At 71.2% G+C, this 55,487-nt stretch carries 52 protein-coding genes and 1 tRNA gene (2 of these 53 running past the window's edge); 21 read left to right on the top strand and 32 right to left on the bottom strand.

Annotation, left to right across the window (positions count from 1 at the left end):
* Positions 1 to 734 carry the 3' portion of an ABC transporter permease gene (locus AA0Y20_RS04795; RefSeq protein ID WP_412937773.1) on the top strand. It extends 355 nt beyond the left edge of the window, so 734 of the gene's 1,089 nt are visible here — the last part of the coding sequence; its start codon lies off the left edge, out of view; its stop codon occupies positions 732 to 734.
* 40 nt (positions 735 to 774) lie between these two features.
* Here AA0Y20_RS04795 and AA0Y20_RS04790 read toward each other — a convergent pair whose 3' ends face one another.
* Positions 775 to 1,164 carry a VOC family protein gene (locus AA0Y20_RS04790; protein ID WP_412937772.1) on the bottom strand — a complete coding sequence of 130 codons (390 nt, stop codon included), beginning with the start codon at positions 1,162 to 1,164 and terminating at the stop codon, positions 775 to 777.
* Positions 1,165 to 1,299: 135 nt separating this feature from the next.
* Between AA0Y20_RS04790 and AA0Y20_RS04785 the strand changes: the two genes are divergently transcribed.
* From AA0Y20_RS04785 to AA0Y20_RS04770, 4 genes are all read left to right on the top strand, one after another.
* A complete protein-coding gene (locus AA0Y20_RS04785; protein ID WP_412937771.1) occupies positions 1,300 to 1,881 on the top strand; it encodes a nitroreductase family protein in 582 nt (193 codons plus the stop codon).
* A gap of 169 nt (positions 1,882 to 2,050) precedes the next feature.
* On the top strand, positions 2,051 to 3,256 hold the full coding sequence (locus tag AA0Y20_RS04780) for a type III polyketide synthase (protein ID WP_412937770.1): 1,206 nt from the start codon (positions 2,051 to 2,053) through the stop codon (positions 3,254 to 3,256).
* Positions 3,247 to 3,945 (top strand): methyltransferase domain-containing protein, encoded by a 699-nt coding sequence (locus tag AA0Y20_RS04775; RefSeq protein ID WP_412937769.1) that lies wholly within the window; start codon positions 3,247 to 3,249, stop codon positions 3,943 to 3,945. The genes AA0Y20_RS04780 and AA0Y20_RS04775 overlap by 10 nt, the downstream gene beginning before the upstream one ends.
* Positions 3,938 to 5,095 carry an FAD-dependent oxidoreductase gene (locus AA0Y20_RS04770; protein WP_412937768.1) on the top strand — a complete coding sequence of 386 codons (1,158 nt, stop codon included), beginning with the start codon at positions 3,938 to 3,940 and terminating at the stop codon, positions 5,093 to 5,095. The genes AA0Y20_RS04775 and AA0Y20_RS04770 overlap by 8 nt, the downstream gene beginning before the upstream one ends.
* Before the next feature lie 4 nt (positions 5,096 to 5,099).
* Here the strand turns inward: AA0Y20_RS04770 and AA0Y20_RS04765 are convergent, their stop codons facing one another.
* From AA0Y20_RS04765 to AA0Y20_RS04755, 3 genes are all read right to left on the bottom strand, one after another.
* Entirely contained in the window at positions 5,100 to 5,924 is an 825-nt protein-coding gene (locus tag AA0Y20_RS04765) for a UbiA family prenyltransferase (protein WP_412937767.1), read from the bottom strand.
* 1,089 nt (positions 5,925 to 7,013) lie between these two features.
* Complete coding sequence (locus AA0Y20_RS04760) at positions 7,014 to 9,245, bottom strand: ATP-dependent Clp protease ATP-binding subunit (RefSeq protein WP_412937766.1); 2,232 nt, start codon at positions 9,243 to 9,245, stop codon at positions 7,014 to 7,016.
* Between the two features lie 64 nt (positions 9,246 to 9,309).
* On the bottom strand, positions 9,310 to 10,308 hold the full coding sequence (locus tag AA0Y20_RS04755; RefSeq protein WP_412937765.1) for a helix-turn-helix domain-containing protein: 999 nt from the start codon (positions 10,306 to 10,308) through the stop codon (positions 9,310 to 9,312).
* Positions 10,309 to 10,379: 71 nt separating this feature from the next.
* On the opposite strand from AA0Y20_RS04755, the gene AA0Y20_RS04750 reads away from it, so the two are divergent.
* Positions 10,380 to 10,640 carry a hypothetical protein gene (locus tag AA0Y20_RS04750; RefSeq protein ID WP_412937764.1) on the top strand — a complete coding sequence of 87 codons (261 nt, stop codon included), beginning with the start codon at positions 10,380 to 10,382 and terminating at the stop codon, positions 10,638 to 10,640.
* Here AA0Y20_RS04750 and AA0Y20_RS04745 read toward each other — a convergent pair.
* Both AA0Y20_RS04745 and AA0Y20_RS04740 read right to left on the bottom strand, forming a co-directional pair.
* A complete protein-coding gene (locus tag AA0Y20_RS04745) occupies positions 10,570 to 11,676 on the bottom strand; it encodes a glycosyltransferase family 4 protein (RefSeq protein WP_412939705.1) in 1,107 nt (368 codons plus the stop codon). The genes AA0Y20_RS04750 and AA0Y20_RS04745 overlap by 71 nt on opposite strands.
* A 2-nt stretch (positions 11,677 to 11,678) precedes the next feature.
* Entirely contained in the window at positions 11,679 to 12,827 is a 1,149-nt protein-coding gene (locus AA0Y20_RS04740; protein WP_412939704.1) for a glycosyltransferase, read from the bottom strand.
* Positions 12,828 to 13,072: 245 nt separating this feature from the next.
* Here AA0Y20_RS04740 and AA0Y20_RS04735 point away from each other — a divergent pair, with 245 nt between their 5' ends.
* A complete protein-coding gene (locus tag AA0Y20_RS04735) occupies positions 13,073 to 13,666 on the top strand; it encodes a hypothetical protein (protein WP_412937763.1) in 594 nt (197 codons plus the stop codon).
* A 100-nt stretch (positions 13,667 to 13,766) separates the two neighbouring features.
* On the opposite strand, the gene AA0Y20_RS04730 is transcribed toward AA0Y20_RS04735, so the two are convergent.
* The 4 genes from AA0Y20_RS04730 to dnaK form a co-directional block, all read right to left on the bottom strand.
* On the bottom strand, positions 13,767 to 14,210 hold the full coding sequence (locus AA0Y20_RS04730; RefSeq protein WP_412937762.1) for a heat shock protein transcriptional repressor HspR: 444 nt from the start codon (positions 14,208 to 14,210) through the stop codon (positions 13,767 to 13,769).
* A 93-nt stretch (positions 14,211 to 14,303) separates the two neighbouring features.
* Positions 14,304 to 15,311, bottom strand: coding sequence for a DnaJ C-terminal domain-containing protein (locus AA0Y20_RS04725; protein WP_412937761.1), 1,008 nt, complete (start codon positions 15,309 to 15,311; stop codon positions 14,304 to 14,306).
* An 11-nt stretch (positions 15,312 to 15,322) separates the two neighbouring features.
* A complete protein-coding gene (locus AA0Y20_RS04720) occupies positions 15,323 to 15,949 on the bottom strand; it encodes a nucleotide exchange factor GrpE (protein ID WP_412937760.1) in 627 nt (208 codons plus the stop codon).
* Between the two features lie 2 nt (positions 15,950 to 15,951).
* Positions 15,952 to 17,820, bottom strand: coding sequence for a molecular chaperone DnaK (gene dnaK / locus AA0Y20_RS04715; protein WP_412937759.1), 1,869 nt, complete (start codon positions 17,818 to 17,820; stop codon positions 15,952 to 15,954).
* A gap of 329 nt (positions 17,821 to 18,149) precedes the next feature.
* Here dnaK and AA0Y20_RS04710 point away from each other — a divergent pair, with 329 nt between their 5' ends.
* Positions 18,150 to 18,869 carry a response regulator transcription factor gene (locus tag AA0Y20_RS04710; RefSeq protein WP_412937758.1) on the top strand — a complete coding sequence of 240 codons (720 nt, stop codon included), beginning with the start codon at positions 18,150 to 18,152 and terminating at the stop codon, positions 18,867 to 18,869.
* Between the two features lie 110 nt (positions 18,870 to 18,979).
* On the top strand, positions 18,980 to 20,437 hold the full coding sequence (locus AA0Y20_RS04705; RefSeq protein WP_412937757.1) for an MFS transporter: 1,458 nt from the start codon (positions 18,980 to 18,982) through the stop codon (positions 20,435 to 20,437).
* Between the two features lie 6 nt (positions 20,438 to 20,443).
* On the opposite strand, the gene AA0Y20_RS04700 is transcribed toward AA0Y20_RS04705, so the two are convergent.
* The 3 genes from AA0Y20_RS04700 to AA0Y20_RS04690 all read right to left on the bottom strand — a co-directional run bounded on the left by AA0Y20_RS04700 (position 20,444) and on the right by AA0Y20_RS04690 (position 23,222).
* On the bottom strand, positions 20,444 to 20,890 hold the full coding sequence (locus tag AA0Y20_RS04700; RefSeq protein WP_412937756.1) for a GNAT family N-acetyltransferase: 447 nt from the start codon (positions 20,888 to 20,890) through the stop codon (positions 20,444 to 20,446).
* Positions 20,891 to 20,951: 61 nt separating this feature from the next.
* Complete coding sequence (locus AA0Y20_RS04695; protein ID WP_412937755.1) at positions 20,952 to 22,619, bottom strand: BCCT family transporter; 1,668 nt, start codon at positions 22,617 to 22,619, stop codon at positions 20,952 to 20,954.
* A gap of 78 nt (positions 22,620 to 22,697) precedes the next feature.
* Positions 22,698 to 23,222 carry a MarR family winged helix-turn-helix transcriptional regulator gene (locus AA0Y20_RS04690; RefSeq protein ID WP_412937754.1) on the bottom strand — a complete coding sequence of 175 codons (525 nt, stop codon included), beginning with the start codon at positions 23,220 to 23,222 and terminating at the stop codon, positions 22,698 to 22,700.
* 112 nt (positions 23,223 to 23,334) lie between these two features.
* Here AA0Y20_RS04690 and AA0Y20_RS04685 point away from each other — a divergent pair, with 112 nt between their 5' ends.
* Complete coding sequence (locus AA0Y20_RS04685; RefSeq protein WP_412937753.1) at positions 23,335 to 23,973, top strand: hypothetical protein; 639 nt, start codon at positions 23,335 to 23,337, stop codon at positions 23,971 to 23,973.
* Between the two features lie 68 nt (positions 23,974 to 24,041).
* Here AA0Y20_RS04685 and dcd read toward each other — a convergent pair whose 3' ends face one another.
* Together dcd and AA0Y20_RS04675 are read right to left on the bottom strand one after the other, a co-directional pair.
* Positions 24,042 to 24,647 (bottom strand): dCTP deaminase, encoded by a 606-nt coding sequence (gene dcd, locus AA0Y20_RS04680; protein ID WP_412937752.1) that lies wholly within the window; start codon positions 24,645 to 24,647, stop codon positions 24,042 to 24,044.
* 35 nt (positions 24,648 to 24,682) lie between these two features.
* On the bottom strand, positions 24,683 to 25,696 hold the full coding sequence (locus AA0Y20_RS04675; RefSeq protein ID WP_412937751.1) for a LacI family DNA-binding transcriptional regulator: 1,014 nt from the start codon (positions 25,694 to 25,696) through the stop codon (positions 24,683 to 24,685).
* 204 nt (positions 25,697 to 25,900) lie between these two features.
* Here AA0Y20_RS04675 and AA0Y20_RS04670 point away from each other — a divergent pair, with 204 nt between their 5' ends.
* From AA0Y20_RS04670 to AA0Y20_RS04645, 6 genes are all read left to right on the top strand, one after another.
* On the top strand, positions 25,901 to 27,205 hold the full coding sequence (locus AA0Y20_RS04670; protein ID WP_412937750.1) for an ABC transporter substrate-binding protein: 1,305 nt from the start codon (positions 25,901 to 25,903) through the stop codon (positions 27,203 to 27,205).
* An 8-nt stretch (positions 27,206 to 27,213) separates the two neighbouring features.
* Positions 27,214 to 28,230 carry a carbohydrate ABC transporter permease gene (locus AA0Y20_RS04665; RefSeq protein ID WP_412937749.1) on the top strand — a complete coding sequence of 339 codons (1,017 nt, stop codon included), beginning with the start codon at positions 27,214 to 27,216 and terminating at the stop codon, positions 28,228 to 28,230.
* Positions 28,227 to 29,123 (top strand): carbohydrate ABC transporter permease, encoded by an 897-nt coding sequence (locus AA0Y20_RS04660; RefSeq protein WP_412937747.1) that lies wholly within the window; start codon positions 28,227 to 28,229, stop codon positions 29,121 to 29,123. The genes AA0Y20_RS04665 and AA0Y20_RS04660 overlap by 4 nt, the downstream gene beginning before the upstream one ends.
* Before the next feature lie 76 nt (positions 29,124 to 29,199).
* A complete protein-coding gene (locus tag AA0Y20_RS04655) occupies positions 29,200 to 31,425 on the top strand; it encodes a beta-glucosidase (protein ID WP_412939703.1) in 2,226 nt (741 codons plus the stop codon).
* A 43-nt stretch (positions 31,426 to 31,468) separates the two neighbouring features.
* Complete coding sequence (locus AA0Y20_RS04650; protein ID WP_412937746.1) at positions 31,469 to 31,918, top strand: hypothetical protein; 450 nt, start codon at positions 31,469 to 31,471, stop codon at positions 31,916 to 31,918.
* A 25-nt stretch (positions 31,919 to 31,943) separates the two neighbouring features.
* Positions 31,944 to 32,017: transfer RNA gene (locus AA0Y20_RS04645), tRNA-Gly, on the top strand.
* Positions 32,018 to 32,386: 369 nt separating this feature from the next.
* Here AA0Y20_RS04645 and AA0Y20_RS04640 read toward each other — a convergent pair.
* Genes AA0Y20_RS04640 through AA0Y20_RS04595 form a run of 10 tightly spaced genes read right to left on the bottom strand, consistent with a single transcriptional unit; the run spans position 32,387 to position 42,959 of the window.
* Positions 32,387 to 32,947 (bottom strand): hypothetical protein, encoded by a 561-nt coding sequence (locus tag AA0Y20_RS04640; RefSeq protein WP_412937745.1) that lies wholly within the window; start codon positions 32,945 to 32,947, stop codon positions 32,387 to 32,389.
* Between the two features lie 4 nt (positions 32,948 to 32,951).
* Entirely contained in the window at positions 32,952 to 34,019 is a 1,068-nt protein-coding gene (locus tag AA0Y20_RS04635) for a C45 family autoproteolytic acyltransferase/hydolase (RefSeq protein WP_412937744.1), read from the bottom strand.
* A complete protein-coding gene (locus AA0Y20_RS04630; RefSeq protein ID WP_412937742.1) occupies positions 34,016 to 34,657 on the bottom strand; it encodes an FMN-binding negative transcriptional regulator in 642 nt (213 codons plus the stop codon). Before AA0Y20_RS04630 ends, AA0Y20_RS04635 begins: the two co-directional genes overlap by 4 nt.
* 3 nt (positions 34,658 to 34,660) lie before the next feature.
* Entirely contained in the window at positions 34,661 to 35,680 is a 1,020-nt protein-coding gene (locus AA0Y20_RS04625; protein ID WP_412937741.1) for a P1 family peptidase, read from the bottom strand.
* Positions 35,677 to 36,447, bottom strand: a complete 771-nt coding sequence (locus AA0Y20_RS04620) for an ATP-binding cassette domain-containing protein (RefSeq protein WP_023952855.1) — start codon at positions 36,445 to 36,447, stop codon at positions 35,677 to 35,679. The genes AA0Y20_RS04625 and AA0Y20_RS04620 overlap by 4 nt, the downstream gene beginning before the upstream one ends.
* On the bottom strand, positions 36,444 to 37,436 hold the full coding sequence (locus tag AA0Y20_RS04615; RefSeq protein ID WP_412937740.1) for an ABC transporter ATP-binding protein: 993 nt from the start codon (positions 37,434 to 37,436) through the stop codon (positions 36,444 to 36,446). Before AA0Y20_RS04615 ends, AA0Y20_RS04620 begins: the two co-directional genes overlap by 4 nt.
* Positions 37,433 to 38,317, bottom strand: a complete 885-nt coding sequence (locus AA0Y20_RS04610; protein WP_412937739.1) for an ABC transporter permease — start codon at positions 38,315 to 38,317, stop codon at positions 37,433 to 37,435. The genes AA0Y20_RS04615 and AA0Y20_RS04610 overlap by 4 nt, the downstream gene beginning before the upstream one ends.
* Positions 38,314 to 39,279 (bottom strand): ABC transporter permease, encoded by a 966-nt coding sequence (locus AA0Y20_RS04605; protein WP_412937738.1) that lies wholly within the window; start codon positions 39,277 to 39,279, stop codon positions 38,314 to 38,316. Before AA0Y20_RS04605 ends, AA0Y20_RS04610 begins: the two co-directional genes overlap by 4 nt.
* 1 nt (position 39,280) lies before the next feature.
* The gene (locus AA0Y20_RS04600) at positions 39,281 to 40,891 is read right to left on the bottom strand and encodes an ABC transporter substrate-binding protein (RefSeq protein ID WP_412937737.1); all 1,611 of its coding nucleotides are present in this window, start codon (positions 40,889 to 40,891) and stop codon (positions 39,281 to 39,283) included.
* A gap of 31 nt (positions 40,892 to 40,922) precedes the next feature.
* Positions 40,923 to 42,959, bottom strand: a complete 2,037-nt coding sequence (locus tag AA0Y20_RS04595; RefSeq protein ID WP_412937736.1) for a primary-amine oxidase — start codon at positions 42,957 to 42,959, stop codon at positions 40,923 to 40,925.
* A 169-nt stretch (positions 42,960 to 43,128) separates the two neighbouring features.
* Here AA0Y20_RS04595 and AA0Y20_RS04590 point away from each other — a divergent pair, with 169 nt between their 5' ends.
* Entirely contained in the window at positions 43,129 to 44,151 is a 1,023-nt protein-coding gene (locus AA0Y20_RS04590; RefSeq protein WP_412937735.1) for a LacI family DNA-binding transcriptional regulator, read from the top strand.
* Positions 44,148 to 45,314: a CaiB/BaiF CoA transferase family protein gene (locus AA0Y20_RS04585; RefSeq protein WP_412937733.1), complete on the top strand. Its 1,167-nt coding sequence runs from the start codon at positions 44,148 to 44,150 to the stop codon at positions 45,312 to 45,314. The genes AA0Y20_RS04590 and AA0Y20_RS04585 overlap by 4 nt, the downstream gene beginning before the upstream one ends.
* Here AA0Y20_RS04585 and AA0Y20_RS04580 read toward each other — a convergent pair.
* On the bottom strand, positions 45,304 to 46,635 hold the full coding sequence (locus AA0Y20_RS04580) for a PucR family transcriptional regulator ligand-binding domain-containing protein (protein WP_412937732.1): 1,332 nt from the start codon (positions 46,633 to 46,635) through the stop codon (positions 45,304 to 45,306). The genes AA0Y20_RS04585 and AA0Y20_RS04580 overlap by 11 nt on opposite strands.
* 87 nt (positions 46,636 to 46,722) lie before the next feature.
* Here AA0Y20_RS04580 and gabT point away from each other — a divergent pair, with 87 nt between their 5' ends.
* From gabT to AA0Y20_RS04565, 3 genes are read left to right on the top strand one after another with little or no spacing between them, the layout of a single operon-like run.
* The gene (gabT, locus tag AA0Y20_RS04575; protein WP_412937731.1) at positions 46,723 to 48,075 is read left to right on the top strand and encodes a 4-aminobutyrate--2-oxoglutarate transaminase; all 1,353 of its coding nucleotides are present in this window, start codon (positions 46,723 to 46,725) and stop codon (positions 48,073 to 48,075) included.
* Positions 48,072 to 49,256 (top strand): acyl-CoA dehydrogenase family protein, encoded by a 1,185-nt coding sequence (locus AA0Y20_RS04570; RefSeq protein ID WP_412937729.1) that lies wholly within the window; start codon positions 48,072 to 48,074, stop codon positions 49,254 to 49,256. Before gabT ends, AA0Y20_RS04570 begins: the two co-directional genes overlap by 4 nt.
* Positions 49,253 to 50,704: an aldehyde dehydrogenase family protein gene (locus AA0Y20_RS04565; RefSeq protein WP_412937727.1), complete on the top strand. Its 1,452-nt coding sequence runs from the start codon at positions 49,253 to 49,255 to the stop codon at positions 50,702 to 50,704. Before AA0Y20_RS04570 ends, AA0Y20_RS04565 begins: the two co-directional genes overlap by 4 nt.
* Before the next feature lie 319 nt (positions 50,705 to 51,023).
* Here the strand turns inward: AA0Y20_RS04565 and AA0Y20_RS04560 are convergent, their stop codons facing one another.
* The 6 genes from AA0Y20_RS04560 to AA0Y20_RS04535 all read right to left on the bottom strand — a co-directional run.
* A complete protein-coding gene (locus AA0Y20_RS04560; protein ID WP_412937726.1) occupies positions 51,024 to 51,833 on the bottom strand; it encodes an NAD(P)-binding domain-containing protein in 810 nt (269 codons plus the stop codon).
* Positions 51,833 to 52,072 carry a hypothetical protein gene (locus AA0Y20_RS04555; RefSeq protein WP_412937724.1) on the bottom strand — a complete coding sequence of 80 codons (240 nt, stop codon included), beginning with the start codon at positions 52,070 to 52,072 and terminating at the stop codon, positions 51,833 to 51,835. The genes AA0Y20_RS04560 and AA0Y20_RS04555 overlap by 1 nt, the downstream gene beginning before the upstream one ends.
* 11 nt (positions 52,073 to 52,083) lie before the next feature.
* Positions 52,084 to 53,430 carry a TRAP transporter large permease subunit gene (locus AA0Y20_RS04550; protein WP_412937723.1) on the bottom strand — a complete coding sequence of 449 codons (1,347 nt, stop codon included), beginning with the start codon at positions 53,428 to 53,430 and terminating at the stop codon, positions 52,084 to 52,086.
* Positions 53,431 to 53,719: 289 nt separating this feature from the next.
* A complete protein-coding gene (locus AA0Y20_RS04545; RefSeq protein WP_412937722.1) occupies positions 53,720 to 54,487 on the bottom strand; it encodes an IclR family transcriptional regulator in 768 nt (255 codons plus the stop codon).
* A 42-nt stretch (positions 54,488 to 54,529) separates the two neighbouring features.
* The gene (locus tag AA0Y20_RS04540; RefSeq protein ID WP_412937721.1) at positions 54,530 to 55,114 is read right to left on the bottom strand and encodes a methyltransferase; all 585 of its coding nucleotides are present in this window, start codon (positions 55,112 to 55,114) and stop codon (positions 54,530 to 54,532) included.
* An 89-nt stretch (positions 55,115 to 55,203) separates the two neighbouring features.
* Positions 55,204 to 55,487 carry the final stretch of an Ldh family oxidoreductase gene (locus AA0Y20_RS04535; RefSeq protein WP_412937720.1) on the bottom strand. Its footprint extends 757 nt past the window's final position, so 284 of the gene's 1,041 nt are visible here — the last part of the coding sequence; the start codon falls outside the window, past its right edge — the gene reads right to left on this strand; its stop codon occupies positions 55,204 to 55,206.

The raw sequence follows: 55,487 nt of genomic DNA, 5'->3' as shown, positions 1-55,487 counted from the left end.
ACAACATCCTCCTGTCGCTCGCCCAGCTGCCGACGGTCGAGCTGCTCGACCCGTCCGGCGACGCCGGATTCCTCGGCTACATCGTCGCCATCGGGTTCGGCGCAATCTTCTTCATCTCGGCGCAGACCTTCGGTGCGACGATCGCTCAGTCGGTGGTCGAGGAGAAGCAGACGCGCGTCGTCGAGCTGCTGATCTCCGCCGTGCCCGTCCGGGCGCTGCTCGCGGGCAAGGTGATCGGCAACACGGTGCTGGCGATGGGGCAGATCCTCATCCTCGCCGCGGTGGCCGTGATCGGCCTCACGGTCACCGATCAGACCGCGCTGCTCACCGGCATCGGAGCGCCCATTGCCTGGTTCGCGGTGTTCTTCCTGTTCGGCTTCGTGCTGCTCGCCGCGCTCTTCGCCGCCGCCGCCGCGATGGTCTCGCGGCAGGAGGACATCGGCGCGACCACGACGCCGCTCATCCTGCTCGTCATGGCGCCGTACTTCCTCGTGATCTTCGCCTGGAACAACCCGCTGATCCTCGGGATCATGTCGTACGTGCCGTTCTCGGCGCCCGTCGGCATGCCGATGCGGCTGTTCCTCGGCGACGCGCTGTGGTGGGAGCCCCTGCTGTCGCTGGCGATCCTGCTCGTGACCTGCGTCGGCGCCATCCTCGTCGGAGCGAAGATCTACGAGAACTCGCTCCTGCGCATGGGAGCCCGCGTCAAGCTCGGCGAGGCCCTGCGCCGCTGACCCGCCGCCGCCGCGCCCACCGCATCGCCGTCCTCCCGGTTCACGCCTGGAGGACGGCGATGACGTTTCCGGCAGGGTCTCGGAACCAGGCGATGTCGGGCCCGCCGCCACCGCCGCGCACGATGCCCCGTTCATCCGAGGGGAATGTCTCGTCGGGGTAGATCTTCGTGTCGACGCCGCGCCCGCGCAGCTCGTCGACGGCGGCGTCGATGTCGGCGACGGGGAAGTTCAGGATCGTGAAGCTCGCCGGCGTGTGGTCGGGTTTGCCGTAGACCAGGATGCCGCCGCCCGACGTCAGTCGGATCTCGAGGAACCCCATGGCGTTGGTCTCGACGTCGAGACCGAGGGTGTCGGCGTAGAACGATCGGGCCGCGTCGATGTCGTCGACGCTGAACCCGCTGAAGGCCCCGTCGGGGGTGAATGCGCTCATGCCGACAGGTTCACCCCGACCGGATGCCGGCGCAAGAGGTTTCTCGTGACGGGGAATGTCGGCGGGCGCGCCGTGGTTCGCACGTGGCGGGACGATGGAGTCCGACGCTGTCCGAACGAACCCCGGGAGAATCCCATGTCCCTCATCGAAGAGCGCGTCGCCGAGACCGACGCCCCCGTCCTCGACATCCTCGCCGCCCGCTGGAGCACGCGCCTGTACGACGAGGTCTCCCCCGTCGACGAGGACGCCCTCGCCAGCGCCCTCGAAGCGGCACGCTGGGCCCCGTCGGCCTTCAACGCGCAGCCCTGGCGTTTCGTCGTCGCCCGACGCGGCACCGAGACCCACGAGAAGGTCGTCTCGACGCTCGTCGAGTTCAACCAGGCGTGGGCCGGCCCCGCGGGCGCTCTCGTCGTCTTCATCGCCCAGACCGAGAACGACGGCAAGCCCGTGCCGACCGCCCTCTACGACCTCGGCCAGGCGGCCGCGCACTTCACCGTCCAGGCGCACGCCGACGGCCTCTACACCCACCAGATGACCGGGTTCGACGCCGCCGCCCTCGCCGCGGAGCTCGGCATCGAGGCCCCGTTCGTCCCCGTCACCGTCATGGCCGTCGGCGACCTCGGCGACGTCGACGCCGCCCCCGCCGCCGTCCGGGAGCGCGAGCTCTCGCCCCGCACCCGCCGGCCCGTGGCCGATTCGGTCGTCATCGACGACTGAGTCCCCGCACACCTGAGCGCCCCGCCGTGCCCCGCGCCGGCGGGGCGCCGCCGTACCCCGCGCCGGCGGGGCGCCGCCGTACCCGCCGGCGGGGCACCGCACCATAGACGAGCCCTGTGAGGTGCGACACCCCCGCGCCTCGCGAGGCATCCGCCGGTTATCGTCAAGCATGACCGCCCGCATCCTGTCGATCGGCACCGCCGTGCCGCCGGCCGTGCTCCATCAGAACTCCGTGCGCGACCTCTTCGCCGCGCAGCCCGGCATCGGACGCCTGTCGCAGCGACTGGTCCGCGCGGCGTTCGACGCGTCGGCGATCGAGACCCGGCACACGGTGCTGACCGAGCTCGCCGATGCGCTCTCACCCGAGCGCGAGCCTGAGCGCGAGGATGCCGCGACGTCGGCGCCGGCCGAGCCGGCATCCCTCCCCGTCATCTCCGCCGACCGGGCCCTGCTCTCCCCCTCGACGGGCACGCGCAACGACGCCTACATCGCGCTCGCGCCCGAGCTGTCGGCGCGCGCGGCTCGCGACGCTCTCTCCGCCGCATCGGTCGACCCGGCGGAGGTCACGCACGTCGTGACCGTCTCGTGCACCGGGATGTACGCCCCCGGTCCCGACTACCGACTCGTCCGAGACCTCGGACTGCCGACATCCGTCGAGCGCTACCACCTCGGATTCATCGGGTGCGCGGCCGCCGTTCCGGGGCTGCGGGCGGCGGCGCGCATCTGCGCCGCCCAGCCCGACGCCGTCGTGCTCGTGGTCTGCGCCGAGCTCTGCACCCTGCACTTCCGCGTCGCCGACGACCCGGATCAGATCCTCGCAGCATCGCTCTTCGCCGACGGCGCGGCCGCCGCAGTCGTGAGCGCCGATCCCGATCGCCGCGGCGACCGGTGGCTCGATCTCGACCGTTTCGCGACGGCGGTGACCGACGACGGCGAGCGCGACATGACCTGGACGATCGGGGATGCCGGCTTCGAGATGGTGCTCACGGCCGAGGTGCCGCGCATCATCGGCCGTGAGATCCGAGCCGCAGTGGCCGACGTCGTCGGCGACACCCGCGTCGACACGTGGGCCGTGCACCCGGGAGGCCGCGCCGTCCTCGACCGGGTCGAGTCGGGCCTCGATCTGCCGCCCGACGCCCTCGAGGCGTCGCGGGCCGTGCTGCGGGACTACGGCAACATGTCGAGCGCGACGATCCTCTTCATCCTCCGTTCGCTTCTCGATGGCGATGCGCTGCGCGACGGTCAGACGATCGCGACACTCGCGTTCGGACCGGGTCTCACGATGGAGGCCGCGCTCCTCACCGCCGGCACGGCTGCCGGTCAGCGGGCGGCACGAGACGCCGACCGAGCGGAACCCGTCGCATCGTGGACCTGAGCCGACGCGACGTCGGGCTGCGCGAGCTGATGGACGATCCCGACTGCGATCCGGTCGCCCTCGCGCAGACGCTCCGGCGGTTCGACGTCGTCAATCGCGCCGTGAGCGGGTGGGGCACGGTGTGGCGGCGCCATTTGCGGCCCGCCCTCGCGCGCCTGGACCGCCCGGCGCGCGTGCTCGACATCGGGTCGGGCGGCGGCGATGTCACCGCCCGGCTGGCACGGCTCGCCGAACGCGACGGCCTCGACGTCAGCTGGGTCGGCATCGACCCCGACCCACGCGCTCTCGCCGTCGCCCGCGAGCGCGGCCGACCCGACCTCGAGTTCCGCAGCACCGATTCGACCGCGCTGCGCGCGAGCGGCGAACGCTTCGACGCCGTCATCTCGAACCACGTGCTGCATCACCTCGGCGAGCCCGAGCTCGAAGCCTTCGTCGACGAATCGCTCGCGCTGTCTCGGGGCATCGTCCTGCACGCCGACATCGAACGCGGACGCGCGGCCTACGCGCTCTACGCCGCGGGGATCGTGCCGCTGCAGCACGGGACGTTCCTGCGAACCGACGGGCTGCGCTCGATCCGACGCAGCTACCGTGCCGCCGAGCTGCGGACGACGCTCGCCGATCGAGGCGAATGGCACGTCATCCGGCCGGCGCCGTTCCGCGTGCTCGCCGTGGGAGCAGGGCGTGCCTGACGTCATCGTCGTCGGTGCCGGACCGGTCGGGATGCTGCTGGCCGCCGAGCTCACACGACGTGGCGTCGACGTCACCGTGCTCGAACGACGAGAGCGCAGCGGCGACGGATCACGGGCGATCGGACTGCACGCTCCGGTCCTCGCGGCGCTCGAGGACGGCGGCGCGACCGACCGCATCCTCGCGGACGCCGTCCGCGTCTCACGGGGCGAAGCGCGCAGTGACGGGAAGCTGCTGGGCGTCGTCCGCTTCGACCGCCTGTCGGTGCGGCATCCGTATGTCGCGACGCTTCCGCAGGCAGCCACCGAGCGCGCCCTCGCCTTCGGTGCGCCGTCCCCGCTGCGCGGAATCGCGGTCACCGGCGTGCACCCCGGCACCGCCGACGTGCGGCTCGAGACGTCCGGGACACGCCGCGACGGCGAGATCTCGGCGCCGCTCGTCGTGATCGCGGGAGGCGTCGGCGCGCGCGAGCTCGTGTTCCGGCCCGGCGCCGTGCGGCGGACGAGCTATCCCGACCGCTACCTCATGAGCGACGCCGACGTGCCGGGGAGGCCCGACTCCGACGTCGCGGTCGTGCACCTCGCGGCATCCGGCGTGCTCGAGTCCTTCCCGCTGCCGGGCGCCCGCCGTCGCTTCGTCGCCTGGGATGCCCCGCCCGCAGGCGAAGACGGCGGATTCGACGAACCGGAGGCGCGACTGCACCGGCTGCGCGCGGCGATGCGCGACCGCGGCGAGACGGATGCCGCGGACGCGGTCACCGGCGCGACGGGCTTCCGCGTACGGCGGGTGCTGGCCCCGGCCCTGCGGCGCGGCCGGGTCATCGCCATCGGCGACAGCGCACACGAGATCAGCCCGATCGGCGGGCAGGGCATGAACCTCGGTCTCCTCGACGCCGCGACCCTCGCTCCCCTGCTCGCGCACTGGATCCGCAGCGGGACCGAGCCCGACGCCGCCCTCGCTGCATGGGAGGGCGACCGCCTCCGCTCAGCCCGCACCGCGGGCCGACTCGCCGCGATCAACATGCGGCTCGGGCGCCCGGTGAGCGCCGTGACGCACGCCGTTCGCACCCGGATGCTCGGGCGCGCGCTGACCGCGACCGGCTCGATCGTCCCGAACGCCTACGCGATGGGCCTCGACGCCGCCGCCCGGTGACGGCTCAGCGCAGCGAGCCCGCCGCCACCACCAGCTGAGCCGCGAGCACGAGGGCTGCGGCCATGACGAGGCGGAACCCGGTGCGATCGGGTCCGCGCAGCCGCATCCGCACCACGACGGCGACAGCCAGCGCGAGCACCGCGATGAAGAACAACCATGCGAGGACGCCGTGGCTCCCCGCGCCCGCGAGCACGGCGATGGCCGCGACGACGATCCCGGCGACCGCGACGATGACCGAGACGGGCGCCCCGAGCCGATGCGGCAGACCCCGGACGCCCGTGTCACGGTCGTCATCGAGGTCGGGCAGGACGTTGGTCAGGTGCACCGCGGCCCCGAGAGCCGCACCCGCCACGGCGGCGAAGGGCGCCGCGAAGGCGGGGTCGGGAGCCGAGAGCGTCGCCAGCGACGGGAAGAGCCCGAAGCTCACGAGGAACGGCACGACCGACACCGGCGTCGACTTCAGCCCCAGGTTGTACGACCAGGCCGACACGATCGTCACGGCGTGGACGAGCAGCATCCCCCATCCGAGCACCGCCGAGAGGCCGAGCGCCACGACGACCGAGCCCGCTGCCGCGATCCACGCCGCGCGCTCCGAGACCTCACCTCGGACGAGCGGCTTGTCGGTGCGGCCGACCGCACGGTCGCGCTCGCGGTCGATCGCGTCGTTGGAGATGCCGATCGAGAGCTGGCCGAACAGCACGGAGACCACGAGGAAGGCCAGCCGCCACGCCTCCAGCCCCGTCGCGAGGCCGAGCGCCAGGGCGAGGGCCGTGACCACGACGGAAGGCCCGGGGTGTGAAGCGCCCCACAGGGCCCGGACCGCGCGCATGCCCCCCACACTCTCACGCCGGCGCCCCCTGCCCCGCGGGGCTTGCGCTCCGCGGCCCGCCCGGTCGCCACCCGCCGCGCCGCGCCGCGCCGTGCCGTGCCGTGCCGTTCCGGGCCGCACCGTGCCGTGCCGTGCCGCACCGTGCCGCGCCGCGAACAGGCTGAACAGTGCCACCAGGCCATCCGAACCCAACCGAGGGCCGCTCAGCCTGTCGACGGCACAGCAACCGCCCCGGCCTATGCCCAGGCTCACCGCACGGCTCACACCCGCCGCACCGGCCCGCACCCCCGCCACGCGCTGCGCCGCGCCGTGCCGCGCCGTGCCGCGGACAGGCTGAACAGTGCCACCTGGAGGGCCGAACCCACGGGAGGGCCGCTCAGCCTGTCGACGGCACAGCAACCACCGCGGCCTGTGGCCCGGCTCACACCCGCCGCGCCGGCCCGTACCCCTGCCACGCGCCGCACCGCGCCGTGCCGCGAACAGGCTGAACCGTGACACCAGGCCCCCGAACCCACGGGAGGGCCGCTCAGCCTGTCGACGGCACAGCAATCGCCCCGGCCTGTGCCCGGCTCACCGTACGGCTCACACCCGCCGCGCCGGCCCGCACCCCTGCCACGCGCCGCGCCGCGCCGCGCCGTGCCGTGCCGCGAACAGGCTGAACCGTGCCACCCCGAGGGCCGAACCCACGGGGGGCCGCTCAGCCTGTCGACGGCACAGCAATCGCCCCGGCCTATGCCCAGGCTCACCGCACGGCTCACACCCGCCGCGCCGGCCCGCACCCCCGCCACGCGCCGCGCCGCGCTGCGCCGCACCGTGCCGTGCCGTGCCGTGCGGGGCCGCGAACAGGCTGAACAGTGCCATCAGGCCACCCGAACCCAACCGACGGCCGCTCAGCCTGTCGACGGCACAGCACCCACCGCGGCCTGTGGCCCGGCTCACCGCGCGGACGCCGCCCGGATCTGCCGTGCCGCCAACAGGTTTCGGCGGGTTGGACCACTCGGGCAGGCCTTGAGCGCGAGACTCAGCCTGTCGACGGCACGCACGGACGGCACGCACCGACGGCGCCCCAGGGCGAAAATACCGACCCGGTCAGTCGTCGAGCAGCTCTGCCTCGATCACGTCGTCATCACCAGCGGCCCCGGCCCCGGCCCCGGCAGGCTCCGCCGCGGGACCGGCGCTCGTGAGCACGAGCGCAGAACCGTCGGCGGCGACGTCGACCCGCACGATGTCGCCGTCGCGCACCCCGCCCGAGAGGATGGCCATCGCGAGACGGTCCTGGATCTCGGACTGGATGAGGCGGCGCAGCGGCCGGGCACCGAACACCGGGTCGTAGCCGCGCTCGGCGAGCCAGGCGCGCGCGTCGGGCGTGACGGCGAGCGAGAGGCGCCGGTCCTTGAGGCGCCGCTGCAGCGCATCGACGGAGAGCTCCACGATCTGCGCGAGGTCGTCCTGGCTGAGCGCCTCGAACATGACGGTGTCGTCGAGGCGGTTGAGGAACTCGGGGCGAAATGCCTGCCGCAACAGGATCTGCACCTGCTCGCGCTTCTGCTCGAGGCTCAGCGTCGGGTCGATGAGGATCGGCGATCCGAGGTTGGACGTGAGGATCAGGATGACGTTGCGGAAGTCGACCGTCCGGCCCTGGCCGTCGGTGAGGCGGCCGTCGTCCATGACCTGGAGCAGCACGTCGAACACCTCGGGGTGCGCCTTCTCGACCTCGTCGAGCAGCACGACCGAGTACGGGCGCCGCCGCACGGCCTCGGTGAGCTGGCCGCCCTGCTCGTATCCGATGTATCCCGGAGGGGCTCCGACCAGCCGCGAGACGGAGTGCTTCTCGCCGTACTCCGACATGTCGATGCGCACCATGGCGTGCTCGTCGTCGAACAGGAACTCGGCGAGCGCCTTGGCGAGCTCGGTCTTGCCGACGCCGGTCGGGCCGAGGAAGAGGAACGAGCCCGTCGGGCGGTTGGGGTCGCTGATGCCCGCGCGCGAGCGGCGCACCGCGTCGGCCACGGCCTTGACGGCAGTCTTCTGCCCGATGATGCGCTTGCCGAGCTCGGACTCCAGCCGCACGAGCTTCTCGGTCTCGCCTTGCAGCAGACGTCCGACGGGGATGCCGGTCCACGCGGCGATCACGGCGGCGATGTCTTCGTCGGTGACCTGCTCGTTGACCATCCGCTCGGGACCGTCGACGGCGGTCTCGGCGCGCTCCGCCTCGATGACCTCACGTTCGAGCGCAGGGATCTCGGCATAGAGCAGGCGCGACGCCTTCTCGAGGTTGCCCTCGCGCTGCGCACGCTCGGCTTCGACACGAGCCGCATCGAGACGCGTCTTGAGGTCGCCGACACGGTTCAGGGATGCCCGTTCCCGCTCCCACCGCGCCTGCAGCTCGTCGAGCTTCTGCTGCTCGTCCTTCAGGGTCGCGCGAAGGGCATCGAGACGCTCGCGCGACGCGGCATCCTTCTCCTTTTTCAGCGCGAGCTCCTCGAGCTTGAGCCGGTCGACGTGGCGGCGTAGCTCGTCGATCTCGAGCGGCGCCGAGTCGATCTCCATGCGCAGGCGCGAGGCGGCCTCGTCGATCAGGTCGATCGCCTTGTCGGGCAGCTGGCGTGCCGGGATGTAGCGGTTCGAGAGGGATGCCGCGGCGACGAGTGCGCCGTCGGCGATGGCCACCTTGTGGTGCGCCTCGTAGCGCTCCTTGAGCCCGCGGAGGATCGCGATCGTGTCCTCGACGCTCGGCTCGCCGACGTACACCTGCTGGAAGCGGCGTTCGAGGGCGGCATCCTTCTCGATGAACTCGCGGTACTCGTCGAGGGTGGTCGCGCCGATGAGTCGGAGCTCACCGCGGGCGAGCATGGGCTTGAGCATGTTGGATGCCGCGACCGATCCTTCGCCGCCGCCCGCGCCCATGAGCACGTGCAGCTCGTCGATGAAGGTGATGATCCGGCCGTCGGACTCGGTGATCTCCTTGAGCACGCTCTTCAGCCGCTCCTCGAACTGGCCGCGGTACATCGCGCCGGCGACGAGCGCGGAGATGTCGAGCGAGACGAGCTCCTTGTTCTTGAGGCTCTCGGCGACGTCTCCCGCGACGATGCGCTGCGCGAGGCCCTCGACGACGGCGGTCTTGCCGACGCCGGGCTCGCCGATGAGGACGGGGTTGTTCTTCGTGCGCCGCGTGAGCACCTGGCTGACGCGGCGGATCTCGCTGTCGCGCCCGATGACGGGGTCGAGCTTTCCCTGACGGGCACGGTCGGTGAGGTTGATGCCGAACTGTTCGAGGGCGCTCTGCGCCTCCTCCTGTCCGGGCTGTTGTGTGGCGTTCATGTCTCTCCTGAAATCTCTCGGCTCAAACTTGAGCCTGTGTGACTCAAGTTTATCACCGTGTCGCTCAGGACGCTACGACCTCCGGCGCGACGCCGGACACCGACGCGGCCTCGGGAGTGCAGGCGAAGCGAGCGCGGTACGCCGACGGGCTGAGCCCCAACGCACGGGCGAAGTTCTGCCGCAGGACGGACGCCGACCCGAACCCGCTGTCGGCCGCGATCTGGTCGAGCCCGAGATCGGTCCGTTCGAGCAGCCGCTGCGCACGCAGGATCCGCTGACGCCCGAGCCACGCCGCCGGCGTCGTGCCGTAGTCGGCCTTGAACCGCCGGGCGAACGTCCGCGGCGACATGTGCGCGCGCGACGCGAGCAGATCGACGGAGAGGTCGAGGTCGAGGTTCGCGATCATCCAGTCGGTGATGGGCGCGAGCGACAGTGACGCCGCCTCGGGCAGCGGACGAGCGATGAACTGAGCCTGTCCGCCGTCGCGGAGGGGCGGGACGACCATCCGCCGCGCGATCGTGTTCGCCGCCTCGGCGCCGAGCTCGATCCGCAGCAGATGCAGGCAGGCGTCGAGCCCGGCCGCGGTTCCCGCCGAGGTGATGATCCGGTCCGACTGCACGTACAGCACGTCGGGGTCGACCTCGATGCGCGGGTACATGCGGGCCATGGTGTCGGCGTAACGCCAGTGGGTCGTGGCGCGCTTGCCGTCGAGCACACCGGATGCCGCGACCACGAACGCTCCGCTGCAGACGGTGAGCACCCACGCGCCACGCTCGACCGCACGTCGGACGACTCCCGCGACGCGCTCGTCGACCGCGTCCCAGGTCTCGCGCGGGATGGGCGTGATGACGACCAGATCGGCCTCGTCGGCGAACTCGAGCCCCGCGTCGACGTTCAGCGAGAACGCGAGGTTGGCGGGAACGACACCGGGATCGGGCGCCACGACCCGGAAGTCGAAGTTCGGGATGCCCTCATCGCTGCGGTCGAGGCCGAACGCCTCGCAGGCGAGACCGAACTCGAATGGCGCGAACCCGGGCTGGACGACGCAGGCGACCGTGTGCATGGCAGGATTCCTCCGATGACCGTCTTATCCGCCAGTGTCGGCAGGATGACGACCATCGTAGCGTTTCTGCCATGAGTTCCGACCTGCTTCTTCTCACCCTCGTCGTCGTCGTGATCGCGGCGGTCACGGGCACGCTGGCCGTCGTCGCACGCGACGGCTATCGCCGGGTGCCGACCGACGCGACGCGCGTGCCGTCGCGGGAAGCCGCGAGCCCGTCGCAGCGTCCCGGAAAGCGCCGCCTGAGCGCGAGCGCGACGGACCTCAGCGAACGCGAACCGCGACGGCGCGACGGGATGCCGCAAGCAGTCGCGACGCCGACTCTGCCCAGGTGAACCGCGCGATGTGCGCGCGGCCCGCCGCGACCAGATCCGCACGAGCGGCATCGTCGTCGAGCGACACGACGGCTTGCGCGAAGGCCCGGGGATCGCGCGGCGGCACGTAGAGCGCGCCGGTTCCGCCGACCTCGTGGAAGATCTCCATGTCGCTGACCACCGCGGGCACCCCGAGCGCGAGCGCCTCGGCGATCGGCAGCCCGTATCCCTCGTCGAGGCTCAGCGTCGCGAGCATTCCGGCGTCGGCGAGGAGCGCCGCGTACTCGGCATCCGTCACCCCGCCGTGGAAGACGATGCGGGCACCGGCGGGCGCGAGCCTCTCGAGCTCGGCGCGCCGGGTGTCGGAGATCCGGCTGAGCAGGTGCAGCGTGCGACCCGGCAGCCACTGCATCGCGCGCACGAGCGTCTCGACGTTCTTGTAGGGCATGAACGAGCCCATGTAGACGATGTTCCGCGGCTTCGCGGCTCCCGGCATCGCCGTCGCCGGTGCGAGATCGGCCAGACGCTGCGGAGCGTTGGGGAGCACGACCACCTCGCGCTTCGTCAGCTTCACGTCGGCGAACTGCCGCTTGCTCGTCTCGCTCACCGTCGCGACGAGATCGGCGGCGTTGAGCGTCGCCCGCTGCGGCGCGTACGAGAGGTGGAAGAGACGCCACCCCAGGCGCACGAACCACGGGAGGTCGCGCGGCGGCGTGCGGTGCCGGTAGTAGATGGTGTCGTGGAGGGTCAGGATGAGCGCGAACCGCCGACCGAGCGCGCCGATGGTCTGCATCGGCGAATAGACCACGTCGGGGCGGTGCCGGTTCAGCGCGAGCGCGGCGAACGGCTCGAGCACCGAGGTCGGCGCGTGCAGCATGACGTGCGGGGCGCCGTCGGGCAGGAACGCGACCTGCGCGGGGTCGTGCACGATGAAGGTGACCTCGACGTCCTCGGCGGGAGCCGCCGCGAAGAGGGCATGCGCGAGCTCGTGCGAGAAGCGGCTGATGCCGTCGTGGAAGTCGGTGCGGATGTAACGCGCGTCGAAGAAGAGCCGCATCGTCACGCGTCGAGCGGCTCGCCGCGGTAGAGCTTCTCGAAGGTGTCGAGGGTGCGCTCGATGTCGTGGATCTCGACGCCGTCGAGCGAGGCCTGCTGCATCCGCAGGTACTCCTCGGGCGAGGCGGTGAGCACCCGGCGCAGCTTGTCAGCGAGATCGTCGACGTTGCCGGGCTCGAAGAGGTATCCGTTGACACCCGACTGCACGAGGTGCGGCAGGGCGACGGCATCCGCTGCCACGACCGGCAGCCCCGAGGCCATGGCCTCCATCGTCGCGATCGACTGCAGCTCGGCGATCGACGCGATCGCGAACACATCGGCCCGCGTGTAGGCGGCGCGAAGATCGGCCTCGTCGGTGCGCCCGAAGAACGTGACCCGGTCGGTGATGCCGAGCTGCTGCGCGGTCTGCTCGAGGTTCCGGCGCTGGTCTCCGCCGCCGACGATGTCGAAGTGGACATCGAGCTCGGGGGCGAGCTTGGCGACGGCCTTGAGGGTCACCTCGACATGCTTCTCGGTCGTGAGGCGGCCGACGAACAGGATGCGGCGATGCTCGCGCGGTGTGAGATCGGGGGTGTAGTTGCGCTTGTCGATGCCGCAGCTGATGGGGATGACGCCCGAGATGTCGATCGTGTCCTCGAGGAACTCGGCCGCCTTGCGCGTCGGCGTCGTCACGGCGCGCGACATGTCGAAGGTGCGCTTGGCGTCGTCCCAGCAGAGCTTGATGATGATCTTGTCGAGGAAGGGCGGGAGCGTCGTGAAGTCGATGACGTTCTCGGCCATGACGTGGTTGGTCGCGACGACCGGGATGCCGCGCTTCCTCGCCTCGCGGGTGAGCCCGCGACCGATGACGATGTGCGACTGGCTGTGGACGACGTCGGGCTTGACCGAGTCGAGGATGCCCCGTGCGTAGTGCTTAGCGCGCCACGGCAGCACGAAGCGCAGCCAATCGTGGGGGTACCAGCGCCACCCGGGAAGGCGGTGGACGGTGAGATCGGCGCCCTCGATGGTCTCGGTGAAGACGCCCGACTGCGAGTGCTTCACGCTCGGCGTCACGACGTGCACGTCGTGTCCGCGGGCGGCGAGGCCGGCGGAGAGCCGCTCGGCGAAACGGGCGGCTCCGTTGACGTCGGGCGCGAAGGTGTCGGCGCCCATCACGATGGTCAGAGGCGCGCGCGAGCTGTCGGCGGGAACACCCTCGTTCGTCGTGGATTCGGTCACGGGTCAGGCCCAATCTGTACGGCGGAGTGCCGCCGGCTGTGGCCGACGCGGCGGCCCCGAGCTTACCCGAGCGGCCTCAGCGCTTCCGGGAGGCGGCCCGGCGTTGGGGCAAACCGGCCGCGCCCGGACTGCACGGAAGACGGGGGCGAGCACCCAGGCGGCATCCCTAGGCTGGGGTCATGGCCCGACTCGAAGCCGATGCCGATCCCGCCCGCTGGGTACCCGTCACCGAATCCTTCGGATTCTCCGGACGCCGCGCTCGCAAGCGCGCGATCGGGATGCTGCTGAGCCAGGCGAACGCCGCGATGGGAGCCGCGCCGCGCCCCGGTGGGCGCTTCGCCGCGTGGGCCGCCAGTCAGGCGGTGCCGATGCTGATGCGGCGTGCCAACGGCCGGGTGCGGGCCTGGATGTGGAAGGCCGACCCGGAGCTGCTCGTCGTGCTCGCGCAGATGCAGGAGGCGACCCCGCAGGTGCGGGCGGCGCGAGCGATGATGCCGATGGAGTACGACGACACCGAGGACTTCCGCTCGCCCTACCTCGGGGCGGGCGAGAAGCTCGTCATGACGCTGCCGCCGGACCCGCGGACTCCCCCGTTCGTCTCCTACACCTGGGACACGGGAACGCACCTCGTCACACTGTCGGCCGTCTGCAGCGACCGCGAGCGCGTGGGGACGGTGCTCGATGAGCTCGACCACCTCGCCCGCTCGCTGCGGGTCGTCGACGACCTGACCCTCGACGAGTCCGCCAACACGCTGCGCCTCCCGCCCGCCTGACCCCCGCACACCACGTCGACTCGCCAGAAACGGCGGATGCCGGGGCAACCGGATCCGCGTTTCGTGGCGAGTCGACGGGTGGGGCCGGGGCCGGGGGGGGTCACTCCCCGGCAGGTGGGTCGGAGGGACGCCGGTACAGCACGACCTCCGTCGCGCGGCGGACGCGAGCGCCATGACGCAGAGTCACGACGGCACCGGTCGCACCGGCGGCGAACACGCGCGCGCCGGGGCGCTGCTGCATCTCATCGCGTAGCCGCTGCTCGAGGTCGCGCACGTCGTGGCGGAGGCCCGCGACCTCGTTCTCGAGCTCGAGGATGCGCGCGATGGCGGGCAGGCTGATGCCTTCCGCCGACATCCGTGCCACCTCTCGCAGCTGGCGGATGTGTCGCAGCGAGTACCGTCGCGACCCGCCCTGCGTGCGTCCGGGCACCACGAGCCCCAGCCGGTCGTACTGCCGGAGGGTCTGCGCGTGCATGGCGGCGAGCTCCGCCGCGGCAGCGATCGCGAAGATCGGGGCGTCCTCGTCGATGTCGTCTTCAGCCATGTTCGGTCACCTCCTGGGCGTCGAGAGTGCCGTCGTGCGATCCGCCGCGTCCGTCCCCGGGGATCGGATGCGGCGGATCTCACGAGGCGGATGTCAGCCGCGCGCCTTGTTCATCAGGTCGGCACGGGGATTCTCGCGGGGCTCGACCTCCGCGAAGCGCTCGAGGGCCGCGCGGGCTTCCTCGTCGAGGTGTGCGGGCACGGCGACCTGGACCTCGGCCAGCAGATCCCCCGTGCCCTTGGACGTGCTCACGCCGCGCCCCTTGACCCGCAGCACACGCCCCGACGGAGTGCCGGGTGCGACCCGCAGCTTGACGGGATCACCGCCCAGCGTCGGCACCTCGATCGTCGCGCCGAGCGCCGCCTCGGTGAACGTCACCGGCACCACGACCCGCAGGTTCAGCCCGTCGCGGGTGAACACCGGATGCGGCCGGACGGTCACGCTCACGACGATGTCGCCCGGCTCCCCGCCATCGGGCGAGGGACGCCCGCGACCGCGCAGCCGGATCTTCTGCCCATCCTTGACTCCTGCCGGGATCTTCACCTTGAACGGCTTGCCGTCCTCGCCCTGGAGCGTGACGGTGTCACCGCGGACCGCGGTCGCGAAGTCGAGCGTCGTCCGAGCGGTGACGTCGGCGCCGCGCTGCGGTCCGCCGAAGCCCTGGAACCCTCCGGTCGAGCGGCCGAAGCCGCCCGACCCGAATCGGCTCCCCCGGCCGCCGCTCTGCTGGTTGAACATCGCGAAGATGTCGTCGAAGTCCGCACCGCGGGCTCCGGCGCCGCCTCGCGCACCCTGGTTGAAGGCGCTGAAGACGTCTTCGAAGCCGCCGGCGCCCTGGCCACCCGCGGTGAAGCGGGCACTGCCCGCCCCCATCGCCCGGATCTGGTCGTACTCGGCGCGCTGCTCCTTGTCGGAGAGCACGGAGTACGCCTCGCTGATCTCCTTGAACTTCGCCTCGGCCGCAGGGTCTCCCTGCGTCGAGTCGGGGTGGTATTGACGCGCGAGCTTGCGGTAGGTCTTCTTCAGGTCGGTGTCCGAGACATCTTTCGAGACGCCCAGCACCTTGTAGAAGTCCTTGTCGAACCAGTCCTGACTGGCCATGTGGGTGCCTCCTATTCGGCCGGCACGGCGACGACGACCTTCGCCGGACGCAGCTCGATGCCGCCGAGGCGGTAGCCGACCTCGACGACCTCGAGGATCGTCGGCTCGGCCGTGCCCGGAGTGGGCGCCTGGAAGATCGCCTCGTGCTGCTGCGGGTCGAACGCGTCGCCGGCGGCACCGTAGGACTCGACGCCCAGTCGGGCCACGACTCCGCGCAGCTTGTCCGCGATCGCCGCGAGCGGCGATCCCTCGACGAGGTCGCCGTGCTTGTCGGCACGGTCGAGATCGTCGAGCACGGGCAGCAGCCCCTTGGCGACCGAGCCCTTGGCACGCTCGATCTCGGCCTCGCGCTGCTCCTCGGTGCGCCGACGGTAGTTGGCGTACTCGGCCTGCACCCGCTTGAGATCGAGCAGCAGGTCGTGCTCCTCAGCCGGCGCCTCGGCGACGGCGGCCTCGTCGGACTGCGTCGCACCGAGGATGTCGTCGATGGTCAGTTCGTCGTCCGCGGCCGCGGCGTCCGCGGCATCCGATGCTCCGGAGGCCTCGTGCGCGTCGGGGCCGGACGCCTGGGCGTCCGACCCCTTCCCGCCGAGGACCTCGTCTTCGCCGTGCGGCTCTTCGAAGTCCTTATTGGTCATGATTACTTCTTCTCGTCCTCGTCTTCGACGACCTCGGCGTCGACGACATCCTCATCGGATGCCGTCGCACCGGTGTCACCGGTGGGAGCGTCGGTCGGGGCGCCCTGCGCCTGATCGGCCTGACCCTGCGCGTAGATCGCCTCGCCGAGCTTGCCCTGCGATGCGTTGAGCTTCTCGAACGCGGTCTTCACGGCCTCGTCGTCGTCGCCCGCGAGCGCGGTCTTCAGCGCGTCGACGTCGCCCTGGACCTCGGTCTTGACGTCCTCGGGCAGCTTGTCGGCGTTGTCGGCGATCAGCTTCTCGATCGAGTACGACAGGGTCTCGGCCTGGTTGCGGACCTCGGCGGCCTCGCGGCGCTTCTTGTCCTCTGCGGCGTGCTCCTCGGCCTCGCGCACCATGCGCTCGATGTCGTCCTTCGGCAGCGACGAGCCGCCGGTGATCGTCATCGACTGCTCCTTGCCGGTGCCCTTGTCCTTCGCCGAGACGTGAACGATGCCGTTCGCGTCGATGTCGAAGGTGACCTCGACCTGCGGGATGCCGCGGGGCGCCGGTGCGATGCCCGTGAGCTCGAACGTGCCGAGCGGCTTGTTGTCGCGGGTGAAGTCGCGCTCGCCCTGGAATACCTGGATGGCGACCGACGGCTGGTTGTCGTCGGCGGTCGTGAAGGTCTCGCTGCGCTTGGTGGGGATCGCGGTGTTGCGCTCGATGAGCTTTGTCATGATGCCGCCCTTGGTCTCGATCCCGAGGCTCAGGGGGGTCACGTCGATGAGGAGGACGTCCTTGCGCTCGCCCTTGAGGACACCGGCCTGCAGGGCGGCGCCGACGGCGACGACCTCGTCCGGGTTCACGCCCTTGTTGGGCTCCTTGCCGGCTTCCTTCTTCACCAGCTCCGACACGGCGGGCATACGGGTGGAACCACCCACGAGCACGACGTGGTCGATGTCGCCGACCTTGATGCCGGCCTCGCGGATGACGTCCTCGAAGGGCTTCTTCGTGCGGTCGAGCAGGTCCTTGGTGAGGTCCTCGAACTTCGCGCGCGAGAGGGTCTCGGAGAGCGAGACGGGGCCCGAGTCGGTCAGCGACAGGTACGGCAGGTTGATCGACGTCGACTGCGAGCTCGAGAGCTCCTTCTTCGCCTGCTCGGCGGCCTCCTTGAGGCGCTGCAGGGCGATCTTGTCACCCGAGACGTCGACACCCGTGGTGTCCTTGAACTGCTTGATCAGGTACTCGACGATGCGCTGGTCCCAGTCGTCGCCGCCGAGGCGGTTGTCACCGGCGGTCGCGCGCACCTGGATGGTCGAGAAGTCGTCGTCCTTGCCCACCTCGAGCAGAGAGACGTCGAAGGTTCCGCCACCGAGGTCGAAGACGAGGATGAGCTCGTCCTCCTTGCCCTTGTCGAGGCCGTAGGCCAGCGCAGCGGCGGTCGGCTCGTTGATGATGCGCAGGACGTTGAGGCCCGCGATCTCACCGGCCTCCTTCGTGGCCTGGCGCTCGGCGTCGTTGAAGTAGGCGGGGACGGTGATGACGGCATCCGTCACCGTGTCGCCCAGGTACTGCTCGGCGTCGCGCTTGAGCTTCTGGAGGATACGGGCCGAGATCTCCTGCGGCGTGTACGCCTTGCCGTCGATCGCCTGGGTCTTCCAGTCGGTGCCCATGTGACGCTTGACCGAGGTCAGCGTGCGGTCGACGTTCGTGACGGCCTGGCGCTTGGCGGTCTCACCGACGAGCACCTCGCCGTCCTTGGTGAATGCGACGACCGAGGGGGTCGTCCGGAGCCCTTCGGCGTTGGCGATGACCTTGGGCTCGCCGCCCTCGAGGACGGCCACGACGGAGTTCGTCGTGCCCAGGTCGATACCCACTGCACGTGCCATGAGTTGTCTCCTTACTTGCGGTTCTGATGGATCTGAAGTCTGCGGCGGCCCAACCTGAGCCGCGATGACTCAACTGTACTCCGACCCCGAAATCGTGTCAAGAGAAGTTGAGCCTGGTCGTATCAAGTTCAGGGGCGGCGTTCCGTGGTGAACGGCATGCACCTGAGGCAAATCTGAGCAACCCTGAGGCGCGATCATCGGATCCTCCCAGGGGCGCGCTATATGTTGAGTCCACCCATGACAAGAAGCGTGAACCCGAACTCGCCTCTCGTCGACATCGAGCCCGCGATGGGCGGTCGTCGAGCGTTCCTGCGTGCGCGGAGGCGACCGTGACCCGCAGTGCCGTCGTCATCGAGGATGACGACGACCTCCGCAGCCTCCTCCGGCAGACCCTCGAGCAGCACGGATTCGCCGTCCACGCCTTCGCCGACGGTCCCGCCGGTGTCGACGCCGTTCGCCAGCTGCGTCCGGATCTGACGACCGTCGACGTCAAACTCGACGGCATCGACGGGTTCGAGGCGGTACGCCGCATCCGCGCCTTCCACGACGGGTACGTGCTGATCATCAGCGCCGTCGACGATGAGACCGCGACGGTCGAGGGATTCCGCAGCGGCGCCGACGACTACGTCATCAAACCCTGGCGGCCGTATGAGCTGCGCGCTCGCATCGACGCCCTGATGCGCCGCCCCCGCACCCTGCAGTCCACGGACGTCGGCTCCGGCTCCTGGCTCGAATCCGGCGGCCTCCGGCTGAGCCCCGGCTCGCGCCGCGTCGAGCTCGACGGCACCTCCCTCGATCTGACGCGTTCCGAGTTCGACGTCCTGCAAGCGCTGATGCAGCGCCCCGGAGACGTCGTCGAGAAGGCCTGGATCGCGCTCATGCTCCGTCGGCAGAGCGGCGCGCACGGGGAACACGTGAGCCCCCACGATCTTCACGCGGTCGAGGTCCACCTCATGAACCTGCGCCGCAAGCTCGGCGACGACGGCCGGACCGGCCGCTGGATCGAGACGGTGCGCGGCATCGGCTACCGGTTCGCGCGTCGCGACTGAAAAGCGCGTCGGCCCCCTCCCCGACGGATACGCTGACCCCGTCGCGATGACGCGGCACGCCGCCGACCGGCGGCACCGAGTGTTCACGGAGAGGTCGTAGCGTGCCCGGCATGTCACCCGAGACCGACCCGCCCGGCGGCGACCGCACCGCCCAGGCATCCGCACCGGGCGTGCCCGCACCCCCCACCGCCGCAGACACGCAGGCGTTGGGGCGCATCGCGGCGATGCGGACCCGAGACGCGGCCGAGCAGCCCGCCTCTCGCAAGGCCGTCGTCTCGTGGGCGCTGTGGGACTGGGCGACGCAGCCGTTCAACTCCGTCATCCTGACCTTCGTCTTCGCGTCGTTGTTCCTCGTCTCCGACTCGTTCCTCCCCGCCGACATCGCCGCGCTGCCCGACACCGACCCGGTCAAGGAGGCCGCACTCGCCGAGCTCGCGAGCGGCTACGGCGTCGCCTCGACGGCCGCCGGCATCCTGATCCTGCTCCTCGCACCGGTCCTGGGACAGACCGCCGACCGCTCGGGTCGGAAGAAGCGGTGGCTCGGGGTGTTCACGGTCGTCCTCGCCCTGCTGCAGTTCGCGCTGTTCTTCACCTTCGCCGACCCGGCCTTCTTCTGGTACGGCGCGATCGTCCTCTCCCTCGGCGCCGTCGTCTCGGAGATCGCGGGCGTGAACTACAACGCGATGCTCGTCGAGGTGTCGACCCCGCGCACGATCGGGCGGGTCAGCGGCCTCGGCTGGGGTCTCGGCTACATCGGCGGCATCATCGCGCTCACCCTCGTGGTGGCGCTCACCTTCGCCGACTGGTTCGGCATGGACACCGGCAACGGTCTCGCCTACCGCCTCATCGCCGTCGGTTGCGGTGTCTGGACCATCGTCTTCGCCATCCCGCTGATGCTGAACGTGCCCGAGCGCTCCGCGCCCCACACCACGGAGAACGTCGGCTTCTTCGCGGCGTACGCGCACCTGGTCGCCGACATCGTCCGCCTGTACCGCACGGAACGCCCGACGTTCTGGTTCCTCCTGGCGAGCGCGGTGTACCGCGACGGCCTGGCGGGCGTCTTCGCCTTCGGCGGCGTCCTGGCGGCACGCGCGTTCGGGTTCTCGGCGACGGAGGTCATGATCTTCGGCATCGCGGCGAACCTCGTCGCCGGCGCCTCCACCATCGTCGCGGGACGCTTCGACGACCGCTTCGGAGCCCGCGCCGTCATCATCGCGACGCTGTCGGGCCTCATCGCCGTGGCGGTGCTGCTCTTCGTCCTGCAGGACGCCGGCTCGATCGTGTTCTGGATCGCCGGACTCATCCTCTCGGGGTGCGTCGGCCCCGCCCAGGCCGCGAGCCGCTCGCTGCTGGCCCGCGTGACGCCTCCCGGCATGCAGGGCGAGATCTTCGGGCTCTACGCCACGACCGGTCGCGTCGCGAGCTTCCTCTCCCCCGCCATGTGGGCCCTGTTCATCGCGTGGTTCGGCAGCATCATCTGGGGCGTGCTGGGCATCGCCGTGGTGCTGCTCCTCGGGCTCGTGCTGCTGCTGTTCGTGCGACTGCCGAGACAGGCCGGCATCCGCTGAGCAGGTTCAGGCGGGACGCCGCATGGGGACGTGCGGGATGTCGTCCTCGGAGAACTCCGATCCGCTGATCACGAACCCGAACCGGCCGTACCAGTCGGCGAGGTGCTTCTGCGCGTCGAGATCGATCGCCGCGCCGGGCCACCGCTCGCCGGCGCGGTCGACCGCCGCCCGCATGAGCTGCGCCGAGAGGCCGCGGCCGCGCGCGTCTGCGGCGGTCGCGACTCGGCCGATGCGGGCGTTCCCCGAGGCATCGCGAAGCAGCCGGAGCGTCGCGAGCACGTGCCCGTCGTCCTCGACCCAGAAGAGCTCGGTGTCGGGTTCGAGGTCTCGGCCGTCGAGCTCGGGGTAGGCCGCGGCCTGCTCGACGACGAAGACGCTGACGCGCAGCCAGAGCAGACGGTAGAGGGTCTCGGCGGGAACATCGGTCAGACGGGCGGAAGACACCGGGAGCATCCGCCCAGCGTACGACGAAGGCGCCGGGCTGTCGGGCCCGGCGCCTTCGAGTCGATGCGCGTCAGCCGCGCCTGCCGACGATCCACGGGAAGCGCACTCCCCGCTCGTTCGGCTCCTCGACCTCGAGACCGTAGTGGTCGCCGATGCGTTCGATGAACTGCGCCCGTTCCGCACGGGCGTACGCGCGGCGTTCACGTTGGAACGCCAGCACCGTCGACCAGCACATCAGGAGCATGACGATCGAGAACGGCAACGCGATGAGGATCGCCGCGGTCTGCAGCGCCTGCAGGCCACCGGCGAGCAGGAGCGCGCTCGCGAGGGTGGCGGTGATGACGACGAAGAAGGTGCGGACCCAGCGCGGCGGCTCGGGGTTGCCCCCCGTCGCGATCATGCCCATCACGAGCGCGCCCGAGTCGGCCGAGGTGATGAAGAACACGGCGATCAGGACGATGGCCCCGATCGTCAGTACGCCGCCCGCCGGCAGCCCCTCGAGCAGCTGGAACAGGGCGCCCTGCAGGTTCACCGACCCGTCGGCGGCGAGCATCGAGCCCGGCTGCTCGAGCTCACGGTAGAGCGCCGAGCCGCCGAGCACGGCGAACCACAGGATGCCGATCAGCGTCGGCACCAGCAGCACGCCGGCGACGAACTGACGCACCGTGCGACCCTTGCTCACGCGAGCGATGAAGATGCCGACGAAGGGCGCCCACGAGATCCACCAGCCCCAGTAGAACGACGTCCACTGCGCCTGCCAGGCCTCGCCTGCCGCTCCCTGGAGAGCGCTGACGGTGAAGGAGAGGCCGATGAAGTCCTGGATGTATGCGCCGATCGACTGCACCCACTCTCGCAAGAGGAACTGCGTCGGCCCGGCGAAGAGGAGGAACAGAAGCAGCAGGCCGGCGACGATGAGGTTGAAGTTGGAGAGCCACTTCATCCCCTTCGTCACTCCCGACAGCACCGAGAACAGGACGAAGACGGAGACGATCGCGATGAGCCCGATGAGCATCACGTCGTTCAGGGGAGGGAGGCCGATGAACTCGAGCCCCGAGCCCATCTGCATGACACCGAGACCGAGCGAGGTCGCGACGCCGAACAGGGTGCCGACGAGAGCGACCGCGTCGATCACGTTGCCCGCGGCCCCGCGCACGCGGTTGCCCAGCAGCGGCTCGAGCGCCCAGCGGATCGAGATCGGCCGGCGGCGGCGGTGGATCGCGTACGCGAGCGCGAGCCCGACGACCACGTACATCGCCCAGGCGTGCACACCCCAGTGCAGGTACGTCTGCGTCAGCGCTCCCTGAGCCAGCTGCTGCTCGGTGCCGGTCACCCCGGGTCGCGGGTCGACGAAGTGGCTGAGCGGCTCGCTCACGCCGTAGAAGACGAGTCCGATGCCCATGCCCGCCGCGAAGAGGAGCGAGAACCACGAGCCGGTCGAGAACTCCGGCTCGTCGTCGTCGCGTCCGAGCTTGATGTCACCGAAACGACTGAAGCCGACGAAGATCGCGAAGCCGACGAAGAAGGCCGCGATGAGGACGTAGTACCAGTTGAACGAGTCGACGATCGACGTCTGGATGGCGCCGAAGAACGACTCGGCCGTGGTGGGGAAGATGATCGCGAAGGCGCTGAAGCCGACGATCACGACCGCGGCGGGCCAGAACACCCAACGGGCGATCGTGCCCGGGGTGGACACCGCGGCGATGCGTTCTGCGGGAGAGGGCTGATTCTCGGTGCTCACCGAACCAGGGTGGCAGGATACCGGCGCCACGCAAAGTGGAGAAGCCCAGTTGCCTGCATCCGCGACAGCGGGTATGCCTCAGCCGCGCGGCCAGGCGTCGGCGAGCTTGGCGAGCAGCCGTGCCAGTTCGGCCCGCTCGTCGGCGGTGAACCCGCCCAGCGCGCTGCCGAGCGCGGCGCGGCGCTCGCCCCGCACGCGCTGCGCGAATCCGCGGCCCTCGTCCGTCAATGCGATGCGGGTACGGCGGGCATCGTCGGGGTCGGCCTCACGACGCACCAGGTCGAGCTCGGCCGCCTGCTGCACCAGGCGCGAAGCACGCGGCTGGTCGACGCCGATCGCCTCGCCGATCTCGCTGACCGTGAGCGGATGGGATGCCGCGACGAGCGCCTCGAGCATGCGCAGGCGCGCGAGCCCGGCCATTCTGCCGCGGCCCTCGGCGAACGGGCCGCCGCGATGGCCGTGCGGACCGTGCCCCTCGGGAACGCCGAACGGGCCGTGCGGGTGAGGCCCGCGCTCGTGCCCGGGCCCGGGGCGCCGCAGTCCGCGCAGACGCGACAGGGCGTCTGCGATGGCGTCGATCTGCGGGTCGTCAGCGGCCGTCATGCCTCGAGAATACATGCGACTTGACATGGATAACCACTACATGTCATAGTGCATGTACATAACAAATGACATACATGAGGGTCCGGATGAGCCGGCCCACGAAGGGAACACCATGAACAACCACGACAACACCTCCCTCCCCGAGACGCCCGACACCCGCACGCGCTCACTGGCCTTCTGGATGCGCGCGGCCGGAGCGGCACTCGCCGCCGAGATGAACCGGACCCTCGCCGCAGAGGGACTCGACCGCCGGGACTGGGCCGTGCTCGATGTCCTCTCGGGCGAGCGCGACATCCCCGGGCTCGCCGAGCGCGTCCAGCGCGGCGGCAAGCGCGTTCGGGCCCTCGCCGCGCGCGGCTGGGCCGTCGAGCGCGACGGCGTCTGGACCATCACCGCGGAAGGACGTCGCGAGCGCGACCGCATCCACGGGCTCGTGAGCGGCGTCCGCGACCGCGCCCGCGGCGCGGTGACGGACGAGGACTACGCCACGACTCTGGCGTCGCTCGAGGCGATCGCCCGCGAGCTCGGCTGGGACGAGAGCTCACCCCGCCGATTCGGCCCGCGCGGCCGGCACGGCTTCGGTCACGGCTTCGGCCCGGGCCACGGCTCCGGTGCCGGACACGGCTGCGGCCGTCGCTCCGGCGAGCACCCCCACCGCGGTGAGCACCCCCACCGCGGCGAGCACCGCGGCGAGCGCGCCTTCGAGCGCGGCTTCACCGCGGGCTTCGCAGCCGGGCGCGACGCCGCCTGACCCGCAGCATCACGCACGACGGCCCCGAGGTTCGCGCCTCGGGGCCGTCGTGCGTCTCGGATCGTGCGTCAGGCGCCGCGCGATCCGGCGTCGATGGTGCCCACGTCGGTCCGGTGGAAGTTCTGGAACGAACGGGATGCGGTCGGGCCGCGCTGCCCCTGGTATCGGTTGCCGTACGGGCCTGAACCGTAGGAGTTCTCACTCGGCGAGGTGAGCTGGAAGAAGCAGAGCTGGCCGATCTTCATGCCCGGCCAGAGCTTGATCGGCAGGGTCGCGACATTGGCGAGCTCGAGCGTCACGTGGCCCGAGAAGCCGGGGTCGATGAAGCCGGCCGTCGAATGGGTGATCAGCCCCAGCCGACCGAGCGACGACTTGCCCTCCAGGCGTGCGGCGACGTCATCCCCCAGGCGGACCTGCTCGAACGTCGAGCCGAGCGCGAACTCGCCCGGGTGCAGGATGAACGGCTGATCCGCGTCGACCTCGATGAGTCGGGTCAGCTCGGGCTGGTCCTGCGCCGGGTCGATGAAGGGGTACTTGTGGTTGTCGAACAGCCGGAAGTACCGATCGAGTCGCACATCGACGCTCGAGGGCTGCACCATCGAGGCATCCCAGGGGTCGAGGCCGATACGGCCCTGATCGATTCCGGCGCGGATGTCGCGATCACTCAGCAGCACGGACACAGCCTAGAGCGCGAGAGGGGGCGCCGACGTCATCCGGCCCGGAGCCGCACGGGCGGCGCCGTGGTCTGCCGGGCGACCAGCTTAGTCGGAAGCCGCAGATGCGTGGTCGACGGCGTCTCGCCGCGCATGAGGGCCAGCAGCATCTGGACGGCGGCCGCTCCCAGCCGTCCCATCGGCTGTCGCACCGTCGTCAGCGGGACGGGGAGCCGCGTCGCCTCGGGGATGTCGTCGAAGCCGACGATCGACAGGTCGCGGGGAACCTCGAGCCCGAGCTCGGCGGCGACCTGCAGGATCGCGATGGCCGACACGTCGTTCGCCGCGAACACGGCGGTCGGCCGGTTGGCCGCCGAGAGCATGTCGATCGCCACCTCGCGCACCGTCGCTTCGCGATAGCGCCCTGCCCCGACGTAGGTCGCATCGAAGGGGATGCCGGCGTCGGCGAGCGCACGGCGGTATCCGGCGTCGCGTGCGATCGACGATCGGAGGTCGGCGCGTCCCGCGATGTACCCGATGCGGGTGTGGCCCATGCGGATGAGGTACGCCGTCGCCTCGCGGGCGCCGCCGTAGCTGTCGCTCTCGACGATGGGCACGTCGGCCGGCCCGGTGTGCGGGTCGATCGCCACGAGCGGGACATCGGCGCTCGCCTTGACGACCGTGGGCGTGACCATGATCGCGCCGTCGATCAGCGTTCCGCTCAGGCGCGACAGCGAGCGGCGCTCCCAGCCCTCCTCGTCGCCGCGCGAGCCCGAGTAGGCGAGCAGGTCGTAGCTGGTGTCGCGCAGCGCTTCGCCCACGCCCTTGAGGATCTCGGCGCTGAACGGCTCGAAGTCGGCGACGAGGACGCCGATCACGCCCGTCGAGCGCGATCGCATGCTGCTGGCGATCAGGCTCGACTCGTAACCGAGCTCCGCGACTGCCGCCATCACGGCATCCACCGTCGCCGTCGCCACCCCGTAACGCCCGTTGACGGCCTTCGACACCGTCGAGACCGAGACGCCGGCGCGTTCGGCGACATCGTGGATGGTGGGTCGACGTCGGTCCATGGACGCATGCTAGCCCGGATGGAAACCGTTTTCGAAAACGTTTGACACCTCTTTGTTGTCCGCGCAAACTTTCGGTGTCCGACAGCACCAGCGAATGTCCGACGACACCGAGCATCGCCGCTCGGCGGTTCGAGCAGCCCCGCCCGGGCCCGGCCGCGGCGCGCTCACCGCAGATGTCCACTCAACGAAGAGAGAAGGAATCACATGGCACGCACCATCACGGCTCCCCGCAAGGCGGCCGTCACGGCAGCCGTTCTGGCGGTGGGGGCTCTCGCCCTCACCTCCTGCAGCGCCAACGGCGACGGAGGCAGCGCCGACGGCACCGTCGAGATGACGCTCTGGCAGAACTCGACCACCGGCCCCGGACAGCAGTTCTGGAAGGACGCGATCGCCGCGTTCGAGGCGGAGAACGAGAACGTGAAGATCTCGATGCAGTCCGTCCAGAACGAGGACATGGACGGCAAGCTCCAGACCGCGCTCAACGCGGGCGACCCGCCCGACATCTTCCTCCAGCGCGGTGGCGGCAAGATGGCCGCCATGGTGCAGGCCGGACAGCTGATGGACCTCACCGATCTCATCGGCGACACCGCCAAAGAGGAGATCTCGGAGGGCTCGTTCAAGGCGGAGACCTACCAGGACAAGGTGTGGGCGATGCCGCTCGCCGTGCTCCCCAGCGGCTTCTGGTACAGCTCCGATCTCTTCACGGACGCCGGAATCACCGAGACCCCCACGACGGTCGACGAGCTCGAGACCGTCGTCGGCCAGCTCAAGGACGCCGGTATCGCCCCCGTCGCGCTCGGCGCGAAGGATGCCTGGCCCGCCGCGCACTGGTTCTACAACTTCGCGCTGCGCGAGTGCAGCCCGGAGACGATCGAGAAGACCGGCGACTCGAAGGACTTCAGCGACGAGTGCTGGCTGAAGTCCGCCGAGGACCTGGCCGACTTCGCCGAGCTGCAGCCCTTCAACGACGGCTACCTCACCACCTCCGCGCAGCAGGGCGCCGGCAGCAGTGCGGGCCTCATCGCCAACCACCAGGCGGGCATGGAGCTCATGGGCGCCTGGAACCCGGGTGTCATCGCCTCGCTCACGCCCGACGAGCAGCCTCTGCCCGACCTGGCGTGGTTCCCCTTCCCCGAGCTGTCGGGTGGAGCGGGTGAGCCCGGCTCGATCATGGGTGGCGTCGACGGATACTCCTGCTCGGCCAAGGCCCCGAAGGAGTGCGCCGACTTCCTGAACTTCCTCGCCAGCGCCGAGCAGCAGGAGGCCTACTACAAGGCCTTCAACGCTCCGCCGGTCAACTCGGTCGCGCAGGGCGCGGTCGAGGAGGAGTACCTCCAGGAGGTCCTCGCCGCGTACAACAAGGCGCCCTTCGTGTCGCAGTGGCTCGACACCGTCCTCGGCCAGAACGTCGGCAACGCGCTCAACGTCGCCGTCGTCGACCTGCTGGCGGGCAAGAGCACGCCGGAGCAGATGATCCAGTCGGTCTCCGACGCGGCGAAGAAGGGCTGATCCGCATCATGTCGCTCAGCGAGACAGCCGTGGCGGGCAACGCCGACGGCGTGGATCTCGCGGCCCGGGGCGAGGGCGTCACCACGACGCCCTCGCCCTCCCGGCGCCGCCGAGGCCTCGGCTGGTCGGGTCGCCTCGAGATCGCGGTGCTCGTCGGACCCGCCCTGGTGATGTTCGTCGGGTTCGTCATCTTCCCCGTCGTGATGGCCGCGTACTACGGCTTCTTCCGCTGGCAGGGCTACGGGCCGCCCACCGAGTTCGTCGGCCTGCAGAACTACATCACGATCCTCACCGACCCGACCTTCGTCGAGGCGCTCAGCCACAACGCGATCATCGTCGTGGCATCCCTCGTGCTCCAGGGGCCGGTCGCGGTCCTCCTCGCTCTGTTGCTCAACCGCCGCATGCGGGGGCAGTCGCTCATCCGCGTGCTGATCTTCGTGCCGTACGTCATCGCCGAGGTCGTCGTCGGCACGGGCTTCGGACTCATGCTGCAGACCCAGGGCGCCCTCAACGGTGCGCTCGAGCAGCTCGGCCTGGGCGCGTTCACACGGGACTGGATCGCCGATCCCTCGATCGCCATCTGGACCCTCATGGGCATCCTGACGTGGAAGTACGTTGGCTTCGCCGTCATCCTCTTCCTCGCCGGCCTCCAGGGCATCCCCGACGAGCTCTACGAAGCCGCCGCTCTCGACGGCGCCGGCTACTGGCAGATGCACTGGCGGATCACCCTGCCGCTGCTCGCCCCGACGCTGCGCATCTGGGCGTTCCTCTCGATCATCGGCGCGCTGCAGCTGTTCGACCTCGTCTACATCATCTGGGGTCAGTACGTCGCCTCGACCGCCGGCACCTCGACGATGGCCACTTACATGGTCGTCAACGGGCGCAACGCCGGCAGCTACGGCTTCGGAAACGCCGTCGCCGTCGTGATCTTCCTCATCTCCCTCGTCGTCGCGATCGTCTACCAGCGCTACGTGCTGCGACGCGACACCGCGGGGGCCATCACCGAAGGGAAGCCGGAGCGATGACCGCCCTCACCTCCCCCGCCACCCGCGCGATCGTCGCGCCCGCCCCGACCGGTCGTCGCGGACGCCGCAAGGAGCGCCTGCCCTGGGGCAGCCCCGTCGTGTACTTCGTGGCTCTCGTCGTGATCGCACTGATGCTGGCACCGGTGCTCTACATCATCATCGGCGGCTTCCGCAGCAACGCGCAGATCACGGTGGACCCCGCCGGATGGCCGTCGCCGTGGAACATCGAGAACTACCTGACGGTGCTCACCGGCTCGCAGTTCTGGCAGCAGGTGCTCAACTCGACCATCGCCGCCGGCGCGACGACGATCGGTGCCGTGCTGCTCGGGCTCATGGCGAGCTACATCATCGCCCGCTACCAGTTCCGCGGTCGCGGGGTGCTGTACGCCGTCTTCGCCTCGGGCCTGATGTTCCCCATCACCGTCGCGATCACGCCGCTGTACATCGTCATCCGCGACCTCGGACTCATGAACTCCCTCGCGGGCATCATCCTCCCCCAGATCGCCTTCGCCCTGCCGATGACGATCATCATCCTGGTGCCGTTCCTGCGGGCGATCCCCGACGAGATCCAGGAGGCGGCGTTCATCGACGGATGCGGACGCCTGTCGTTCTTCTGGCGGATGGTGCTGCCCCTCTCGGTGCCCGGCGTCATCACGGTCGGCATCCTCGCCTTCATCGGCAGCTGGAACAGCTACCTGCTGCCGCTGTTCATCCTCAACAACGAGGCGACCTTCACCCTGCCGCTCGGCGTGCAGGCGTTCTCGTCGCAGTACTCGGTCGACACGGCGAAGGTGCTCGCCTTCACCTCCCTGTCGATGCTTCCCGCCCTGGCGTTCTTCAGCCTGTTCGAGCGCCGCATCGTCGGCGGTCTGACCGGCGCCGTCAAGGGCTGACCCCGCAGAGAAAGCACGAACCGTGACCCTCACCGATATCTCCGTCTCGACGCGCGTCGCCGACCTGATCGCTCGCATGACCCTCGACGAGAAGCTGGCCCAGCTGGTCGGCTTCTGGGTCGACCAGGGCGACGAGGTCGTCGCCCCGATGGCGGGCGAGATGGCCTCGTCGACCGCATACGCCGACGCCACCGTCCATGGCCTCGGCCAGCTCACCCGCGTCTACGGAACGCGACCGGTCGACCCGATCGAACGGGCCGCGTGGTTGTGGGACGAACAGCGCCGGCTCGTCCGCGAGACACGTCTGGGCATCCCCGCGCTCGTGCACGAGGAGTGCTTGACGGGCCTGGCTGCATGGCAGGCGGCGACCTTCCCCACTCCCCTCGCGTGGGGCGCGGCGTTCGACCCGGAGCTCGTCGAGGAGACGGGCGCGCTGATCGGCGAGTCGATGCGCGAGCTCGGCATCCACCAGGGACTCGCACCCGTGCTCGATGTGATCCGCGATCCGCGCTGGGGCCGCGTCGACGAGTGCATCTCCGAAGACCCGTACGTCGTCGGCGTCATCGGCACCGCATACGTGCGAGGGCTGCAGAGCACGGGGGTGCACGCGACACTGAAGCACTTCGTGGGCTACTCGGGCTCGCAGGCGGGCCGCAACCACGCGCCGGTCCACGCGGGGCCCCGTGAGATCGCCGACGTCTTCCTCCCGCCGTTCGAGATGGCCGTCCGCGACGGCGGGGTGCGGTCGGTCATGAACTCCTACGCCGAGATCGACGGAGTCCCGGTCGCGGCAACTCCCGCGTACCTCACCGACCTGCTGCGCGACACGTGGGGCTTCGACGGCACCGTCGTGTCGGACTACTTCTCCGTCGCCTTCCTCCAGACGATGCACGCCGTCGCGCGAGACCGCGGCGAGGCCGCGCAGCTCGCTCTCGAGGCCGGCATCGACGTCGAGCTGCCGACCGGCGACGCCTACGTCGGACCGCTCGCCGAGCGGGTCCGTGCCGGGCAGGTCGACGAGGCACTCATCGACCGCGCCGTCCGCCGCGTGCTGATCCAGAAGGAGGAGCTGGGTCTGCTCGACGAGACGTTCGAGACCCCGCCGACGAGCGTCGACCTCGACTCGCCCGCGCACCGCGCCCTCGCCCGCCGGCTGGCCGAGGAGTCGGTGGTGCTGCTGAGCAACGACGGCGTCCTGCCGCTCGCGTCACCCCGCCGTGTCGCCGTGATCGGCCCCAACGGCGACAGCTCGGAGGCCCTCATGGGCTGCTACTCGTTCGCCAATCACGTGCTGGCCCACCACCCGGGCGTGCCGATGGGATTCGAGATCCCCACGCTCGCGGCATCCGTCGCCGAAGCGCTGCCGGGCGCCGACGTCACCGTCGTGCGCGGCTGCGAGGCCGAGGGCGATGACCGGTCGGGCTTCACCGAGGCGGCGGATGCCGCGAGCGCGGCTGATGTCGCGATCGTCGCGGTCGGCGACCGGGCGGGCCTCTTCGGGCGGGGCACCGTCGGCGAAGGGAACGACGCCGACTCGCTCGAGCTGCCGGGCGTGCAGCGCGAGCTGGTCGAGCGTCTCGTCGCGACCGGCACCCCGGTCGTGCTCGTCGTCCTGTCGGGCCGTCCCTATGCGATCGACTGGGCTCTGTCGGGCGAGCACGCCGTCGCGGCCGCGCTGCAGACGTTCTTCCCCGGAGAAGAGGGCGGACCCGCGATCGCGGCCGTCCTGAGCGGCGAGGTCTCGCCGTCGGGCCACCTGCCGGTGTCGCTCCCCCGATCGTCGGGCTCGCAGCCCTACAGCTATCTGCATCCGATCCTCGGCGGACCGAACGACATCACGAGCGCCGACAGCACCCCGGCGCTGCCCTTCGGGCACGGGATGAGCTACACCACGTTCGAGCGCGACGGTCTGTCGGTGGCGGAGTCGGTCTCGGCCGGAGACGCGTTCACGGCGACTGTCCGTGTGCGGAACACGGGCGAGCGCGCGGGCACCGACCTCGTGCAGCTCTACGCCCGCGACGTCCACGGAAGCGTGACGCGTCCGGTCGCGCAGCTGCTCGGCTTCGTCCGCGTGCACCTGGATGCCGGCGCCGAGGCGACCGTCTCGTTCGACGTCCCGACCGCGCGGCTGGCGTTCACGGGACGCGAGGGCGTGCGCATCGTCGAGCCCGGCGACATCGAGCTGTGGGTCGGACCGTCGTGCGCGGAGCGCGAGACCGAGGCGGCGACCGAGATCGTCGGCGACGTGCACCGCGTGACCGCATCCGACCGGCGCATCGTAGAGGTCTCGATCGAGCGGTGACCGGGGGTCGTGCGCGGCGGGATCGAGCGATAGTGTGCGGGCCATGTACAACGACTACGCAGGGCCCGCGGCGGCCTTCGGCATCGGCTTCGTCGTGCTCGGCATCGCGATCTACCTCGGCACGATCGCGCTCATCCTGTGGGTGAGCTACCTGCTGATGCGCACGGCGGTGAAGAACGGCATGCTCCTCGCGATGCGCGAGAGCGGCGGACAGTTCCCGGGTGGTGGCGGTGCTGGTGTCAGTGGTTATGGTGCCGGTCCGCGGCCTGCGGCGCCGCCGTACCCGCAGGCTCCGCCCGCGCCCGGCGGCCACGGTGCGCCGGGCGCTCCGGGTGGGCCCGCTGCTCCCGGTGGGCCCGGTCTCGGTGGTCCGCCTGCGCCGGGCGCTCCCGGCGGCCCCTCTGCTCCGGGTACCCCGGGGGGTCCGGGCGCTCCCGGTGGGCCGACCGGGCCGAGCGGGCCGACTTCCGGTGGCTCGAGCCCCGTGGGGTAAGCTGACCGAGCACCTTCGGGTGCGTGGGGCTGTAGTTCAATGGCAGAACATCTGCTTCCCAAGCAGATAGCGCGGGTTCGATTCCCGTCAGCCCCTCCAATGCGGAAGGGACGCGGCCAGCGGTCGCGCCCCTTCCGCATTTGTGGTGTTGCCGTCGGAACCGCCCCGCCCCGGGTGGGGACGATTCCCGTCAGCCCCTCCACTACGCGGCCCGGTGCCGGGATGCAAGGGATCGGAACCGACACCCCGGGCCGCGGCATCCTGCACCAGGGTGTCGGCCGAGAACCCTTGCATCAGGGTGCCGCGCCTGCGCCGCCTGAGGCGCCTCGCCGTGCAGCGCGACCCGGTGCCGGGATGCAAGAGATCAGAACCGACACCCCGGGCCGCGGCATCCTGCACCAGGGTGTCGGCCGAGAACCCTTGCATCCGCGCCCGCGCGCCGCACCCCGGGCGCTGCGACGGGCCCGGTCAGACTCCCGCGGCCGCGCCGACGAGCATCGCGCCCGCCGAGGCGAGCATGAGGCCGGCATGCACCCGATGGCGGGGATGCGGCAGCAGCCGCATATGGCGAGCCGTCACGACGGCCCATCCGACGACGAGGCCGCCCAGCACGACGAGCAGCCCCGTCGGCGACGTGTGGTCGTGACCCCGGACACCGAAAGAACCGCCGACGACACCGGAGCCGTCGCCCGCGCCGCCCATCGCCGCGGCGCACGCGGCCATGACGACGAGGCCGAGCGCGGCGTGCACCGCGAGGGGGCAGACCGCGCCGCGCGATGCGCGTCCGTCGACGCCAGGGCGCGACCCGGCGCACCGAGCGACGACCGCCAGCACGACGGCGAGCGCCAGCTGCGCGGCGACCCACCACACCGCAGGCACGGCACGCCACAGGGTCAGGTCGGCCATCGCCGCAGCCATGACGACCGACGCCGCGACGGCTGCCAGCTGCGTCCCGCGGGGACGGACGAGCAGCACCGCCGTGCCGACGACCGCGGCCACGAGCGCGCTCAGGTGCAACGCAGCCGACACCGCGTCACCCCGCCGTGAACCGACGCCACGACAGGGATGCGATGTCGGCGGGCGCCCCGGCCGCGAACTCGAGCGCGGCGGCCGCGACGTCGAGCGCGACGGTGAGCTTGGTCTCCCAGCGCAGGTGGTCGGGTTGCTCGGCGCGCGGACGCACCGAGATCCCGTCGCCGGCCACCGCGCCGAACGCGAGGGCGCGCTCCCGCGCATCCGGGATGCCGGCGAGCTCGGCGTTGTCGACGAGGCAGGTGTAGCGCGGCACGCTGGTCGTCTCGTACGGCGAGTACTCCCCCGCGGCGAGGCCCGGGTCGAGGAAGTGGTTCGTGTGCGCGAAGGTCTCGCCGCGCGACACGGGCAGTAGGGCCACGCCCGCGGGGGCGACCTCGATCGCCGCCGCGGACTCCCGGTCGACGACGGTGATCACACTGGATGCCGCGAGCGGCACCGACCTCGCGATCGCGGCGGCCTCGGCCACGCTCGCGGCACGGTCGAGGATCATCCGCGACAGCACGTGCACGGGCACCCCGGCCTGCGAGCCGTCGGAGCGGTGGTGGAGGATGTTGAAGTGCACGCCGACCCCCCGGTCGTTGACGCCGATCTTGGCCGGCTGCCCGAACTCCGCGAAGGCTGCGACACGCACCCCGGAGGCGCTCCGCCACCGGCGCACGAGGGTCTCGTTCGAGAGCGTCTGATGCCAGTCCCAGGTCTGCAGCGTGCGAGGCGCGCCGGTCTCGGGCACGTGGACGATCGTCGAGCACTCCATCGACGGGATCGACGGGGTCATCCGCGCGAGGATCTCGGTGCGAGCCGTGAGCATCAGCACGTCGGCGACCTCGAGGCCGCTGCCGGCGGCGAGGCCCCGGAACTCGGCGGCCACCTCCGGCGCATGCTCGGTGACCGCGGCACCGCACGCGAGCGCGACGTCGACGGCATCCGCCGCCGGCACACCGGACTGCGCGAACAGCTCGCGGTACGACGCGTGCGCCGCGCGCAGCTGCGGCGCCCAGGCCGCCCCCAGACGGCGCCCTTCTGCCTCGGGGTCCGTCGACTCGGCCGACCACTCGTGAACGATCATGATCCGGCTCCGATCCGCTCGATGAGGGCGCCCACGTCGCCGTGCGGGCAGCCCCGGGCGCGCGCCGCGGCGACGACCCGCTCGCGCACGTCCGCCGGCTTGTCCTGGCTCAGCTTGAACACCGCGCGCTGGTCGGTCACGGCGAAGCGGAACGAGACGACGCCCCCGACGATGCGCTCGAAGGTCGGCAGCGATCCGGTCGGGTCCCACGCGGTGGACTCGAGCGCCTCGAGCTCGTGCACCGTCCGGGTGACGACGTGCATGCTCTCGCTCGGGTCGTCCAGCACCGTCACGCGTGCCGTCAGGTGCACCGCGGCGTAGTCCCACGTCGGGACGTTCGGGTCGTCGGCGTACGCGGTTGGCGAGACGTAGCCGTGCGGCCCCGAGAACACCAGCAGCACCGGCTGCCCATCGTGCAGCGAGCGCCACTGCGGGTTCTTGCGCGCGATGTGTCCGAGCATCTCGCCGCCGACGAGGCCGTCGTCGGCGGCCAGGCGCTCGATGATGACGGGCGTGTGGGTGGCGACCGGCGCCTCATCGGCCGATCCGCCCGAGACGATGAGAGCGAAGGGGTTCGCCCGCACGAGGTCGGTGACCTCGTGCTGCGACGGGGCGCGGTAAGCGGGGAACTCGTGCACGGGTCAGCCCGCCGCGCAGAGGATGGCGTCCCACGCGGCCTCGCCCGCGAGGGTCGCGACGGCGGTGGGGTTGAGCGACAGACGTCCGCGCGCCGTGGCCGGGTCGGCGGGCAGGTCGATCTCGTCGGTCGTCAGCGCGAACAGGGTGTCGCCGTCCATCGAGGTGTGGAACGGCTGGATGCCGCGGTGCATCGAGCTGTGCACCTGCAGGGCGAACTGCTGCAGATCGGTGTCGCTCAGGCGGACGTTCGTCACGACCGCGGTGATCGTGGTGTTGCCCGAGACCCCGGCCGTGAGCCGCGCGTCGGCGATCGCGGCCTCGTAATCCTCGGCCGGGTGCCGCCGTGCGCCGCTCGTCTCGTCGTAGTTGCCGCGGACGATACGACCCGAACGGTCGATGATGACGCCGTACGGATTCAGGACCGTCACCACGAGCACCTTCACGTCGCCGACCTGCCGGAACGCGGCGCCCTGCCCCGTGAACTCCACGCGGGCGGGATCGACCTTGCCCGCCGAGGCGGACGCACCCCCGCCGACGCGGCCCACCTCGATGACTCCGTCGCGCGCCGCGTCGTACGCCGCGCGCCCGAGGGCGGCATCCGGGAACACGCCGTTGTCGCGCACGGAGTAGTCGTAGATGATCGCGCCCGAGACGAGTTGCAGCTCGTCGAAGCCCGCCCGGTGCTCGACCGTGCCGAACAGGGCCTCCGAGACGCCGGCGACGGCGGACAGTCCGTAGACCGAACCGCCGGCGAGGCAGATCGCATGGTTGAAGCTGTAGAGACCGCTCGCCCCCACCGCACCGCCGCGCCGGTCGGCGTACGTGCGCGCGCCATTCGGGATCGACAGCACCGTGGCGCCGGTCGGTCCTTCGGCGTACTCGGCGGTGCCGACGCGCACACCCGGGAAGTCGTAGGCGACCTCCCCGCGATCGGTGCCGTGCGCGGGGAGCAGAGCGAAGTCTCCGTTCGAGAGCCGGGGCCCCTGCGTGCGGACGGGGGCGAGACGGGGCGAAGGGGTCACGATGAGAGCTCCTGGAACAGTTGGCGCGAGTAGGGATGGGCGGGCGATTCGTAGAAGACGTCGGTGGAGGCGAGCTCGACGATCTCGCCCCGGCGCATGACGGCGACACGATGGGAGATGTACCGGACGGCGGCGAGGTCGTGCGAGATGAACAGCGCCGCGAAGGCGTGCTCGCGCTGCAGGTCCTGGATGAGGTTGAGGATCTGCGCCTGCACCGAGACGTCCAGCGCACTGACGGCCTCGTCGAACACGACGAACGCCGGGTGGGTCACGAGCGCCCGCGCGACGCTCACCCGTTGCAGCTGTCCACCGGAGAGCTGGTGCGGGCGCCGCTGCTCGAACGACACCGGAAGGCCGACGGAATCGAGCATCGCCCGAGCCCGCGCCTCGGCGGCGGCGCTGCGGCGCTCGTGCACGAGCAGCGGTTCGAGCACGGCGTCGAGCACGCTCGATCGCGGGTCGATCGCCCACCGCGGGTGCTGCAGCACGGCCTGGATGCGGCCGGCCCGCGACCGCAGACTCCGGGCGAGCGGGGCGCCCTCGAACCGGACGACGCCGCTGTCGGGTCGTTGCAGCCCGAGCACGACGGCCCCGGTCGTCGATTTCCCCGATCCGGATTCGCCCACGAGCCCGAGCGTCTCGCCGGGCGCGATGTCGAACGAGATGCCCGCCATCGCCTGCACGGAACGCCGCGCGGGACCGAACCCCGATGTGAAGCGCACCGAGACGTCGTCGAGCTCGACGACGGGTCGCCGGTCATCGGTCATGCCGTCACCTCCTGGTCCTGGTCCCGCTGCTCGCTGTCGCGGCGCAGCAGCTCGTCGGTGCGGATGCACAGACTCGAACGCGCGGAGGTCGGCTGCGGCCGGGTCGTCGCGCACGCCGCGACGCTGACGGGACAGCGCGCGCTGAAGGCGCATCCGGCCGACTCGCCGTGCAGCACCGGCGGCGAGCCGGGGATGCTGGCGAGCCGATCGCCTCGTCGCACGCGCGAGGGATCGGTCGCGGCGAGCGCTCGCGAGTAGGGGTGCACGGGTGCGCCGAGCACGTCGGCGGCACGGCCACGCTCGACCACCCGGCCGGCGTACATCACGGCGACCTCGTCGCACCATCGTGCGACGGCGGGCAGGTCGTGGCTGAGCCACAGGATCGTCGTGCCCAGCGAGCGGGCCTGCTCGAACATGAGCCGCACGACCTCCTCGCGCACCTGCGAGTCGAGGGCCGCGGTCGGCTCGTCGGCGATGAGCAGACGGGGTCGCCGGCACATCGCGAGCGCGATCGCGACGCGCTGCGCCATCCCGCCCGAGACCTGGTGGGGGTACAGCTTCAGCACACGGTCGGGGTTCTCGATCTGCATGGCCTCGAGCAGCTCGAGCAGGCGCGGTGTCGACGCGTCCCGTCCCATCGAGCGCAGCACGAGCTGCAGCTGACGTCCGATGCGCATCGTGGGGTCGAGCGATCCGATCGGGTCCTGTGCGATGTACGCGAGCTGGTCTCGGCGGTACCGGCGCAACGCGGTGGTACCGAGCGCCAGCACATCGATGCCGGCGACGCGGATGTCGCCGCGCACGACGGTCGCCGACTTCGGCTGCATCCGCCCGAGGACGGACGCGAGGGTGGACTTGCCCGACCCCGACTCGCCGACGAGGGCGAGCGACGAGCCGACGCCGATCTCGAGGTCGACGCCGTCGAGGGCGCGCACGGTGGTCGCACCGACGAAGTCGAGGGCGAGGTCGCGGATGATGACGGCGCTCATGTCAGCGACCTCGTCTCTCGGGGTTCGAGTCGGTCTCGCAGGCTGTCGCCCACGATGTTGATGCAGAGGATCGATACCACCAGCACCGCTCCGGGGACGATGAGCAGGTGCGGGGCGAGGGTCATGTAGAGGGTTCCCTGCTGGATGAGCAGGCCGAGCGACGCCTCGGGCACCTGCACTCCGAAGCCGAGGAAGCTCAGCCCTCCCTCGACGAGGATGGCGACGGACAGGGCGTAGCTCGCCTGAACGATCACGGTGCCGGCGATGTTGGGGAGCAGCCGCCGCGCGAAGATGACCGGGGTGCGCACGCCGCTGATGCGCGCCGAGACGATGAAGTCGCGTTCGGCGACCGAGCGCGTCGCCAGGCGTACGACGCGTGTCATCAGCGGGATGGTGATCGCCACGATGCTGATGATGGCCGCGGGCCGGCCGGGCCCGATCAGCGCCGAGACGAGGATCGCGAGCACGAGGGCCGGGAACGCGTAGAGGATGTCGACGACACGCATGACGACCTCGTTCGCGGCCCCGCCGAAGTAGCCCGCCGTCATCCCGAGGAGCACGCTGACCGCGGCCGAGCAGAGGACCGCGACGATCGAGACCACGAGCGTCGTGCCGATCCCCTCGAACAGGCGGGGCAGGAACGACCGCCCCAGGTTGTCGGTGCCGAGAGGCGCGTCGAACGCGGGCGGCTGGAACCGTCCGCCGATGGTCGCGCTGGTCGACCCGGCGACGCCCGTGAGGGTCGCGACGACCGTGATGACGACGATCGCCGCGAGCACGAGCATCGCGGTACGGGTGAGCACGTCGATCTCGCTCCATGCGACGCGCGTGCGGCGACGCGCGCTCGACAGCCGCTGGGTGGTGGTCGGTGTGACGGTCATCGCCGGCTCCCCCCGGTGAGGCGCAGCCTCGGGTCGAGCGCGTTCGAGACGAGGTCGACGACGAGGGCGGCGAGGATGAACACGGTCGCGGCGAGCAGAACCGCGGCCTGGATGATGGCGTAGTCGCGACGTCCGAGGGCGGTCTGCAGGTACGACCCCATCCCCGGCACGTTGAACACGAACTCGACGATGACGGTGCCGCCGAGCAGGACGGCGACCAGAGCTCCGACGATCGTGAGGATGGGCGCCGCCGCGTTGCGCACGACATGGTGACGGACGATGGACATGGGCGTCTCCCCCCGGGCGACGGCCGCCTGGATGTGCGGCTCGACGAGGACGTTGAGGACGGCGTCGCGTGTGTTGCGCGCGACCACGGCCACGCATCCAACCGCCAGGACCGCGACGGGCAGGACGAGCGAGCCGAAGAAGCGGGCGGGATCGTCCGCGAAGGCGGCGTACTGTCCGACCGAGACCCCGAGCCCGAGCGTCGACACGGCGAACACGAGCAGCCCGGCGAGCAGGAACTCGGGGATGCTGATGCCGAGAGCGCTCAGCAGCTTGCCGGCCGCCCCCGCCGATCCGTCCGCCCGGAGGGCTGCGACGAAGCCGAGGGGGATGCCGACGAGCAGCGTGACGACGATGGTGATGGCCGCGATGGTCGCGGTCACGGGCAGCCGGGCGGCGAACTCCTCCGTCACCGACACGTTCGAGACGAAGGAGTAGCCGAGGTCGCCCGTGAGCACTCCCCCGACCCAACGGAAGTACTGCTCGACGACGGGTGCGTCGAGGCCGGACTCGCCCACGGCCTGGGCCCGCTGCGCCTCGGTGGCGAGCGGACCCAGGACGAGGTCGGTGTAGTCGCCGGGCATCAGTCGCACGGAGGCGAAGATGAGCACCGAGACTCCGGCGAGCGTGAGAAGGGCGGCCAGCACGCGCCGGATCGACCACAGGATGACGGTCATGTCAGCCGGCGCGGAATTCGGTGATGCGTCGGAGGAAGTCGCCGTAGCCCTCGTCGGCGCTCAGCGTGGGGCTGAGCGACGCGGTGTTCCACCCGATCGTCGACGGCCGCAGCACGAGCGGGACCATCTCGCTCTGCTCGTCAGCCAGCGAGCACAGGTCGGCGAAAGTGGCCGCCCGGTCGCTGCCGGGCTCGGTCGACGCGCCCGCCGCGATCAGCTCGCCGAGTTCGGGCGATCCCGACATGAAGACCGCCGAGAAGCCGGCGAGCTGCGGGTTCCACCAGGTCGTGACCATCGCCGGGTCGGCGTAGCCCGCGAACCAGCTCAGCGCGAGGTCGAAGTCGGACGGCGCACCGTACACGCGTCCCGAGTAGGTCGCGTAGTCGAGCTGCTCGATCGAGACGTCGACGCCGATCTCGGCGAGGTTCTGCTGGATGACCTGCGCGATCTGGGCCAGGACCGGCTCGTCGGTGTAGACGAGCAGGTTCAGCTCGAGCCCGCCGACGGCGTCGACGGCTGCCTTCGCCGCCGAGAGGTCGCGGGCTGCGGACGGGAGCGAGGTCGGGTCGCACGAGTCGGGCAGTCCGACGGGTGTGACGCCCGTCGCCGCGGTCGCCCCTCCGAAGACGAGCTCGTTGATCGCGTCGCGGTCGATCGCGGAGTTAATGGCGAAGCGCACGTCCTCGTCGGCCAGCGCGGGATCGCCTCCGAGCGAGTTGATCATCAGGTAGTGGAAGTCGGTGTTGCGCTGCGTGGCGACGCGGGCGTCGGCGGTTCCCGAGAGCAGCGAGGCCGAGTCGGTGGAGTTCAGGATGGCGAGGTCGGCCGATCCGTCGCGCAACGCGGCGGCGCGCGTGGCCTCGTCGCCGACGATGTCGATCGTCAGTGACGAGAAGCCGAGGTCGGCGGCATCCGGGTGGTTCTCGTTGGGCACGAAGGTCCACTGCTCGTCCTGACGATGGGCCGACGCGACGAGCGGTCCGGTGCCCAGCATCTCCTGAGTGATGTCGATGGCCCCCGACTCGATCTCGGCGATCGGCAGGACGGCTGCCGGGGTATTCGCGAGCGCCGCGAGGAAGGCGGTGTACGGCTCGGAGAGCGTGACGGTTACCTCGAGATCGCCCGTCGCCTCGATGGATGCGACCGGGCCGAGCTGACCGGTCCACGTCACCGGGTTGTCGATCAGGCGCTGGAGGCTGCCGACGACGTCCGCCGCGGTCATGGGGCGGCCGTTCGAGAACACGGCGTCATCGGCCAGGGTGAACACGTACTCGGTGTCACTTGGTGTCTCCCACGATGTCGCGAGACCGGGGGCGACGGCGAGGTCCTCGTCGATCGTGGTGAGGGTTTCGTACACGAGTCCTTCGAGCATCCACGACCGTGCAGTCGCAGCGCCCTGGGGGTCGAGGCCGCTGGCCTCGGCGGTGTCGTAGTCGACCTGGACGACGAGCTCGCCGCCCGCGGGGGCGTCGGCGTCGGCGACGGCGATGAAGCCGGGCGCGACCTCGTCGGATGTCGCGGCCGGATCGGGTGCGGATGCGGCGCTGCATCCGGTGACGGCGAGGAGGGCGATCGTGCTGATCGCCACTCCCATTCGGGTGCGTGTTCTCATGGCGGTTCCTCTCGAGGTGCCGGCCCGCGATTCAGTGCGCGTGGCTCGACGGCGAAACGGGGAGGTGGTGCGAGTGGGGCGTGTGGTGCGGGTCGCCTCCGTGCCCGGGCGCCTCGTGGGCGCATGAGCAGGAGGACGCGGACGCCGGGACGTCCAGGGTCGGGTTCCGGTCGAAGAAGTCGTGGGGTGTGAGGACGAAGCCGCAGGTGTCCACCGGCATGATCGGCCAGTCCTCGAGCCGCGGGAAGTGCGTCAGGCCGAAGGTGTGCCAGAGCACGAGATCGGCCGACTCGAGGGACGCGTCGTCGGCGATGAACGCGGGAAGCCCTTGCTCGCCGACACTCTGATTGACGATGGTGCCGGCGGGGTAGCGCTCCTCCGGGTCGTACTCGGTGACCCAGAGGTCGGCGGTCGCGAAGCGGGCGCGTGATGCGATGACCGACTCGGGGTGGGCCTGCAGCACGGGCGTCCCCTCGGGGGTCAGCACGTACGAGACCGGACGATCGAAACGGTTGGTCGCGGTCGCGCTGCTGACTCGCCACGTACGACCGACCGATGCGTTCGCACGGCGCACGGCGCCGGACTCGCTGGTCAGGCGCGTCGCGGTGAACCCGATCGCCGTGCCGTGCGGGTTGCCCTCGTCGATCGGGACCGTCGTCACGTCGATCTCGTCGATCACGGCCGGCCCCTCGTCGACGGCCATGTCGAGCCGTGCGCAGAAGAGGTGCTGGTGGTACGGCGCGGCCAGTCCGGGCGCGAGCTCGCTCGCGAAGCGGCTGGTGCGCTCGTCGTAGGCGGCGGTGAAGACCAGGCCGGTCGCCTTCGCCTCGAACTCGATCTTGCCGTCGAGGTAGAGGTACCAGTAGAAGCCGTAGTCGTAGTTGCCGACCGTGACGAAGAACGACACCACGAGGCGCCGCTGACGCCGAACGTCGCTCGTCCCGGTGAACTGCTCGGTGTGCTTCCAGAGCACGCCGGCGTCCTCCTCGTGGATGCAGATCGCGTTGGGCAGCACCTTCACACCGCCGCGCGCGTCGGCGATCGGCACGTCGAGGTAGGTGATGTCGCCCACGCAGTCGCAGCCGAGTTCCAGGCTGTTGACGAGCCGGCCGAGCAGGTATTCGCCGGTGTCGAAGTAGTTCTGCCAGAAACGCACGGGGCCGGGATCGCCGTACGGCACGAGCATCTCGGCGATGGAGGCACGGTGGACGATGGGCCGGACGCGACCGGCATCCTCGAAACCGATCCCGTGCAGGACGAGCCCTTCGCGCATGTCGTAGCCGATGCGCAGCGACCACTTCTCCCACGTCAGCACGTCGCCCTCGAATGAGAAGCTCGGCCCCTCGGGCTGCTGGATGACGATCGGCTTCTGCGTCGTGCGCTCGGGGCCGAACGTTCCCGGCACGTGATAGTCGGCCGTCTCCTGCGGAATGGGCATGACCCCGGCATCGACGACCTGCGCGACGCTCCGCGAGCCGAGGTCGACGTAGGCCACGAGACCGTCGATCGGGTGCGCCCACGGCATCGTCTGCGGAGTCGGCTGGTGGTGGGCGAGCACCCGGGCGAGCCGGCGGCCCGCCTCTCCCTCGATCGGGTAGCGCCCGGCCGACAGCCCGGCGAGCGCGACGGTAGCCGGGTCGGTGATGCCCCGCAGGCGCAGCGCCGCGAGCCAGTCCTCGTCGACGGCCAGCAGGTCGCGGATGAGCGCGTGCTCCTCCTGCAACAGCGGAACCTGGCCGCTGACGTCGTGCTCGATCGGCACGTCCAGCGCCAGCTCGCCGGCGGCGAGATCGACGGAGATGTCGCGGGCGAGCCCGGTGCCCACGTCGAGCAGCTGCACCCGGGCGCGGCGCGGCACGTCGGCTCCGGCAGCGACCTCGCGGCGGTCGGGCTCGTCGAGCCCGATGTAGGCGATGCGGTGGTCGTCGTCGAGCGCGCCGTGGGTCCGAAGGATCTCAGCGGCGCGCAACAGCTCGGTCTCGGACAGCGTCGCGTAGGGCGCTCCCGACTCGTCGCCGAGGCGCCGCGAGCGCTGGGTGTGCGTGCTGGGGGTGCAGGAGCAGTTCATCGCATCTCCGGTTCGGGGGCACTGTCTTGTTCGGGCACTGTCTTGTTCGGGACCTGTCGGGTTCAGTGCCGGAACGTTCCGGCAAAAGTATGCGAGACCCCTGTTACGACGCAAGACCCGAATTGTTGCGGGCGCATTACGGTCCGATCGGTGTGGTTAGACTCGCCGCATGCACGGGTCCGGCAGAGCACGCCTCATCGATGTCGCCCGTCGTGCGGGCGTGGCCAAGACCACGGCATCCGATGCGCTCAGCGGCAGCGGGCGGGTCTCACCCGCCACCCGCGAGGCCGTCCTGGCCGCCGCGGCGGAGCTCGGCTACACCGTCAACGCGGCCGCACGCCATCTGCGCACGGGGTCGGTCGGCACGATCGGCATCGTGCTGCCCGAAGTGGTGTCGCGCTCGTCGTACTACATGGCGTTCACCTTCGGCATCGTCACCCACGCGGCTGCGCACGACGTCGACGTGACGATCGTCAGCCCCTCGGTGTCGTCCGGACGGTCACGCCCGCTCCGCGCCGACGGTCTCGTCATCGGCGACCCGCTCGCCGGCGACCCCGCCCTGCCGGCGCTGTTCGCCTCGGGCATCCCGATCGTGACGCAGGAGCATCTGCCGCCCGACGTCGACGGCGAGCCGGTCGGCGTGGTCTGGTCGTCGCACGAGTCGGGGATGCTGCGCCTGTTCGACGAGATCGACCGCACCGGCGCCCGCCATCCGGCCCTCATCGTCGCACCCGACTCGTCGGACTGGGGTCGTCAGCTCGTCTCGGGCTATCGGCGCGCGTGCCGCGACCGCGGTCTCGACCCCGTCCTCGCGCCCGTGACGTTCGAGGCGCCGTGGGTCGAGGTGCGCAACCGCACCGAACAGCTGCTCGCCGAGCGGCCCGAGACCGACGTCATCGTGTGCGGCCCCGACTCGAGCGCGATCGAGGTGACCGCGACGCTCGAGCGCCTGGGGCGCGTCATCGGCGAGGACATCACGGTCGTCTCGTGCGTCGACCACCCCTCGCTGCCCTACCTGCGCCCGTCGATCACCTCGATCGACCTCCGGGCGCGCGAGTCGGGCGTGGCCTGCGCCACCCTGCTGCTCGACGTCCTCGAGGGACGCAGCCCCCGCGGCACCGACGTCGAGTTCCCCATCGCCGTCGTCGCCCGTGATTCGACCGCCCACGCCCTCGAACGGATGCGCGCATGAGCGCGCCGCTCGCGGGCGTCGTCGTCGCCGATTTCTCGCGCGTGCTCGCCGGTCCGCTCGCCACGATGATGCTCGCCGACCTCGGTGCGCGGGTCATCAAGATCGAGCGTCCCGGAGCGGGCGACGACACCCGGGCGTGGGGACCGCCGTATGCGGCGTCCGGCATGACGACGTATTTCGAGGCGGCGAATCGCGGCAAATCCTCGATCGCGCTCGACCTGACCGACCCGGCCGACCGCGAGCGGGCGGAGGCGATCATCGCGCGCAGCGACGTCGTCATCGAGAACTTCCGCCCCGGGCAGTTCGCCCGGCTCGGCTTCGACTGGGAGACGCTGGCGCAGCGGCATCCCGGCCTCATCTACGCGTCGGTCAGCGGCTTCGGCAGCGCCGGCGGCGCCGACCTGCCGGGCTACGACTTCGTCGCACAGGCCGTCGGCGGGCTCATGCACATCACCGGCGACCGTGACGGCGAGGCGATGAAGGCCGGCGTCGCCCTCGTCGACGTGCTCACCGGCAAGGACGCGGTCATCGCGGTCCTCGCCGCGCTGCGGCGACGTGAGCTCACGGGGCGTGGATCGCGCGTCGAGGTCAACCTGCTGTCGAGTCTGCAGGCGGGGCTCGTGAACCAGATGTCCGCGCATCTCGGAGCGGCGACCGAGCCGGGCCGCCTGGGCAACCGGCATCCCTCGATCGCCCCCTACGAGGTGCTGCGCTGCAGCGACGGCCCGCTCGCGGTCGCCTGCGGCAACGACGTCCAGTTCGCCCGCATGACCACCGTGCTCGGGGTTCCCGGCCTCGCCGCCGATGCGCGGTTCGCGACGAACACCCTGCGCGTGAGCAACCGCGACGACCTCGCCGCCTCTCTCGAGGCCGCCCTCGCCGCCGAGCCCGCGGCGACGTGGGCGGAACGGCTCAACGCCGTCGGCGTCGCCGCGGGCGTCGTCGCGACGATCGGCGAGGGCATCGCGCTGGCCGATCGTCTGGGGCTCGATCCGGTCTACGACGCGGTCGGCGCGGACGGCCGGACATCGCGCCAGGTGCGGTCTCCCATCACCTGGGCGCCGCCCGTCGAGAGTGCGCGCACCGCGCCGCCCCGGCTCGGCGAGCACACCGACGAGGTGCTGCGCTGGCTCGCGGCCTCGGCCGACGACCTCAGCGGCTGACGCGCAGCGCGAGCCACAGCTCCGCACCCACGTCCGGATCGGTCAGCGACGCCCCCATGGCCCGCTCCGCGGCGGCGATGCGCTGACGCACGGTGTTGCGATGCACGCCGAGCATCCGAGCGGTCTGCTCCATGCGCTGGCCCGCCGCGAGGTGCGCCCGCACCGCGTCGCGCAGTCCGGGCGACCCGTCGAGCGCATCGAGCCAGAGCTCGACGCGGCGCGGGTGCTCGGTCACCGCGCCCGCGCCGTCCGCCGAACGCCACAGCGCGATCGCCCGGGCCGCCGCGGCCGGGGCCTCGTCGACCGGCACCGGGGCGCTGACCGCGCCGGCGTCGGAGACGTCGTCGGCGTCGAGCAGGGCGAGCCGCATCCCGTCCTCGATCGCCGACAGCAGATGGGGCTCCCCGTCGACGCCCGTGACCGCCACCCGCACCGTGCGGGGCAACGCGATCCCGCTCGCGCGCGCGAGCGAGCGAGCCGCCGCGGTCTCGCCGTCGAGCGCGAGGCGCGCGACCCACTCCCCCGGCGACGCCGCGCCGGCGGGAGCCGTGACCATCCGCAGCAGCGCCACCGCCGTGAGCGCGAGCTGACGGTCGGTGCGGGACAGCGGTCGCCCCGAGCCGATCACGAGGGCGCCGCGCATCCGTCCGCCCGTGGTCACCGGAAAGGCCACGGCGACCGATCCGTGCGACGCGAAGGAGGCCGCGGCGGCGCCCGAGCGTCGCAGCGAGGCCTCGACATCGGCGATGACGGCAGGCAGCATCCCGGCGAGCGCCGGTGGATGCAGCAGTGCGGCGCCGTCGTGTCGCGACGCCGGCACCCACGCCGCCCAGCCGCCGACGGCCTCCGCGATCGCCCGGGCGATGGCGGGGCGGGGCTCGTCGCCCGTCGCGGCCTCCGCCAGTCGGGTGTGGGCCGACGCGGCGCGCAGACCCGCGTCGCGCTCGAGTCGGCGCTCGAGGGTCATGAGGGCGCGGGAGACCGCGAGGAACGGCACACCGTCGGGCACGACGAACAGTGCGACACCGGCATCCGCGCACCGCGCCGCGAACCCGGGCGGCGGTGCATCCCATCCCTCGCCGAGGCCCAGCCCGAGGGCTCCGACGTCGTGCGCCGCGAGCGAGGCGACGTACGCGGCGTCGCCGTCGTGCCCGGTGAGGGGGATGCCCGTGGTCAGCAGCAGCTCGCCGCCCGCGAGGTAGCGGCCGGGGGACGCGAGCTCGGAGACGTGCACGCCGCTGATGATCCGTGCGGGCGGGAACGGGGTGACAGGGGCGAGCGCGCCGTCGGCGGCATCGACGAGGGCGGCGAGAGACGGCACGGGTTCATTGTGCAGCATGCACAGGCGAGGAGATGATCCGTGCGAATCGCCCCGTTCCGGACGCGGGCCAGCACCTACAGTCGCCTCATGACCGTCCCCCACCTCGTGACCGAGATCCCCGGCCCGCGCTCGCGACGCCTCCACGACGAACGCAGCCAGGCCGTATCCGCGGGCTTCGGCGTGACGCTGCCCGTCTTCATCGCGGATGCGACGGAATCGACTCTCATCGACGTCGACGGCAACGAGCTCATCGATCTCGCGTCCGGGATCGCCGTCACGAGCGTGGGCGCATCCCACCCGCGTGTCCGCGAGCGGGTTGCGGCGCAGGTCGAACGATTCACCCACACGTGCTTCATGGTGACGGAGTACGAGGGATTCGTCCGGGTGGCCCAGTGGCTCAACGACCACGTGCCCGGTACGCACGAGAAGCGAACCGGCCTGTTCACGACGGGTGCCGAAGCCGTCGAGAACGCCGTCAAGATCGCTCGCGCCCACACCGGACGGGCGGGCGTGCTGGTCGTCGACGAGGCCTACCACGGCCGGTCGCTGCTGACGATGGCGATGACCGCCAAGGAGCACCCGTACAAGACCTCGTTCGGCCCGTTCCCCGCCGACGTCGTGCGCGTCCCGAACGCCAACCCCCTCCGCGGACGCCCGGTCGCCGAGGTGCTCGACGAGATCGACCGGACCATCGGCGAGCACGGCTCCGACGCCTTCGCGGCGCTCGTCGTCGAGCCGATCCAGGGCGAGGGCGGCTTCGTCGTCCCCGCCCCCGGCTTCCTGCCCGGCCTGCGCGAGATCGCCGACCGACACGGCATCGTGCTGGTCATCGACGAGATCCAGAGCGGTCTCGGCCGCACCGGTCAGCTCTTCGCGAGCGAGCACGAGGGGGTCGTTGCCGACCTCGTCCTCACGGCGAAGGCGCTCGGCGGCGGACTCCCCCTCAGCGCCGTCACGGGTCGCGCCGAGATCATGGACGCCGTGCACCCGGGCGGTCTGGGCGGCACCTACGCCGGCAACCCGCTCGCCTGCGAGGCCGCCCTCGCCGTGTTCGAGGTGCTCGAAGACCCCGACCTGCTCCCCCGCGTGGCGCGCATCGAGGCCGCGATCCGCGGCCGGCTCGAGCCGCTCCTCGCCGAGTTCGACGTCGTCGCCGAGGTCCGCGGGCGGGGCGCGATGATGGCGGTCGAGTTCGCCGACCCCGGCACCCTCGCTCCCCGGAGCGACCTCGCCCAGCGGGTGTCGGCCGCGTGCCACGCCGCCGGGGTTCTGACGCTGACGTGCGGCACCCACGGCAACGTCATCCGGCTCCTGCCGCCGCTCGTGATCGACGAGGCGGTGCTCGCGGCCGGACTCGACATCCTCGTCGACGCCATCCGCTCCGCCGTCGCATCCGCCGCATCCGAGGCATCCGAGGCATCCGAGGAGGACGCAGCATGAGCGCCACGACCGATCTGCTCGACTTCGACGGCCAGCTGAGCGAGGCCGAGCGCGACGTGCGCGACCGCGTCCGCGCCTTCGTCGACGCCCGCGTGAAGCCCGCGATCGCCGGCTGGTACGACGCCGGACGGTTCCCCGCCGAGCTCATCCCCGAGCTCGCCGACCTGGGCGTGCTCGGCATGCACCTGACCGGCTACGGCTGCCCCGGTCGCAGCGCCGTCGAGTACGGTCTCGCCGCGATGGAGCTCGAAGCGGGCGACTCGGGCCTGCGCACCTTCGTCTCGGTGCAGGGGTCGCTCGCGATGAGCGCCATCCACAAGCACGGCAGTGAGGCGCAGAAGCAGAAGTGGCTGCCGCCGATGGCGCGCGGCGAGGTCATCGGCTGCTTCGGGCTGACCGAGCCCGACTCGGGCTCCGACCCCGGCAGCATGACGACGTTCGCGCGCCGCGACGGCGACGAATGGGTCATCAACGGCGCCAAGCGCTGGATCGGCCTCGCCTCGATCGCGCACATCGCCGTGATCTGGGCGCAGACCGACGAAGGCGTCCGCGGTTTCGTCGTCCCCACCGACACAACGGGGTTCACGGCTACGCCCATCGCCCCGAAGATGTCGATGCGCGCGTCGATCCAGTGCGACATCGCCCTCGCCGACGTGCGGCTGCCGCTCGACGCGCAGCTGCCCGAGGCCCGCGGGCTGCGCGCGCCGTTCTCCTGCCTCAACGAGGCCCGCTACGGCATCGGCTGGGGCGTCATCGGCGCCGCGCGCGACAGCTACGAGACGGCGCTCGACTACGCCGGCCGCCGGATGCAGTTCAATCAGCCGATCGCGTCGTTCCAGCTCACCCAGAGCAAGCTCGTCGACATGGCGCTTGAGATCGAGAAGGCGCAGCTGGTCGCCCTGCGGCTGGGGCGACTGAAGGATGCCGGCCGGCTGCAGCCCCACCAGATCTCCGTCGCGAAGCTCGCGAACACCCGAGCGGCCATCGCCGTGGCGCGCGAGGCGCGGACGATCCTCGGTGGCAACGGCGTCACGGCCGACTACTCGCCGATGCGGCACGCCGCGAACCTCGAATCGGTGCGGACGTACGAGGGCACCGACGAGATCCACACGCTCGTCCTCGGAGCCCACCTCACCGGCATCCCCGCGTTCCGCACCGCCGCACCCCAGGAGGACCGATGACCACGACCATCGACCTGCGACACCTCATCGACGGCCGCTGGGTGACCGGCAGCGGCGACGAGCTCGTCGACGTCAACCCGAGCCGGCCGTCCGACATCGTCGCCTCCGGGCCGGGAGCATCGGACGACGACGTCGCCCGCGCGTTCGTCGCCGCGCGGGCCGCCGCCGAGGGATGGCGCCGCACGCCGGCCCGATCGCGCGCGGCCGTGCTGCTGCGCGCGGCGGACATCGTCGCGGCCCACAGCGAGGAGTGGGGCACCGAGCTCGCCCGCGAGGAGGGGAAGACGCGGGCCGAGGGTATCGCCGAGGTCGCCCACGGCGCCAACATCCTGCGATTCCACGCGCACGACGTCGAGCGGGCGTCGGGCGAGGTCTACGAGTCGCCCACCCCGGGCGAGCGCATCCTCGTGGTGCGCCGACCGGTCGGGGTCATCGGCGCGATCACGCCGTTCAACTTCCCCTTCTCCATCCCGGCGTGGAAGCTCGCCCCCGCTCTGGCGTGGGGCAACACGATCGTGTGGAAGCCGGCGACCTTCGTACCCGTCCTGGCAATGCGCTTCGCCGAGGCGCTGATGGAGGCCGGGCTCCCCGACGGGGTGCTCAACCTCGTCAACGGAACCGCCGCGGTCGGCGAGGCGATCGTCGCGCACCCCGATGTCGACGCCGTGACCTTCACCGGCTCGACCCGGGTCGGACGCCAGATCGCGTCCCGGCTCGCCGGCCGCGGCATCCCGTTCCAGGGCGAGCTGGGCGGCAAGAACGCCTCGCTGGTGCTCGAGGACGCCGACCTCGACCTCGCCGTCGAGCAGGTCGCGATCGGCGCCTTCCGCGCCGCGGGGCAGAAGTGCACCGCGACCTCGCGCGTCATCGTGCACGAAGCGGTCGCCGACCGCTTCCTCGCGGCCCTGGCCGAACGCACCCGCGCCGCTGTCGTGGGCGATGCTCTCGGTGACGGCGTCGAGGTCGGCCCCGTCGTCGACGCGGGCGCCCGCGACCGCATCAACGGCGCTCTCGACCGCGCGAGCCGCTACGCGACGCCCGTCGTCGCGCCGGGGCCCTACCGCGACGGCCCGCTCGCGGAGGGGTTCTTCATCCCGCCGTCGGTCTTCGAGCTGCCCGCGGCCGAGCCCGGCGAGCTGTGGCACGACGAGCTGTTCGGCCCCGTCGTCGGGGTCCGGCGGACGCGCTCCGCGGCCGAGGGCTTCGCGCTCGTCAACGACAGCGAGTACGGGCTGTCGACCGCGGTCTTCACGACCGACCTCGGGCGCGCACTCGCCGCGATCGACGACATCCGGGTCGGGGTCGTGCACATCAACTCCGCCTCGGCCGGAGCCGACCTGCACGTGCCCTTCGGCGGCACGCGCGGCAGCGCGCTGGGCCCGAAGGAGCAGGGATCCGTCGCCCGCGACTTCTTCACCGAGACCGCGACCGTCTACCTCCGCGGCTGACCCCCGCCCGGGGTCGGGGTCGGCGGCCGGGCCGGGCGGGCGTGGTGGTTCCGCGATGCAAGGGATCCGTCCCGACACCCCGCCCCCGCGGCATCCCTGCCGGCATGTCGTGCCCGATCCCTTGCATCCCGGCCCTCCCCTCCCCTGAGCAGACCTCCCGGTCACCGGCCCGCGATGCGATGGTTCGTGCCCGACACCCCGGGTTGCGGCATCCGCTCGCGGGGTGTCGGGCACGATCCCTTGCATCCGGGCATCGGGGCACCGGGCATCAGGGCACCGAGGCACCGAGGCACCGACGGACGGATGCCGCGGGCCGGCGTCACTGCTCGGCGGCGACCCGTTCGTGGGTGTGCTGGGTCGCCGTGGCCATGTCGTGGGCGACGCCGAGCGACTCGAGGTAGTCCGCGACGGCGGCCATCTCGTGCGCGCGGCGCGCCGCGTGGGTGCGCGTGCCCCGCTCGAGTCGCTCGACCACCGCGTGGCCGTCGCCGGCGAGCTGGCGGGCGATCTGGTCGCGGATCCACTGCTCCGACCCTGCTGCCCGCCCGGCCGCGAGCGCCTCGGTGATGATCGCTCCGAGTCCCTTCATCAGGATGCTGCGCAGGAGCTTGCGCGCCGACGCATCGCCGGCGACCTCGCCCCCGCCCTCGACCGACGCCCCGAACGATCGCAGGGTGTCGGTGGCGACGGCGCGCCCCGATCCCGACACGATCGCGTCGGTCGCGGCACCCCGCAGGGGGACGGGCCCGAGGATCGCGACATCCGCGAACGCCGGCCCGGCGGTCTCGATGACCTCGGCGACCCGGGCGAGCACCTCCGGAGAGGCGGTCGTGCAGTCGACGTAGGTCGCGTCGGTCCGAAGGTGGGGTGCAGCCTCTGCAGCGATCTGCTCCGAGAGCGATGCCGTCGTGAGAGTCAGCACGATCTCGGCCGCCGCGACGGCCTCCGCGAGCGTGGTCGCGCGCGTCACCCCCTCGGGAGTCTCGGGAGCGAACGGGTCGTACCCGGTCACGTCGTATCCCGCGGCGACGGCCCCCTGGGCATAGAGACGCCCGGCCTCGCCGAGGCCGATGACGGCGAGAGGGGTAGGACCCGCAGCGCGCTGCTGCGCAGTGTCGACGGCGCCCATCAGCTCTCCGCCGGCTTCTCACCGCGGATGTTGAACAGCGCATAGCCGAGCAACGAGACCAGGACTGCTCCGACGATGGCCGGCCCCTTGAAGAGCGTCTCGGCGGTGACGACGAGGTCGGGCAGCACGAAGACGATCCCGACGATCTGGGTGAGCACGAGCGCGCAGGCGAGCGCGAGGAACGCCATCATGGCGAGCGCGAACACTCCCGTGACGGTCTTGTCGAGCGTTTTCCGCATGAGGATGCCTCTCAGGTGATGGGGACGGGGACGATGCCGACGGCGATCAGGACGCCGAGGACGAAGAACGGCAGCACGTAGTAGATGACGAGCGGGATGAAGGTCTGCTCCGGCCTCGCGCCGGTGATGCCGCTCGCGACGAAGATCGCGCCGGATGCCGGCGGCGAGGCGCCCTCGGTCGAGGCGAACACGAGGATCGCGATGACGGCGAGCAGCGGGTCGACTCCCGCGGCGACGAGCGTCACGAGCGAGACCTGGCCGACGGCGCTGAGCGTCGCGGTCGACGACAGGGGGCCGGCGACCAGCACGACGAAGAATCCGACGAGCGTCACGAGCAGCCACACGGGGATGTCGAGGTTGCCGAGCAGAGCGTCGACGTCGTCGGCGAGGCCGAGCGATGCGAGCACCTCGCTCGCCGCGATCGCGAAGAAGAGCAGCGCGCCGATCGCGTAGTACTTCGACGCCGCGCCGCCGAAGAACTCCCACCAGCCGCGCGCGGAGCGCGGCAGCTGACGCCAGCCGACGGCAGCGCTGATGAGGATGATGAGGACGGGGATCCAGGTGATCAGCGAGACCGAGCCCATGGCGTCTGACAGGGGGGATGCGGCCAGGAAGTCGGCGAGCGGACCGATCGTGATCGAGACGGGGATGATCGCACCGAGGAAGATCAGCATCGAGGTCCAGTTGCGGCGAACGGCCGGCCCGACCGCGGGACGCTCTTCTCCGGCGACCCGGTGGATGCCGTCACGGTGGACGAACCACGCGATGAGGACCATCCGGATGAGGAACTGGTAGACACCGGCGACGAACAGGGCGAGATACACCGAGCTCGTGGTGACGAGGCTGCCGGCGAATCCGATCATGATGACCATCGACGCGCTCGGCGGCAGCGCTGCGCCGAGGCCGGCGTTGCCGGCGATGACCGTGGCGGCGCGGGCCTTGCTCCAGCCGGTCCGCGTCATCCACGGACCGGTGATGACACCGCTCGTGGCCGCGTTGCCGGTGTTGGAGCCTCCTGCGACCGCACCCATCGCCCCGGAGGCCACCGTGTCGACGATCGCCGGGCCCCCGCGGAGGCCGCCCAGCAGACTCGTGAGGATCTCGATCAGGCGGGCGATGGTTCCCGTCCGCTCGACGAGGTAGGTCATGAAGATGAACGCGATCGCCGCGTACATGACTTCGTTCGAGCTCGCGTCGACGATGGCGTCGCGAGCCACCTGCGGCGCCTGCAGTCCCGCGAAGAGCACGGTCGCGACGAAGCCGAGCACCATGGCCTCGGCCATGCTGCGCTTCACCACGACGTTCCACACGACGATGATCGCGAGGAAGACGAAGAGGGCGATGACGGCTACGGGCACGACGGCACCTCCGTCGTAGGGGTCGGATCGTCGTTGATCACTCGCAGCTCCTTTGCTCGCGATGGTGGTCACCTGGCGGCGACGGTGTTTCGTCAGACACAGTACGGTTGCGTCACGTGAAACGTCATTTCACAGGACGCGTGACGCGCTTGTCAAGCCGACCTCCCGATCCGACGACACCGCCGGCCACGCGGGCATGACGAGCACCCCCTCGCGATCGGGAGACCGGGCGAGCAGGATGACGCGAGATCGGCGGCTCAGGAAGCCGGAGCCGCCGCGTCCGCGCGGATCAGAGGGAGAGAGCGATGGCGTGCGCCGCGCGGCGCAGCTCCGGCGCCCATCCGCGGAGCGCCTCGCTGGTCGTGCTCTCGTCCGGACCGAGCACCGAGACCGCGGCCACGACGGCGCCCTCGCGGTCGAGGACGGGCACACTGACGGCCGCGACGCCGACATCCCGTTCGGACACGGAGATATGGAAGCCCGCCTCCCGGATGCCGTCGACCGACGCACGGAGCAGTTCGGGCGTCACCACCTCGCCACCGGCCGTGCGGAACTCGCGCGCGTGCCCGAGCACCCGTTCGCGTTCATCGTCCGGCAGGAACGCCAGCATCGTCCGGCCCGCGCCGACCAGCAGCGGCAGCCGGCGTCCGAGGGGCAGCTGGTACCGCAGCGGGTCGCGTCCGTCCACGCGAGCCGCGAGCACACGTGACTCGCCCGAACGGGCGTACAGCGAGGCGGTGAGGCCCGTGGTGCGCGCGAGCTCCTGCAGGTGCGGCCGCGACCGCACGACGAGCGGGTCGGACTGCAGATACCGGTGGGCCATCCCGAGGCCCGCGACGCCCAGGCGGTACTCGCCGCTGTCGTCGTGCTGGACGAAGCCGCGCCGCTGCAGCACGCCGACGAGCCGGAGGACGGTCGCCGCGTGCAGCTCGGTGCCTCGACTCAGATCGACCAGACGCAGCGGGCCGTCGGAGCGTTCGAGCATCTCGAGGATGTCCAACGCGCGCTCGACGCTGCGAACGGTCGGCTGGTTCGCGGCATCCGGGGTATCGGGCATGACCTCATTCTCGCAAGGTCGACACGATTCCCGGGGACCGGCTCAGCCCGCGACGATCGACGCCCGGATCCGCGACTCGTCGGCGTGCTTGGCCTCGGCCCGCACGAGGACCTCCTCCGCCTCCGCAGCCGGCACCACCACGACGCCGTCCGCATCGCCGAGGACGATGTCGCCGGGCGCGACGACGACACCGCCGAGGGCGACGGCGCGGTGATTTCGCCACGGGCCGTTCTTGTACGGGCCCGCGGGCGTGACCGATCGCGCGAAGGTCGGGAACCCGAGCTCGCCCAGTTCTTCGGCGTCGCGCACCGCGCCGTCGATGACGATCCCGACGCATCCGCGCACCCGCAGCCGCTCGGCGATGAGCTCGCCGATCAGCGCGCGGTTGCGGGCGCCGTGACCGTTGACGACGAGGACGTCGCCCGGGCCGATGTCGGGCAGCGTGCGATGGATGCCGAGGTTGTCGCCCTCGGCGACCTCGACGGTGACCGCGCGGCCGGCGAGGCGGGCACCGCGCCACACCGGGCCGATCTCGGCGTCGACGACGCCCAGCCGCTCCATCGCGTCTCCGACGTTGGCCGTCGGCAGCGCTCCCAGGCGCTCGATCAGGTTCGCGTTCTCGGTCATGTTCTCCTCCTTCGGCGCCGACAGCCGGCGCGTGCGTGGTCGGGGTGGTCGTGGCTATCGGGTGTTCGCGAGGGCGGGGGCATACGCGGTCAGCGGGCAGGAGCGTCGAGCCCGAAGCGGTCGGCGAGGGCCCCGAGACGGTCGTGATCGACGTCGGTGAGCCGGATGCCGTCGCGCTCCGCGCGTTCACGCTGCTCGTGCTCGATGAGGCCGGGGTAGTAGACGCGCTCACCGTCGGCCGCATGCATGTCCGCGACATCGGCGAGCGACTGCTCGACCAACCGGTCGAAGAGATCGGCACCGCCGAAGGCCTCGGGGTCGAGGGCGATGAGCAGGTGGGCGGTGCCCGACACCGCGGACGCGTCGGGCAGCC

The organism is Microbacterium pratiae (genome assembly GCF_047302165.1).
GTDB lineage: Bacteria > Actinomycetota > Actinomycetes > Actinomycetales > Microbacteriaceae > Microbacterium.
Note: the sequence above shows the minus strand (reverse complement) of the source record. Positions and strands in the feature narration are given on the sequence as shown.

What these genes read in the sequence shown, in the direction of transcription:
- AA0Y20_RS04560 (WP_412937726.1), bottom strand. Translation starts at nt 51,833, where the DNA reads ATGGGCGCCGTCGACACTGCGCAGCAGCGCGCTGCGGGTCCTACCCCT.
- gabT (WP_412937731.1), top strand. Translation starts at nt 46,723, where the DNA reads ATGACCGTCCCCCACCTCGTGACCGAGATCCCCGGCCCGCGCTCGCGA.
- AA0Y20_RS04540 (WP_412937721.1), bottom strand. Translation starts at nt 55,114, where the DNA reads ATGACCGAGAACGCGAACCTGATCGAGCGCCTGGGAGCGCTGCCGACG.
- AA0Y20_RS04765 (WP_412937767.1), bottom strand. Translation starts at nt 5,924, where the DNA reads ATGCGCGCGGTCCGGGCCCTGTGGGGCGCTTCACACCCCGGGCCTTCC.
- AA0Y20_RS04570 (WP_412937729.1), top strand. Translation starts at nt 48,072, where the DNA reads ATGAGCGCCACGACCGATCTGCTCGACTTCGACGGCCAGCTGAGCGAG.
- AA0Y20_RS04545 (WP_412937722.1), bottom strand. Translation starts at nt 54,487, where the DNA reads ATGCCCGATACCCCGGATGCCGCGAACCAGCCGACCGTTCGCAGCGTC.
- AA0Y20_RS04785 (WP_412937771.1), top strand. Translation starts at nt 1,300, where the DNA reads ATGTCCCTCATCGAAGAGCGCGTCGCCGAGACCGACGCCCCCGTCCTC.
- AA0Y20_RS04740 (WP_412939704.1), bottom strand. Translation starts at nt 12,827, where the DNA reads ATGGGCGCCGACACCTTCGCGCCCGACGTCAACGGAGCCGCCCGTTTC.
- AA0Y20_RS04705 (WP_412937757.1), top strand. Translation starts at nt 18,980, where the DNA reads ATGTCACCCGAGACCGACCCGCCCGGCGGCGACCGCACCGCCCAGGCA.
- AA0Y20_RS04565 (WP_412937727.1), top strand. Translation starts at nt 49,253, where the DNA reads ATGACCACGACCATCGACCTGCGACACCTCATCGACGGCCGCTGGGTG.
- AA0Y20_RS04750 (WP_412937764.1), top strand. Translation starts at nt 10,380, where the DNA reads ATGAGTTCCGACCTGCTTCTTCTCACCCTCGTCGTCGTCGTGATCGCG.
- AA0Y20_RS04690 (WP_412937754.1), bottom strand. Translation starts at nt 23,222, where the DNA reads ATGACGGCCGCTGACGACCCGCAGATCGACGCCATCGCAGACGCCCTG.
- AA0Y20_RS04665 (WP_412937749.1), top strand. Translation starts at nt 27,214, where the DNA reads ATGTCGCTCAGCGAGACAGCCGTGGCGGGCAACGCCGACGGCGTGGAT.
- AA0Y20_RS04635 (WP_412937744.1), bottom strand. Translation starts at nt 34,019, where the DNA reads ATGATCGTTCACGAGTGGTCGGCCGAGTCGACGGACCCCGAGGCAGAA.
- AA0Y20_RS04655 (WP_412939703.1), top strand. Translation starts at nt 29,200, where the DNA reads ATGACCCTCGACGAGAAGCTGGCCCAGCTGGTCGGCTTCTGGGTCGAC.
- AA0Y20_RS04720 (WP_412937760.1), bottom strand. Translation starts at nt 15,949, where the DNA reads ATGACCAATAAGGACTTCGAAGAGCCGCACGGCGAAGACGAGGTCCTC.
- AA0Y20_RS04620 (WP_023952855.1), bottom strand. Translation starts at nt 36,447, where the DNA reads ATGACCGATGACCGGCGACCCGTCGTCGAGCTCGACGACGTCTCGGTG.
- AA0Y20_RS04585 (WP_412937733.1), top strand. Translation starts at nt 44,148, where the DNA reads ATGAGCGCGCCGCTCGCGGGCGTCGTCGTCGCCGATTTCTCGCGCGTG.
- AA0Y20_RS04700 (WP_412937756.1), bottom strand. Translation starts at nt 20,890, where the DNA reads ATGCTCCCGGTGTCTTCCGCCCGTCTGACCGATGTTCCCGCCGAGACC.
- AA0Y20_RS04555 (WP_412937724.1), bottom strand. Translation starts at nt 52,072, where the DNA reads ATGCGGAAAACGCTCGACAAGACCGTCACGGGAGTGTTCGCGCTCGCC.
- AA0Y20_RS04755 (WP_412937765.1), bottom strand. Translation starts at nt 10,308, where the DNA reads ATGCACACGGTCGCCTGCGTCGTCCAGCCCGGGTTCGCGCCATTCGAG.
- AA0Y20_RS04760 (WP_412937766.1), bottom strand. Translation starts at nt 9,245, where the DNA reads ATGAACGCCACACAACAGCCCGGACAGGAGGAGGCGCAGAGCGCCCTC.
- AA0Y20_RS04725 (WP_412937761.1), bottom strand. Translation starts at nt 15,311, where the DNA reads ATGGCCAGTCAGGACTGGTTCGACAAGGACTTCTACAAGGTGCTGGGC.
- AA0Y20_RS04735 (WP_412937763.1), top strand. Translation starts at nt 13,073, where the DNA reads ATGGCCCGACTCGAAGCCGATGCCGATCCCGCCCGCTGGGTACCCGTC.
- AA0Y20_RS04600 (WP_412937737.1), bottom strand. Translation starts at nt 40,891, where the DNA reads ATGAGAACACGCACCCGAATGGGAGTGGCGATCAGCACGATCGCCCTC.
- AA0Y20_RS04730 (WP_412937762.1), bottom strand. Translation starts at nt 14,210, where the DNA reads ATGGCTGAAGACGACATCGACGAGGACGCCCCGATCTTCGCGATCGCT.
- AA0Y20_RS04780 (WP_412937770.1), top strand. Translation starts at nt 2,051, where the DNA reads ATGACCGCCCGCATCCTGTCGATCGGCACCGCCGTGCCGCCGGCCGTG.
- AA0Y20_RS04615 (WP_412937740.1), bottom strand. Translation starts at nt 37,436, where the DNA reads ATGAGCGCCGTCATCATCCGCGACCTCGCCCTCGACTTCGTCGGTGCG.
- dnaK (WP_412937759.1), bottom strand. Translation starts at nt 17,820, where the DNA reads ATGGCACGTGCAGTGGGTATCGACCTGGGCACGACGAACTCCGTCGTG.
- AA0Y20_RS04685 (WP_412937753.1), top strand. Translation starts at nt 23,335, where the DNA reads ATGAACAACCACGACAACACCTCCCTCCCCGAGACGCCCGACACCCGC.
- AA0Y20_RS04610 (WP_412937739.1), bottom strand. Translation starts at nt 38,317, where the DNA reads ATGACCGTCACACCGACCACCACCCAGCGGCTGTCGAGCGCGCGTCGC.
- AA0Y20_RS04605 (WP_412937738.1), bottom strand. Translation starts at nt 39,279, where the DNA reads ATGACCGTCATCCTGTGGTCGATCCGGCGCGTGCTGGCCGCCCTTCTC.
- AA0Y20_RS04595 (WP_412937736.1), bottom strand. Translation starts at nt 42,959, where the DNA reads ATGAACTGCTCCTGCACCCCCAGCACGCACACCCAGCGCTCGCGGCGC.
- AA0Y20_RS04660 (WP_412937747.1), top strand. Translation starts at nt 28,227, where the DNA reads ATGACCGCCCTCACCTCCCCCGCCACCCGCGCGATCGTCGCGCCCGCC.
- AA0Y20_RS04650 (WP_412937746.1), top strand. Translation starts at nt 31,469, where the DNA reads ATGTACAACGACTACGCAGGGCCCGCGGCGGCCTTCGGCATCGGCTTC.
- AA0Y20_RS04590 (WP_412937735.1), top strand. Translation starts at nt 43,129, where the DNA reads ATGCACGGGTCCGGCAGAGCACGCCTCATCGATGTCGCCCGTCGTGCG.
- AA0Y20_RS04670 (WP_412937750.1), top strand. Translation starts at nt 25,901, where the DNA reads ATGGCACGCACCATCACGGCTCCCCGCAAGGCGGCCGTCACGGCAGCC.
- AA0Y20_RS04790 (WP_412937772.1), bottom strand. Translation starts at nt 1,164, where the DNA reads ATGAGCGCATTCACCCCCGACGGGGCCTTCAGCGGGTTCAGCGTCGAC.
- AA0Y20_RS04745 (WP_412939705.1), bottom strand. Translation starts at nt 11,676, where the DNA reads ATGCGGCTCTTCTTCGACGCGCGTTACATCCGCACCGACTTCCACGAC.
- AA0Y20_RS04675 (WP_412937751.1), bottom strand. Translation starts at nt 25,696, where the DNA reads ATGGACCGACGTCGACCCACCATCCACGATGTCGCCGAACGCGCCGGC.